The organism is Pseudomonas sp. (assembly GCF_048269965.1).
Lineage (GTDB): Bacteria > Pseudomonadota > Gammaproteobacteria > Pseudomonadales > Pseudomonadaceae > Aquipseudomonas.
Window position 1 is genome coordinate 223,381 of the sequence record NZ_JBLWTV010000001.1, and the last position, 55,436, is coordinate 278,816.

The 55,436-nt window shown below is 62.3% G+C and carries 49 protein-coding genes, 1 tRNA gene and 3 riboswitches; of the genes, 16 read left to right on the forward strand and 34 right to left on the reverse strand.

What is annotated here, in order from left to right; genetic code table 11:
* The first annotated feature begins 11 nt into the window (after positions 1 to 11).
* Positions 12 to 590, forward strand: coding sequence for an NADPH-dependent FMN reductase (locus tag ACN0X6_RS01070; protein WP_417701367.1), 579 nt, complete (start codon positions 12 to 14; stop codon positions 588 to 590).
* Positions 591 to 781: 191 nt separating this feature from the next.
* On the opposite strand, the gene gcvT is transcribed toward ACN0X6_RS01070, so the two are convergent.
* The 4 genes from gcvT to gcvH all read right to left on the reverse strand — a co-directional run bounded on the left by gcvT (position 782) and on the right by gcvH (position 6,746).
* Positions 782 to 1,906, reverse strand: coding sequence for a glycine cleavage system aminomethyltransferase GcvT (gcvT, locus tag ACN0X6_RS01075; protein WP_417701369.1), 1,125 nt, complete (start codon positions 1,904 to 1,906; stop codon positions 782 to 784).
* Between the two features lie 69 nt (positions 1,907 to 1,975).
* Positions 1,976 to 3,229, reverse strand: a complete 1,254-nt coding sequence (glyA, locus tag ACN0X6_RS01080) for a serine hydroxymethyltransferase (protein ID WP_417701371.1) — start codon at positions 3,227 to 3,229, stop codon at positions 1,976 to 1,978.
* Between the two features lie 271 nt (positions 3,230 to 3,500).
* Complete coding sequence (gene gcvP / locus ACN0X6_RS01085) at positions 3,501 to 6,353, reverse strand: aminomethyl-transferring glycine dehydrogenase (protein ID WP_417701373.1); 2,853 nt, start codon at positions 6,351 to 6,353, stop codon at positions 3,501 to 3,503.
* Positions 6,354 to 6,362: 9 nt separating this feature from the next.
* The gene (gene gcvH, locus ACN0X6_RS01090) at positions 6,363 to 6,746 is read right to left on the reverse strand and encodes a glycine cleavage system protein GcvH (RefSeq protein WP_017361715.1); all 384 of its coding nucleotides are present in this window, start codon (positions 6,744 to 6,746) and stop codon (positions 6,363 to 6,365) included.
* Between the two features lie 334 nt (positions 6,747 to 7,080).
* Between gcvH and sodC the strand changes: the two genes are divergently transcribed.
* Positions 7,081 to 7,632 (forward strand): superoxide dismutase [Cu-Zn] SodC, encoded by a 552-nt coding sequence (gene sodC / locus ACN0X6_RS01095; protein WP_417701375.1) that lies wholly within the window; start codon positions 7,081 to 7,083, stop codon positions 7,630 to 7,632.
* A 124-nt stretch (positions 7,633 to 7,756) separates the two neighbouring features.
* On the opposite strand, the gene ACN0X6_RS01100 is transcribed toward sodC, so the two are convergent.
* Complete coding sequence (locus ACN0X6_RS01100) at positions 7,757 to 9,277, reverse strand: sigma-54-dependent transcriptional regulator (RefSeq protein WP_417701376.1); 1,521 nt, start codon at positions 9,275 to 9,277, stop codon at positions 7,757 to 7,759.
* 73 nt (positions 9,278 to 9,350) lie between these two features.
* On the opposite strand from ACN0X6_RS01100, the gene ACN0X6_RS01105 reads away from it, so the two are divergent.
* A complete protein-coding gene (locus ACN0X6_RS01105; protein ID WP_160020612.1) occupies positions 9,351 to 9,548 on the forward strand; it encodes a hypothetical protein in 198 nt (65 codons plus the stop codon).
* A gap of 322 nt (positions 9,549 to 9,870) precedes the next feature.
* Here ACN0X6_RS01105 and ACN0X6_RS01110 read toward each other — a convergent pair whose 3' ends face one another.
* Together ACN0X6_RS01110 and ACN0X6_RS01115 are read right to left on the reverse strand one after the other, a co-directional pair.
* Positions 9,871 to 10,569, reverse strand: a complete 699-nt coding sequence (locus ACN0X6_RS01110) for an endonuclease (protein WP_417701378.1) — start codon at positions 10,567 to 10,569, stop codon at positions 9,871 to 9,873.
* A gap of 166 nt (positions 10,570 to 10,735) precedes the next feature.
* Complete coding sequence (locus tag ACN0X6_RS01115) at positions 10,736 to 11,869, reverse strand: mechanosensitive ion channel family protein (protein ID WP_417701380.1); 1,134 nt, start codon at positions 11,867 to 11,869, stop codon at positions 10,736 to 10,738.
* A gap of 368 nt (positions 11,870 to 12,237) precedes the next feature.
* Between ACN0X6_RS01115 and ACN0X6_RS01120 the strand changes: the two genes are divergently transcribed.
* The 4 genes from ACN0X6_RS01120 to ACN0X6_RS01135 all read left to right on the forward strand — a co-directional run bounded on the left by ACN0X6_RS01120 (position 12,238) and on the right by ACN0X6_RS01135 (position 16,440).
* Positions 12,238 to 12,864, forward strand: coding sequence for a hypothetical protein (locus tag ACN0X6_RS01120; RefSeq protein WP_417701382.1), 627 nt, complete (start codon positions 12,238 to 12,240; stop codon positions 12,862 to 12,864).
* Between the two features lie 349 nt (positions 12,865 to 13,213).
* Complete coding sequence (locus ACN0X6_RS01125; protein ID WP_417701383.1) at positions 13,214 to 14,812, forward strand: DUF6119 family protein; 1,599 nt, start codon at positions 13,214 to 13,216, stop codon at positions 14,810 to 14,812.
* A gap of 242 nt (positions 14,813 to 15,054) precedes the next feature.
* Positions 15,055 to 15,603: a hypothetical protein gene (locus ACN0X6_RS01130; RefSeq protein ID WP_417701385.1), complete on the forward strand. Its 549-nt coding sequence runs from the start codon at positions 15,055 to 15,057 to the stop codon at positions 15,601 to 15,603.
* A 45-nt stretch (positions 15,604 to 15,648) separates the two neighbouring features.
* Positions 15,649 to 16,440, forward strand: a complete 792-nt coding sequence (locus ACN0X6_RS01135) for a hypothetical protein (RefSeq protein ID WP_417701387.1) — start codon at positions 15,649 to 15,651, stop codon at positions 16,438 to 16,440.
* A gap of 419 nt (positions 16,441 to 16,859) precedes the next feature.
* Here the strand turns inward: ACN0X6_RS01135 and ACN0X6_RS01140 are convergent, their stop codons facing one another.
* Positions 16,860 to 17,099, reverse strand: a complete 240-nt coding sequence (locus tag ACN0X6_RS01140; RefSeq protein WP_417701389.1) for a DNA-binding protein — start codon at positions 17,097 to 17,099, stop codon at positions 16,860 to 16,862.
* Positions 17,100 to 17,269: 170 nt separating this feature from the next.
* Here ACN0X6_RS01140 and ACN0X6_RS01145 point away from each other — a divergent pair, with 170 nt between their 5' ends.
* Genes ACN0X6_RS01145 through ACN0X6_RS01155 form a run of 3 tightly spaced genes read left to right on the forward strand, consistent with a single transcriptional unit; the run spans position 17,270 to position 18,034 of the window.
* Positions 17,270 to 17,488: a DNA-binding protein gene (locus ACN0X6_RS01145; RefSeq protein WP_417701390.1), complete on the forward strand. Its 219-nt coding sequence runs from the start codon at positions 17,270 to 17,272 to the stop codon at positions 17,486 to 17,488.
* Positions 17,485 to 17,700 (forward strand): hypothetical protein, encoded by a 216-nt coding sequence (locus ACN0X6_RS01150; RefSeq protein ID WP_417701392.1) that lies wholly within the window; start codon positions 17,485 to 17,487, stop codon positions 17,698 to 17,700. The genes ACN0X6_RS01145 and ACN0X6_RS01150 overlap by 4 nt, the downstream gene beginning before the upstream one ends.
* Positions 17,693 to 18,034 (forward strand): hypothetical protein, encoded by a 342-nt coding sequence (locus tag ACN0X6_RS01155; RefSeq protein ID WP_417701393.1) that lies wholly within the window; start codon positions 17,693 to 17,695, stop codon positions 18,032 to 18,034. The genes ACN0X6_RS01150 and ACN0X6_RS01155 overlap by 8 nt, the downstream gene beginning before the upstream one ends.
* A 281-nt stretch (positions 18,035 to 18,315) precedes the next feature.
* On the opposite strand, the gene ACN0X6_RS01160 is transcribed toward ACN0X6_RS01155, so the two are convergent.
* The 10 genes from ACN0X6_RS01160 to ACN0X6_RS01205 form a co-directional block, all read right to left on the reverse strand.
* Complete coding sequence (locus ACN0X6_RS01160) at positions 18,316 to 19,026, reverse strand: hypothetical protein (protein ID WP_417701395.1); 711 nt, start codon at positions 19,024 to 19,026, stop codon at positions 18,316 to 18,318.
* 103 nt (positions 19,027 to 19,129) lie between these two features.
* Positions 19,130 to 19,203 (reverse strand) — tRNA-Gly (locus tag ACN0X6_RS01165).
* 85 nt (positions 19,204 to 19,288) lie between these two features.
* On the reverse strand, positions 19,289 to 20,176 hold the full coding sequence (locus ACN0X6_RS01170; RefSeq protein ID WP_417701397.1) for an alpha/beta fold hydrolase: 888 nt from the start codon (positions 20,174 to 20,176) through the stop codon (positions 19,289 to 19,291).
* 394 nt (positions 20,177 to 20,570) lie between these two features.
* Complete coding sequence (locus ACN0X6_RS01175) at positions 20,571 to 21,263, reverse strand: pseudouridine synthase (protein WP_417701399.1); 693 nt, start codon at positions 21,261 to 21,263, stop codon at positions 20,571 to 20,573.
* A 3-nt stretch (positions 21,264 to 21,266) separates the two neighbouring features.
* Positions 21,267 to 21,470 carry a cysteine-rich CWC family protein gene (locus ACN0X6_RS01180; RefSeq protein ID WP_417701401.1) on the reverse strand — a complete coding sequence of 68 codons (204 nt, stop codon included), beginning with the start codon at positions 21,468 to 21,470 and terminating at the stop codon, positions 21,267 to 21,269.
* On the reverse strand, positions 21,470 to 22,936 hold the full coding sequence (locus ACN0X6_RS01185; protein ID WP_417701403.1) for a diguanylate cyclase domain-containing protein: 1,467 nt from the start codon (positions 22,934 to 22,936) through the stop codon (positions 21,470 to 21,472). Before ACN0X6_RS01185 ends, ACN0X6_RS01180 begins: the two co-directional genes overlap by 1 nt.
* Before the next feature lie 329 nt (positions 22,937 to 23,265).
* Positions 23,266 to 26,964, reverse strand: coding sequence for an urea carboxylase (uca, locus tag ACN0X6_RS01190; RefSeq protein WP_417701405.1), 3,699 nt, complete (start codon positions 26,962 to 26,964; stop codon positions 23,266 to 23,268).
* A 386-nt stretch (positions 26,965 to 27,350) separates the two neighbouring features.
* Positions 27,351 to 27,986 (reverse strand): urea amidolyase associated protein UAAP2, encoded by a 636-nt coding sequence (locus tag ACN0X6_RS01195; protein WP_417701407.1) that lies wholly within the window; start codon positions 27,984 to 27,986, stop codon positions 27,351 to 27,353.
* A 10-nt stretch (positions 27,987 to 27,996) separates the two neighbouring features.
* Positions 27,997 to 28,725: an urea amidolyase associated protein UAAP1 gene (locus ACN0X6_RS01200; protein WP_417701409.1), complete on the reverse strand. Its 729-nt coding sequence runs from the start codon at positions 28,723 to 28,725 to the stop codon at positions 27,997 to 27,999.
* A 217-nt stretch (positions 28,726 to 28,942) separates the two neighbouring features.
* Positions 28,943 to 30,010 carry a putative urea ABC transporter substrate-binding protein gene (locus ACN0X6_RS01205; protein WP_417701411.1) on the reverse strand — a complete coding sequence of 356 codons (1,068 nt, stop codon included), beginning with the start codon at positions 30,008 to 30,010 and terminating at the stop codon, positions 28,943 to 28,945.
* A gap of 68 nt (positions 30,011 to 30,078) precedes the next feature.
* Positions 30,079 to 30,176, reverse strand: a riboswitch (guanidine-I (ykkC/yxkD leader).
* Positions 30,177 to 30,509: 333 nt separating this feature from the next.
* Here ACN0X6_RS01205 and ACN0X6_RS01210 point away from each other — a divergent pair.
* Positions 30,510 to 31,550 (forward strand): isopenicillin N synthase family dioxygenase, encoded by a 1,041-nt coding sequence (locus ACN0X6_RS01210; protein WP_417701413.1) that lies wholly within the window; start codon positions 30,510 to 30,512, stop codon positions 31,548 to 31,550.
* On the forward strand, positions 31,547 to 32,479 hold the full coding sequence (locus ACN0X6_RS01215; protein ID WP_417701415.1) for a hypothetical protein: 933 nt from the start codon (positions 31,547 to 31,549) through the stop codon (positions 32,477 to 32,479). The genes ACN0X6_RS01210 and ACN0X6_RS01215 overlap by 4 nt, the downstream gene beginning before the upstream one ends.
* 270 nt (positions 32,480 to 32,749) lie before the next feature.
* On the opposite strand, the gene ACN0X6_RS01220 is transcribed toward ACN0X6_RS01215, so the two are convergent.
* The 3 genes from ACN0X6_RS01220 to ACN0X6_RS01230 form a co-directional block, all read right to left on the reverse strand.
* Entirely contained in the window at positions 32,750 to 33,574 is an 825-nt protein-coding gene (locus tag ACN0X6_RS01220) for an ABC transporter ATP-binding protein (protein ID WP_417701731.1), read from the reverse strand.
* A 41-nt stretch (positions 33,575 to 33,615) separates the two neighbouring features.
* Positions 33,616 to 34,431 (reverse strand): ABC transporter permease, encoded by an 816-nt coding sequence (locus ACN0X6_RS01225; protein WP_417701417.1) that lies wholly within the window; start codon positions 34,429 to 34,431, stop codon positions 33,616 to 33,618.
* A gap of 184 nt (positions 34,432 to 34,615) precedes the next feature.
* A riboswitch (guanidine-I (ykkC/yxkD leader) is annotated at positions 34,616 to 34,716 on the reverse strand.
* 171 nt (positions 34,717 to 34,887) lie between these two features.
* Complete coding sequence (locus ACN0X6_RS01230; RefSeq protein WP_417701418.1) at positions 34,888 to 35,949, reverse strand: putative urea ABC transporter substrate-binding protein; 1,062 nt, start codon at positions 35,947 to 35,949, stop codon at positions 34,888 to 34,890.
* A gap of 52 nt (positions 35,950 to 36,001) precedes the next feature.
* Positions 36,002 to 36,119: riboswitch (guanidine-I (ykkC/yxkD leader) on the reverse strand.
* Between the two features lie 233 nt (positions 36,120 to 36,352).
* Between ACN0X6_RS01230 and ACN0X6_RS01235 the strand changes: the two genes are divergently transcribed.
* On the forward strand, positions 36,353 to 36,775 hold the full coding sequence (locus ACN0X6_RS01235) for a hypothetical protein (RefSeq protein ID WP_417701420.1): 423 nt from the start codon (positions 36,353 to 36,355) through the stop codon (positions 36,773 to 36,775).
* 8 nt (positions 36,776 to 36,783) lie between these two features.
* Here the strand turns inward: ACN0X6_RS01235 and ACN0X6_RS01240 are convergent, their stop codons facing one another.
* A complete protein-coding gene (locus ACN0X6_RS01240; protein WP_417701422.1) occupies positions 36,784 to 37,704 on the reverse strand; it encodes a LysR family transcriptional regulator in 921 nt (306 codons plus the stop codon).
* Positions 37,705 to 37,801: 97 nt separating this feature from the next.
* Between ACN0X6_RS01240 and ACN0X6_RS01245 the strand changes: the two genes are divergently transcribed.
* Positions 37,802 to 39,589 carry an alkyl/aryl-sulfatase gene (locus ACN0X6_RS01245; RefSeq protein ID WP_417701424.1) on the forward strand — a complete coding sequence of 596 codons (1,788 nt, stop codon included), beginning with the start codon at positions 37,802 to 37,804 and terminating at the stop codon, positions 39,587 to 39,589.
* Positions 39,590 to 39,825: 236 nt separating this feature from the next.
* On the opposite strand, the gene mmsB is transcribed toward ACN0X6_RS01245, so the two are convergent.
* The 6 genes from mmsB to ACN0X6_RS01275 form a co-directional block, all read right to left on the reverse strand.
* Complete coding sequence (mmsB, locus tag ACN0X6_RS01250; RefSeq protein WP_417701426.1) at positions 39,826 to 40,710, reverse strand: 3-hydroxyisobutyrate dehydrogenase; 885 nt, start codon at positions 40,708 to 40,710, stop codon at positions 39,826 to 39,828.
* A 130-nt stretch (positions 40,711 to 40,840) separates the two neighbouring features.
* On the reverse strand, positions 40,841 to 41,944 hold the full coding sequence (locus ACN0X6_RS01255) for an enoyl-CoA hydratase/isomerase family protein (RefSeq protein WP_417701428.1): 1,104 nt from the start codon (positions 41,942 to 41,944) through the stop codon (positions 40,841 to 40,843).
* A 109-nt stretch (positions 41,945 to 42,053) separates the two neighbouring features.
* Positions 42,054 to 42,872, reverse strand: a complete 819-nt coding sequence (locus tag ACN0X6_RS01260; protein ID WP_106733009.1) for an enoyl-CoA hydratase — start codon at positions 42,870 to 42,872, stop codon at positions 42,054 to 42,056.
* A gap of 65 nt (positions 42,873 to 42,937) precedes the next feature.
* A complete protein-coding gene (locus ACN0X6_RS01265) occupies positions 42,938 to 44,101 on the reverse strand; it encodes an acyl-CoA dehydrogenase family protein (RefSeq protein WP_417701430.1) in 1,164 nt (387 codons plus the stop codon).
* Between the two features lie 6 nt (positions 44,102 to 44,107).
* Positions 44,108 to 45,355, reverse strand: a complete 1,248-nt coding sequence (locus tag ACN0X6_RS01270; protein WP_417701432.1) for an ABC transporter substrate-binding protein — start codon at positions 45,353 to 45,355, stop codon at positions 44,108 to 44,110.
* Positions 45,356 to 45,452: 97 nt separating this feature from the next.
* Positions 45,453 to 46,949, reverse strand: a complete 1,497-nt coding sequence (locus ACN0X6_RS01275; protein WP_417701434.1) for a CoA-acylating methylmalonate-semialdehyde dehydrogenase — start codon at positions 46,947 to 46,949, stop codon at positions 45,453 to 45,455.
* A gap of 129 nt (positions 46,950 to 47,078) precedes the next feature.
* On the opposite strand from ACN0X6_RS01275, the gene ACN0X6_RS01280 reads away from it, so the two are divergent.
* Positions 47,079 to 47,954: an AraC family transcriptional regulator gene (locus ACN0X6_RS01280; RefSeq protein WP_417701436.1), complete on the forward strand. Its 876-nt coding sequence runs from the start codon at positions 47,079 to 47,081 to the stop codon at positions 47,952 to 47,954.
* Positions 47,955 to 48,363: 409 nt separating this feature from the next.
* Positions 48,364 to 49,053 (forward strand): uracil-DNA glycosylase, encoded by a 690-nt coding sequence (gene ung / locus ACN0X6_RS01285; RefSeq protein ID WP_417701438.1) that lies wholly within the window; start codon positions 48,364 to 48,366, stop codon positions 49,051 to 49,053.
* Positions 49,054 to 49,151: 98 nt separating this feature from the next.
* Here the strand turns inward: ung and ACN0X6_RS01290 are convergent, their stop codons facing one another.
* The 6 genes from ACN0X6_RS01290 to ACN0X6_RS01315 all read right to left on the reverse strand — a co-directional run bounded on the left by ACN0X6_RS01290 (position 49,152) and on the right by ACN0X6_RS01315 (position 55,299).
* Positions 49,152 to 50,012: a DUF6279 family lipoprotein gene (locus ACN0X6_RS01290; RefSeq protein WP_417701440.1), complete on the reverse strand. Its 861-nt coding sequence runs from the start codon at positions 50,010 to 50,012 to the stop codon at positions 49,152 to 49,154.
* Positions 50,013 to 50,415: 403 nt separating this feature from the next.
* Positions 50,416 to 51,117: an ABC transporter ATP-binding protein gene (locus ACN0X6_RS01295; protein WP_417701442.1), complete on the reverse strand. Its 702-nt coding sequence runs from the start codon at positions 51,115 to 51,117 to the stop codon at positions 50,416 to 50,418.
* Positions 51,118 to 51,120: 3 nt separating this feature from the next.
* Positions 51,121 to 51,888, reverse strand: a complete 768-nt coding sequence (livG, locus tag ACN0X6_RS01300; protein WP_192983466.1) for a high-affinity branched-chain amino acid ABC transporter ATP-binding protein LivG — start codon at positions 51,886 to 51,888, stop codon at positions 51,121 to 51,123.
* Positions 51,885 to 53,144 (reverse strand): high-affinity branched-chain amino acid ABC transporter permease LivM, encoded by a 1,260-nt coding sequence (locus ACN0X6_RS01305; RefSeq protein ID WP_192983463.1) that lies wholly within the window; start codon positions 53,142 to 53,144, stop codon positions 51,885 to 51,887. The genes livG and ACN0X6_RS01305 overlap by 4 nt, the downstream gene beginning before the upstream one ends.
* The gene (gene livH, locus ACN0X6_RS01310; protein WP_417701443.1) at positions 53,141 to 54,064 is read right to left on the reverse strand and encodes a high-affinity branched-chain amino acid ABC transporter permease LivH; all 924 of its coding nucleotides are present in this window, start codon (positions 54,062 to 54,064) and stop codon (positions 53,141 to 53,143) included. The genes ACN0X6_RS01305 and livH overlap by 4 nt, the downstream gene beginning before the upstream one ends.
* 116 nt (positions 54,065 to 54,180) lie before the next feature.
* Positions 54,181 to 55,299, reverse strand: coding sequence for a branched-chain amino acid ABC transporter substrate-binding protein (locus ACN0X6_RS01315; RefSeq protein WP_417701444.1), 1,119 nt, complete (start codon positions 55,297 to 55,299; stop codon positions 54,181 to 54,183).
* Positions 55,300 to 55,436 lie beyond the last annotated feature (137 nt).

Below are 55,436 nucleotides of genomic sequence, written 5' to 3' on the forward strand. Positions count from 1 at the left end.
AGGGCAATTCCATGCAGGACTGCATCCGACTGGTGCTGATTTACGGCAGCGTGCGTGAAGAGCGCTTTTGCGACCAGGTGGTGGCCTGGGCGCGCGAACAGATCGAGCAGCGCAGCGAATTCGAGCTGAGCCTGGTCGATCCGGCCGTGATGTTTCGCCAGCCTGGCGAGGCGCAGGCGCTTGCTGAACGCCGGCATCAATCGCTGCAGCAGTTGCTGCGTGCCGATGCCTTTCTGATCGTCACACCGGAGTACAACCACGGCTATCCGGCGGCGCTCAAGCAGTTCATCGACGAGGTGCCGGCATCCTGGGAGGCGCGGCCGGTGGGATTCGTCAGTTATGGCGGAGTATCCGGCGGGTTGCGCGCGGTGGAGCAACTGCGCCAGGTGCTGGCCGAGTTGCATGCAATGACGGTGCGCGGCTCGGTGAGCTTCACCAATGCCTGGGAACAGTTTGATGACCAGGGCCGATTGAGCGAACCACGGCGCGCCAACTCGGCGCTGGCGCATACGCTGGTGCAGCTGAACTGGTGGGCACAGACACTACGCGCCGGGCGCGAGCGGGTGCCCTATGAGCGGATCAGGGGGTAGACACGCCGTAGCCCGGATGCAATCCGGGAGCTTTTGAGGGTATCCCCGGATTGCATCCGGGCTACGCAGCCGCCCTACGAACTGCGCGCTGGACGCGAGCGGGTCGGCGTAGGGTGGATGACGTTTTTTTCATCCACCGCCACGGCACCATTGAGGGACCGGTAAAGCGCGATCCACCCTGGGTGACTGGTTCAGCCGCGGTAGTAGCGCTGCGGCACGAACGGGGTCTTGGCCACTTTCATCGCCACGCGCTTGCCGCGTACCACGGCCCAGACGTCGCTGTCGATGGCGGTGTGGCTGGCGTTGACGTAACCCATGGCCACCGGCGCGCCGAGGGTCGGGCCGAAGCCGCCGCTGCACACCTGGCCGATCACCTGGCCGTCGGCGTCGACGATTTCCGCGCCTTCACGCACCGGTACACGCTCCTGCGGCAGCAGGCCGACACGCTTGCGCGCCACGCCTTTCTGCTGCTGCTCGAATACGCGCTCGGCGCCCGGGAAGTTGCCGGCGCGCTCGCCATCGGCACGACGCACCTTGGATATGGCCCACAGCAGGCTGGCTTCGATCGGCGTGGTGGCGCTGCTCATGTCGTGGCCGTAGAGGCACAGACCGGCTTCCAGGCGCAGCGAGTCACGCGCACCCAGGCCGATGGCCTCGACTTCCACTTCGGCCAGCAGGCTGCGCGCCAGGGCTTCGGCCTGGTCCACGGCGACGGAAATCTCGAAACCGTCTTCGCCGGTGTAGCCGCTGCGGCTGACGATGCATTCGCTGCCCAGCAGGTGCACGCGGGCGACCTGCATGAAAGTCATCTTGCTCACCTCCGGCGCCAGGCGCGCCAGGACCTCGACCGCTTTCGGGCCTTGCAGGGCGAGCAGGGCACGCTCTTCGAACAGGCACTCGATCTGGCACTGCTCGCCGATGTGCTTCTTCAGGTGCGCCAGGTCCTGATCCTTGCAGGCGGCGTTGACTACCAGGTACAGGGTGTCGTCACCCAGGTTGGCGACCATCAGGTCGTCGAGGATGCCGCCCTGGGCATCGGTGAACATGGCGTAGCGCTGCATGCCCACCGGCAGGTCGATGATGTCCACCGGCACCAGGGTTTCCAGGGCGCGCGCGGCGTGCTCGCCACGCAGCAGGATCTGGCCCATGTGCGAAACGTCGAACAGGCCGGCGGCGTCGCGGGTGTGCAGGTGCTCCTTCATCACGCCCAACGGGTACTGCACGGGCATGTCGTAGCCGGCGAAGGGCACCATGCGCGCGCCGAGTTCGAGGTGCAGAGCGTGCAGCGGAGTCTTGGCGAGAGTTTCAGTGGTCATGTCGATTTCCTGTTGGGTGCGCCACGCGCACCGGTTGGGGCCGCCGCGCGGCCCGTGGTCAGTCGGGTATCAGTCAGCGTAGACCGGGAAGGTGGCGCACAGGTCGGCGACCTGGCCGCGCACGCGCTCGATCACGGCCGGGTTTTCCAGGTCGTCGAGGATGTCGCAGATCCAGCCGGCCAAGGTGCGGCATTCGCCTTCCTTGAAGCCGCGAGTGGTCACCGCCGGGGTGCCGATACGGATGCCGGAGGTGACGAACGGCGACTGCGGGTCGTTCGGCACGGCGTTCTTGTTCACCGTGATGTGGGCATCGCCAAGGGCCGCGTCAGCCGCCTTGCCGGTCAGGCCCTGCTTGACCAGGCTGATCAGCATCAGGTGGTTGTCGGTGCCGCCGGAGACCACGTCATAGCCGCGCTCGACGAACACTGCCGCCATGGCGCGGGCGTTGTCGATCACCTGCTGCTGGTAGGTCTTGAAGCCCGGCTCCAGCGCTTCCTTGAAGCACACGGCCTTGGCCGCGATCACATGCATCAGCGGGCCGCCCTGGGCGCCGGGGAACACGGCGGAGTTGAGCTTCTTCTCGATCTCTTCGTTGCCCCGCGCGAGGATCAGGCCGCCACGCGGACCGCGCAGGGTCTTGTGCGTGGTGGTGGTGACCACATCGGCGAACGGCACCGGGTTGGGGTACAGACCAGCCGCGACCAGGCCGGCGACGTGCGCCATGTCGACGAACAGCAGCGCCCCGACCTTGTCGGCAATGGCGCGGAAACGGGGGAAGTCCAGCACGCGCGAGTAGGCCGAGAAACCGGCGACGATCATCTTCGGCTTGTGCTCGATGGCCAGACGCTCGACCTCGTCGTAATCGATCAGGCCGTTCTCGTCGATGCCGTACTGCACGGCGTTGTAGAGCTTGCCCGAGGACGACACCTTGGCGCCGTGGGTCAGGTGGCCGCCGTGCGCCAGGCTCATGCCGAGGATGGTGTCGCCCGCGTTCAGCAGTGCCAGGTACACGGCGCTGTTGGCCGAGGAGCCGGAGTGCGGCTGGACGTTGGCGTAGTCGGCGCCGAACAGGGCCTTGGCGCGCTCGATGGCCAGCGCCTCGACCTTGTCCACATGCTCGCAACCACCGTAGTAACGCTTGCCCGGATAGCCTTCGGCGTACTTGTTGGTCAGGCCACTGCCTTGCGCCTGCATCACGCGCTGGCTGCAGTAGTTCTCCGAGGCGATCAGCTCGATATGGTCTTCCTGGCGCTGTTCTTCGGCCTGGATCGCCGCGAGCAGGGCATCGTCATAGCCCTGCAGTTGGTCGTGCTTGCTGAACATGGTGAGGCCCTCTTTATCGTTTTTCTCGGGATGCAGTCGGCCCGCCCCGGTGAGGGGAGCCGAAAGGAACTGGATGAAGCGAAGAACGGTTCCCTCTCCCCTCGGGGAGAGGGCTAGGGAGAGGGGGCTGCGTAGACAACCGCTTTACCCTCTCCCCCGGCCCCCGCTCCGCGCCCCAGCCCTTCGCAGAGCTCAGGGCGCTCAAGCGGGCGAAGCGGTGCTTCGCTTTTTCCGCTTTCGCCCCATAAATGGGAGAGGGGAGACAAGCGCCTTACGCGTCCTGGTACGCCTCGATGGACGGGCAGGCGCAGACCAGGTTGCGGTCGCCGTAGACGTTGTCCACGCGGCCAACCGGCGGCCAGTACTTGGCCTCGATCAGGCTCGCCAGCGGGTACACGGCCTGCTCGCGGCTGTAGGCGTGGTGCCACTCGCCAACCAGTTCCAGGGCGGTGTGCGGGGCGTTCTTCAGCGGGTTGTCGTCCTTGTCCAGACGGCCCTGCTCGACCGCGCGGATTTCCTCGCGGATGGCGATCATGGCGTCGCAGAAGCGATCCAGCTCTTCCTTGGACTCGCTCTCGGTCGGCTCGATCATCAGGGTGCCGGCGACCGGGAAGGACATGGTCGGGGCGTGGAAACCGAAGTCGATCAGGCGCTTGGCCACGTCGTCGACGCTGATGCCGCTGCTGTCTTTCAGCGGACGGATGTCGAGGATGCACTCGTGCGCCACCAGGCCGCCTTCGCCGGAGTACAGCACCGGGTAGTGCTCTTCCAGACGACGGGCGATGTAGTTGGCGTTGAGAATCGCCATCTGCGACGCGCGCTTGAGGCCGTTGCCGCCCATCATGGTGATGTACATCCAGGTGATCGGCAGGATGCTGGCGCTGCCGAACGGTGCGGCGCTGACCGCTCCGATCTTGCGTGCCATGTGCGCATGGCCCGGCAGGAACGGCGCCAGGTGCGACTTGACGCCAATCGGGCCGACGCCCGGGCCGCCGCCGCCGTGCGGGATGCAGAAGGTCTTGTGCAGGTTCAGGTGCGACACGTCGCCGCCGAACTGGCCCGGCGCGCAGAGGCCGACCATGGCGTTCATGTTGGCGCCGTCGATGTACACCTGGCCGCCGTTGTCGTGGATGATCTGGCAGATCTCGCGGATGCCTTCCTCGAACACGCCGTGGGTGGACGGGTAGGTGATCATGATCGCTGCGAGGCGATCCTTGTGCTCTTCGGCCTTGGCCTTGAGATCGGCGATGTCGACGTTGCCGCGTGCATCACAGGCAGTGACCACCACGCGCATGCCGGCCATGGAGGCGGTCGCCGGGTTGGTGCCGTGGGCCGATTGCGGGATCAGGCAGATGTCGCGCTGATCGTCGCCACGGCTCAGGTGGTAGGCGCGGATGGCCAGCAGACCGGCGTACTCGCCCTGGGAACCGGCGTTGGGCTGCAGCGACACGGCGTCGTAGCCGGTGGCGGCGCAGAGCATGGCTTCCAGCTCAGTGGTCAGCTGGGTGTAACCGGCGGCCTGCTCGACCGGCGCGAACGGGTGCAGGTTGCCGAATTCCGGCCAGGTCACCGGGATCATCTCGCTGGCGGCGTTGAGCTTCATGGTGCAGGAGCCCAGCGGGATCATGCTGCGGTCCAGGGCCAGGTCCTTGTCAGCCAGCTTGCGCAGGTAGCGCATCAGCTCGGTTTCGCTGTGGTAGCGGTTGAACACTTCGTGGCTGAGGATCGGCGACTGACGCAGCAGATTCTGCGGCAGGCGGGTCGCGATCTGCGCGGCCAGGTCGCTGACGGCAGGGGCTGCCTGGTCAGCGGCGAAGAGGTTCAGCAGCGCCTCGACGGCGGCCTGGTCGGTGGTTTCGTCCAGCGACAGACCCAGACGCTCGGCGTCGATCTCGCGCAGGTTGATGCCGGCAGCACGGGCCTTGGCATGCAGCTCGGCGGTCTTGGCGCCGGTCTTGATGCTCAGGGTGTCGAAGAAGTGCTGCTGCTCGACGCTGTGGCCCAGCTTGGTCAGGCCCAGGGCGAGGATGGCGGTGAAGCTGTGGATGCGCTGCGCGATCTCGGTCAGGCCTTTCGGGCCGTGGTACACGGCGTACATGCTGGCGATGTTGGCCAGCAGCACCTGAGCGGTACAGATGTTACTGGTGGCCTTCTCGCGGCGGATGTGCTGCTCGCGGGTCTGCATGGCCAGGCGCAGGGCCGGCTTGCCGAAGCGGTCGACCGACATGCCGACCAGGCGGCCCGGCATGTCGCGCTTGAACGCGTCGCGGGTGGCGAAGTAGGCGGCGTGCGGGCCACCGAAGCCCAGCGGCACACCGAAGCGCTGGGCGCTGCCCAGGGCGACGTCGGCGCCGAACTCGCCCGGCGGGGTGAGCAGGGTCAGGGCCAGCAGGTCGGCGGCGACGGCCACCAGGGCATTGGCGGCGTGGAAACGCTCGACCAGCGCGCGGTAGTCGAAGATGTCGCCGTTGCTCGCCGGGTACTGCAGCAGCGCGCCGAAGTAGGCGCTGGCGTCAGTGATGGCGGCTTCGTCGCCGACTTCGATGTCGATGCCCAGCGGCTCGGCACGGGTGCGCAGCACGTCGAGGGTCTGCGGGTGGCAGTGCTGGGAAACGAAGAAGGTGTTGGCAGCCTTGTTCTTCGACAGACGCTTGCAGAAGGTCATGGCCTCGGCGGCAGCGGTGGCTTCGTCGAGCAGGGATGCGTTGGCGATCTGCATGCCGGTGAGGTCGCTGATCAGGGTCTGGAAGTTCAGCAGCGCTTCCAGGCGGCCCTGGGAAATCTCCGGCTGGTACGGGGTGTAGGCGGTGTACCAGGCCGGGTTTTCCAGCAGGTTGCGCAGGATCGGGCTCGGCGTGTGGGTGCCGTAGTAACCCTGGCCGATGAAATTCTTGAACTGCAGGTTCTTGGCGGCGATGGCCTTGATCTTGGCCAGGGCGTCGGCTTCCGAGAGGCCCGGCTGCTCGCCGAGGATGCTGGTGCCCTTGATGCTCTCGGGAATCACCGCGCCGGTCAGCGCGTCGACCGAGTCATAGCCGAGCAATTCGAGCATGGCGGCGGTGTCGGCATCGCGCGGGCCGATGTGGCGGGCGATGAATTCGTTCTGGGTATCGAGCTTGGTCATGGCGGTCACTCAGGCGTCGGCGTTGGCGTTCAACAGACGATCATAGCCGGCCTTGTCCAGCAGGTCGGCCAGCACGGCGTTGTCGGCCAGGCGCATGCGGAAGAACCAGGCCTTGTCCAGCGGCGACTCGTTGACCAGCTCCGGGCTGCCTTCCAGGTCGGCGTTGATTTCGACGATCTCGCCGTCCAGCGGCATGACGATGTTGCTGGCGGCCTTGACCGACTCCAGCACCGCCACTTCCTCGCCCTGGGCGTAGGACTTGGCTTCCGGCAGTTGCACATACACCACGTCGCCGAGCGCGTCCTGGGCGTAATGGGTGATGCCGACGGTAACCAGACCATCGTTGTCCAGACGCAGCCATTCGTGATCGGCGGTGAAACGCAACTCGCTCATGTCAATTCCTCAGGGGGTAATGGTGTCCGCTTCTAGGTGGCGGGCAGGTTGCGGAAGCGTTTGCAATGCCGGTGCCAATGTAAAAATTTTCAATAAAATCAAAGAATTAATTATATTTCATGGGCTTGTATACAGTCCTCTGGAACGATATCGCTACGAATCCAGGCGTCGCAAATGGAAAAGTCGAAGTCGCACCAGGCAGGACGTGGCTTTCGCTCGATTGTTGCTTAATCGTTACGGTGTAATGATATCGATACGTTATCTGATTGGAACCGCTCCGGGGCATCGAGGGTCGGTAACTGGGAGGTTTTACAAACAAGGAGCTAGATCGACCATGAGACCCCTGATTCCCCTGGCATTCGCGCTGCTCGGCGCCACCAGCCTGCAAGCCAGCGAGACCGTCACCGTGACCCTCGAACAGGCCAGCGCAAACGGCACAGGCGCGCCTGTTGGCAGCGTGATCATCAGCCAGTCGCCCTATGGACTGGTCTTCACGCCGAATCTGCAGGGGCTGGAGCCGGGCGTGCATGGCTTTCACGTGCACACCGAGGCCAACTGCAACGTGGCCGAAGTGGACGGCAAGCTGACACCGGCCGGCGCGGCAGGCGGTCACTGGGACCCGGAAAAAGCCGGGCGCCACGGTTTCCCCTGGGAGGACGATGCCCACCTCGGCGACCTGCCAGCGTTGCTCGTCACCGAGGATGGCAACGCCAGCCAGCCGGTGCTGGCACCGCGACTCAAGCGCCTGCAAGACCTGCATAACCGTTCGCTGATGATTCATGCCGGCGGCGACAACCACGCCGACCACCCGCAACCTCTGGGCGGCGGCGGGGCGCGTGTGGCGTGCGGGGTGATCAAGGTGCCGACCAGCACCACGCCGATCTGATCCGCGCCGAGAACCCACCGGGCGATCGTCCGCGTTGCGCCGATGGTGGGTTACGGCGCACCGGGACCTGCGCATCCTCCGCTTTTAAACACAGGCGCCTAACCCACCCCGCAGGGCGAGTGCGTCAGTGCTTGCCCGGTATCCCGTACTTGCGCAGGCGCTTGGCGATGGCGGTGTGCGAGGTGCCGAGGCGGGTGGCCAACTGACGGCTGGACGGGTGGCTGTCGTAGAGCTTTGCCAGCAGCGCCTTCTCGTACTCGTCCATGGCCTGCTCCAGGCTGGCGACTTCACCTTGCACCTTCGGCGCCACTTCGGTGCCGGCGATATCCAGGTCGTCCATCTCCACCCAGTTGCTGTCGCAGATCGCGGCGGCGCGGAAGATCACGTTCTGCAACTGGCGCACGTTGCCCGGCCAGCGTCCGGCCAGCAGCGCCGGGAAGGTGGCCGGCGCCAGGCGGCAGGGCAGGCGCTGGATCTGCGCGCAGGCCTGGGCCATGAAGTGCTGGGCCAGCAGCAGAATGTCCTGGCCACGCTCGCGCAGCGGCGGCACTTCCAGGTTGAGCACGTTGAGGCGGTAGAACAGGTCCTCACGGAAGCTGCCTTCAGCGACCATCTTTTCCAGGTCGCGGTGGGTGGCGCTGAGGATGCGCACGTCCACCTTCACCTCGCGGTCGCCACCGACGCGGCGGAAGCTGCCATCGCTGAGAAAACGCAGCAGCTTGGCCTGCAGATAGGGCGACATCTCGCCGATCTCGTCGAGAAACACCGTGCCCTGGTTGGCCAGCTCCAGCAGCCCCGGCTTGCCGCCACGCTGAGCACCGGTAAAGGCGCCGGGGGCGTAGCCGAACAGCTCGCTCTCGGCCAGGTTCTCCGGCAGGGCGGCACAGTTCAGTGCCAGGAACGGCGCAGTGCGGCGCACGCTGACGGTATGGCAGGCGCGTGCCACCAGCTCCTTGCCGGTGCCGGTTTCGCCGTGGATCAGCAGCGGCGCATCGAGCGATGCCACACGCAGCGCGCGGGCCTTGAGCGCGCGGATCGGCGCGGACTCGCCAAGCAGCGAGTCGAAGCCCTCGGCATGATCATGATGCAGCGCGGCCAGACGCTGGCCCATGCGGCTCGGTGCATAAAGGGTGAGCAGGCCGCCGGTCAGGCGACCGTCCTCGGTGATCGGTTGGGCATCGAGCAGCAGCGGCTGGCCGGCGAAATGCACCTCGCGCAGCGGCTGATGAAAACCGGCGGCAAGCAGCGATTGCTGCAGCGCATCATCGGCGAACAGCGCGGCGATGCTCAGGCCTTCGGGCGTGCGGCCACAGATATCCACCAGCGCCGGGTTGGCCAGCAGCACGGTGGCGCGGTCATCCACCGCCAGCACCGGGTCGGGCATGGCCGCCAGCAGCGCATCGAGCTGCAGGCGGCGACGCTGGCCGGGCAGAATGTCCACCACCTCGACGCTCTGCACGCCATGCACCTGCAACAGTGCGCCGCGCAGCTCCTCGAGCACCGCCGCGCTCAGCGTCGGTGCGTCGATATAGACGTTTGGCGGTACCATCTCCACCGCATCGAGGTTCAGATTGCGCCCGCCCAGCAGCGCCAGGACTTCCTGGGTGATGCCGACGCGGTCGATGAAACTGACGTGGATGCGCATTGATGACGGTCGAAATGGGCGAACAGGCGGCGATTATGCCTGCTCCGCCCGATATGAGGAAAAGGGCAACCGCGTGAGTACAGAAAAACCGAGCCGCGCCGACTATCACCGCGAGCACCAGGCCCGCGCCGAAGCCGAGGCGCAGCGCCTGCTGGCGCGCAGGAACGAGCTGCAAGGGCGCTGGCTGCCCTGGGTGGCGCAGGAGCTGTACCAGCTCAGCCCGCCGGAGTTCGCCAACATGGTGCGCCGCGAGTTGCAGCGGTTGGCGTAGCCCGGATGCAATCCGGGGACTGTTTGGAACATGCCAAAGCTGTCGCGGCTAAAGCCCCTCCCACAAGTCTCCCGCATCTGTGGGAGGGGCTTCAGCCGCGCCCCTTGGTATCCTGCGACTCAAGCGCGCTTGCGCCCGCAGCGAGTAGGGCGTACTCGGCTTTGGCTTCCTGCGTCGCTCTACCTCCTGCATCCATGCAGTCGTCGCGAAGCAGTACGCCGTTGGGGGGTATTGCGCGTGGGTTGTAGTGCCGGACTCGGCATGGCTCGGCGGACTGTTCGCTTCGCTCCTGAGTCCGCCCTACGCACTGGTGTGTCGCGCCCTACGCACGCTTGCGCGCACAGCGGCTCATATCCACCTTGCCCACATAAGGATTGCCCCAGCCCATCACGCAGGCTACCTGCTGGTTGCGCTGCCGCTCCCAGGCCTTGGCCGGGTAGGCCTTGCTCCAGGCTTCGTAGAGCTGCCGGTCCTGCTTCGACAGGCGCAGCTTGTAGCGGTCGGCCATGTAGAAATAGGTGCGCGCGATCATCCCGCGAATGGCCGGGCGCGGCATCACCTTGCGTGCTTTGAAGTCCACCACCGTTTCGCACTTGCCATATTGATGCGGCTTCTGCGGCAGCCAGGCGAAGGCGTAGTTGCTGCGGTCGCCATTCACCTCGCCGATGCTCGGCACCAGGTTGTGCAGGTCGGCCTCGGCCTTGCGGAACTGCGCATCGTTGGCCGCGCAGTGCTTGCGCCCGCCTTTCTGCCAGCACTGGCGCTGATGGCCGATCACCCAGGCCGGGACGATATGTTCCCACTCGATGCGCTGGGCGCGATTGGCGTTCTTGCGTGGCGTGTAACCACAGGAGCGCAGATCGACCCGATTGCCGCTGTACTTGCAGCCGCAATAGAACTCGGTGGATTGCTGCTCATACAGCGGCCAGGCCAGGCGCTTGGCCTCGGCGAAAGTGGCGGGTGCGGCGTGCAGGGAAAGGGCTGTGAAACAGCAGAGCAGGGGCAGTAGGCATCGAATCATGGGGCGGCAGAGTAGCCGTCACCGCTGTCGATGTGAAGATGGAAAGTTCAGGTTTTTCAAATGCTTGCGTGATGGCTAGAGGCCTTGATTGCGGGCTGGTTGGTACATGGACTGCTGCTCAGGTCGTCAGCCTGCAAGCAGCACTGGCGACCTCCCGCCCTTGCAATCAGCTGAACCTCGGCAAGCGCTGATCCGAGTCGTTGCCCTCGCTCTGGGTCGGTTGCGGCAGGCCGGCGACCTTGAGCACCGGCATCCTCTCGCCCACCAGGCGCAGATCGCGGCGGGGCAGGGCGAAGCGCACATCCAGCTCGCGCAGGGCATCGAGCAACTGCAGGTTGATCTCCTGCTGGATGTCCATGTACTGGTTGTAATCCGACGTGAGCACGATATAGACCACCTCGAAGGTCAGCTGGCTTTCATCGAAACCGAGAAAATGCGCGCGGTCGAAGCGGGTCTTGGGCGTGGCGCGGATGATATCGCCGACCTTCTCCGATACCTGGCGCACCTTGTCGCTTGGCGTGTCGTAGTTGATACCGAACTTGAAGACGATACGGCGCGTGTCCATGCGCTTGTAGTTGTGCACGACCTGGCGCAGCAGGTCTGCGTTGGCGCACACCACCTGCTCACCGCTGAGGCTGCGAATGCGCGTGGTCTTCAGACCGATATGCTCGATGGTCCCGGCCACCTCGCCGAACACCACGAAGTCACCGATCTCGAACGGCTTGTCGACGCCAATCGACAGCGAGGCGAACACATCGCTGAGCACCGTCTGCACCGCCAGCGCCACGGCGATACCGCCGACCCCCAGGCTGGCCACCAGCGCGGTGATATCCACCCCCAGATTGGCCAGGATCGACAACAGCATCACCGACCACACCACGATCAGGATCATGATGCTGATGATGGTGGTCATCACCGGGTTGTAACTGCCGCCGTTCTTGCCCATCACCAGGCTGCGCGACCACAGGCGCACGCCGGTATCGACCCATAGCGCCACCTGCAGGGCCAGGGCAACGAACCAGGTATGGCTCAGCGCGCTCTGCCAACTGCCGGGCAGCTCCGGCAGACGCAACGCCAGCAACAGGGAAAAGGCCAGCAGCAGCGCGCGGCTGGTGCGGCCGATGACCATGGCGACGAAGTGCTGCCAGCTGCCGTCCTGATCCTTCGACCAGGTCTTGAGCCGCTTGTGCAGCGTATTCACCAGGGTGCGCAGCACGCTGTAGATCAGCGCCGTGGCGACCACCACGATCGCCGCGTTGAGCCAGAGATCGCGCTCGAGCCAGATAGTCCACTGTTCCATCGCCAGGGGCCTCCAGAAAAAGACGTATAGGGTTCTGGTGGCGTTGGGGGGCAGAAGTTCCGGGGAAAGGGTGAGCGGTTTTGGTTAGTTGAGAGAAGGGGAATCGAACCCTTTCCAGCCAGGTGCAGTGATCCGCAACGCCCGGCTTTACTGGCCTTGCAGCCCATCAGCTACAGCATTTTTCCGCTATCCCTTGCAGTGTCTTCGACACTTTTTCGACACGTCGTCTGGACAGCTTTTAGTCTTACTACTAGCGTCTAGCCATCACGTTGCTTTGTCTGGTCTATGCACTGTCGCTTTTCCGCTCCGCTCCAAATTTTCCGCAGGGCGCGGCGTTACATGTTCAAACCAACAAGGAGAGTGCCATCATGAAATATCTAATTATTGCATTTTTTATTACCCTGATTTCTGGGTGTTCATTATTTACACCAAAAATGAATGATCCGGTAATTGAAGATAAATTAGGGCCAAGTCTTTGGACTAAGCGAGAGAATATTGGTACGTTGGCCCTCACTCCTGAGCGTAGAGTTGTATTGGTGAATTTTTTTAATCAGCGCTTTTGTGCTGAAGCACCAGCTGAAGTTGGGCTAGATTTGGCCAATGTTATTAATGCGTCAGGTTCAGCCGATGCCACCACTCAAGGAAATATAGCTCTGGGTCTCTTGATAGGTTCTAGCAGCGGAAACTCGGTGCTAAATAAACGTTCCCAAGTGGTTCAAATGTTTTTGGCTAATTCCTATTACACCTGTCAAATGTATATGAACGGTGCAATAAGTGGTGAGCAAATGGTGCAGGCTCAGATTACAACTCTAAATCAATTAACGCCAATTCTGTTGGCTGAACTTCCATTGTTATATAGCTCCACTGAAAAGCCGGTTCAATCTAAGGTAAAGCCTCTTGATGTAAACGAGGCAATAAGAGAAATATTTAAAAGTTCATTAAAAACGTCTGAGCAAGAGCAGGCGGAAAAACCAAAAGATCAGATGCGCGAATAAATGTAACAAGTCAAATTGCTCGGGCTTGGTAAAACTGCCACCTTTATTTTTCCCAAAAAGCTGCCAATTTCACCAAGCCGGTGTTTGAGGCGTTACCATTGCTTCACTTGGAAAAGGGGACAGATCTATCTACGGTACAGCGTCACTGGTCTAAAAATAAATCTGTCCCCTTTTTTCCTTTTTCGCTATATCTTGCAGTGATTTCGACACTTTTTCGACACGGTAGCTAGACAGTTCTGAGGGTGAGGGGGGCGTTTGGCTATCACGGTGAAACTTGCCGGTGTTGTTTTTAGGCATTGGGAAATAGTAGCACTTCTGGTTGTTGGTTCGTTAATCGGGATGGATACCAATGAGTAATGCTTACAATATATATAAGCTTAAGCCAGGGAAGTTGGATGAATTGCTAGATAAGCTTGCTAGGGTTGGTCTGAGGGAGCAGAAGACAAAGACTATAGATCAGTATGATTTAAAGTTTTATTTTTCGGAGGGTGTTGAAGGTAATGAGGTTTGGTGGTGGAAGGTTTATAATTCATTCTTTAATGATGACATTCCTGTTCCCAAAAATATTTTTCACTTTGGTTTACTGATTTGTACTAATTCAGAGAATCCAGAGGTTGTGTATATAGTCAGCTTGGGTAAGTCGCATTTTTATTTGAATAAGTTTATAGAGTTGGATTTTGGTATTGATTTGGCAATTAGAATGGCTGATGAAGATACGATACTGTTAAAGAAGAGTAGGTATTTTTCTGGTTCAAAAAGGCAAGATATATCCTCTTATACTGATTTCGTTAAAGATAATTATGAGTCTGGTGAGTCTGTGGATCACCTTAAGTTAAAGGCTGCGAATAAGGATATCTGGGGCGGTAGAAATATTATTTGTGCTGACTCAATTCAGTTGGATATATCTAAGTCGCCTGATCAGCTTGTTGAAGTCTTTGGTTATATAGATGAGGCCCTGGTTGGTGATCATGTAATTAATCTTCCAAAGCTTGAGCAGGTAAAGGATTTAGATTTAATCTCTTATCTTGATGGTGAAATGCTGTCCTCAGTTAAAGAGTTGAATGCTCAAGTCGCTGTTGAGGAGTTTAATGTTCATGGCGTAAATATTTGTTTTAATTTTTCGAATTACAGTTATGAGATATTTAGCCGATTAGAAAATGGTACTGCTCATAAGCACGCAGTGCTTGGCGATTCTCTCAATATTGAGGACGTCCAAGAGTTTCTGTTGGCGCATGATGATATTCAAGATATAAATTTGGTTAAGGTGCGGTTTAGGGTTGACGGCGCTGGCTGGTTTGTTAAGGAGATTAAGGAGGTACTTGACTTTAATGTTGAGTATCAAGGTGCTCACTATTTTCTCAATAGTGGGGAGTGGTATAAGTTCAATCAGGTTTTTTTGGATTATCTAAAGCGCTCTCTCGAAAGTATTGATTTTGTACGTAGGGAGGATCTGGTTGAAAAAGAGTTCCTGGCTTGGCAGGCGGAAAAGAAGCTCAAGATGCAGGAGGGGGAGCCGGTTTTAAATAATATTACCTATAGGGAGTATTATTTTAATGAAAAGATGAGTTTGGAGCAGGGGTATGTTTTGCTAGACAGGGAGCTTGAGCAAATACCCTCTCTAAGTCCTGCGAGAAAAAAATATAAGGTTGAGGTGGCTGATCTTTACAAAGATGAAGAAATTGTTTCTGTTAAGATTTCATCGGAAGCCCCTGAGTTGATATTTAATATTGAGCAATCTAAGGCTGCTCTTGAACTGATAAAAAATAAAGTGGTGCGGGAGGGTATGGGCTTAAAGTCGGTAGCTCTTTGGGTTATTACGAAGGATGACATTGATTCGATAGTGGATTTTAAATCTATTCTTTTTCTTTTGGCGCTCGACTCATGGGCAAAACGGGTCCGGCATTATCATATGGAGCCGAGAATATATTTGTCTAAACATGTCGTCTGACTTAATGATTAATTAAGTATTAGACTTGTTGGGTTTTTTGATTTTTCTCTAGCGCTTTCCGGGTATACCAAGAAAAAAGGGGACGGATTTATCTATAGGAAAAGGGAGCAGGTTTATTTATGGTGACGGCGTCACTGGTCTAAAAATAAATCTGTCCTTTTCCTTTGAGGGTCGGTCTGGTTTTGATGGTTGTAACGGTGCTATTTCTTTGGTGAGTGCTTTTGAGATGCTTGGGGGGGGGTGTGTTTAAGTTTTTTTTAGGTGCAATAATTGGGCTTTTTTTAGCGCTTATGCTGGTCTCGGTGATTGCTGTTCTTGATGTAAAATTTGATGTTGCGATAGTTACTAATATTGTTATAGCTGCAGCAACATGCGTTGCAACATATATACATATAGACTCTGTTGGTCGTCAGAGAAGACTTAGGGTTTGGGATGTTAATAAAGCTGTTTTATTGGATTTGCTTGATACTCTATCAAAAACAATAAGTCAAATTGAGGGTGTGATTAATAGTATTTACTCCGAGGATAAGCGCGTTGAAGATGTGAAGCTGTACTTGAAACTTGAGGCACAGATAAATCATGCTGTAAACGTATATTCAGTCCTGATGGGGGCGTCTCTTACAGCAAAGCTTGAGTTGTACCGCACAGAGTTGAAGCGAATAGAATCGGATTTTGAAGAAGACTGTTTGGATGTGGTTGATGCATATACTGATCAGCTTGCTTTATCCAGGGTGCTCTATAATCAGTTGAAAATTTTTGTTGCGAAGGTGGCAGATGTAGAGGTTGTTTAGTTGTCTATAGTTGATCGTTCAAGTTTTAGATGTATTGGAGGTGTTATGTTGGAAAAGTCGCAAATTGCAATATACATATCTCTGGGAAGCTTGGCGGTTTCATCTTTAAGTCTTCTGTTTGCTATTAGGCAGTCAAGGCTTAACAAGAAGAGCGAAAGGTTGCGGGCGTACGATAAGGTGTACCATGATGCATCTGACTTGCTCCTGTTTCATTATAGAAAATCAATTGAAAAGCCCTTTGAATCTGAGGATAAAGATCTGGAGCGGGCTGTGAATGAATATGGTAATGCGCATTGGATTGAGCAAACTTACGGGTACAATATATATATTCCCGAGTCGTTAAGTACTGAGGAAGATAGGTGTAATTTTCGTGAGAAAGTTAGAGATGCGTATTACACGTTCGAGCGGGAAAAGCAAAGTAATTCATTTGCTGGGTTTGTAAACTACCAGTCGCCGGTTTTTCATTTGGACGATGAGGAGTTTTCTACTCGCTTCAATCGTCTGCTCAATCATGTAACTGAAAATCTCTCTTTTTTCAGTCCAGTAATAGTTGATAACTGGGAGAAAATGAGGCTTCTCTCTCCTGGGAAGGTAAAAAGCCAATACCTTTCTCTCAAACGGATTAATGAGCAGGCATGCGAGGCAATAGAAGAGTCGATTGACGATCCGTATCTTAGAATGTTGCTAGGTATCAGACATGAATATAGGCAACTAAACATGCCTCTTAGTCGAAAATGGTCAGAGGCTTGGTTCAAAATTAGCTCTGTTAGATATCGAGTCGGCCGTATATTTAGGAAAATTAGCAAGCGAGGTCGCCAAGACCTCAGCCCCTTCTAAAGCGCTACACGAATTGCTTCACTTGCACTTGGCTCCTTGTGGTCGGGCATACCAGCGCCTAGCTGCTTCCTGGGTGATCGCTATCCCGCGCTTGGTTGGCTCAAGTTTCGGTTGGCTTCGTCGTAGTCTGGGCTAGTCTGGCCAATCTCTGGCGCTATTTGCCCGCTCGCGATCCAGAAGGCGTATTGGGGAAACATCTGCACGATGGCCTCGATGTCCTGCTCGTTGGCGCGCCGCTTTCCGTTTCTCAGGTGATACCAGCTGCTGCGGTCTATGCCAGTCAGCTTCTCAAGCTTAGGGGCTGAGAGCTTCTTTCTGTCCCATACGGCTATCAATCGTTCTCTGATCATTCCTTGATTACTTGCTCTGATTCTTTTCCTTACGGGCATACCAGCGCCTAGCTGTTTTCTGAGTGATCGCTATCCCGCGTTGGGTTGGCTCAAGTTTCGGTTGGCTTCGTCGTGGGCTGGGCTGGTCTGGCCGATCTCTGGCGCAGTCTTCCCGCTGGCCAGCCATAGGGCGTATTGGGGGTAAAGCCCTACCAACACGTCGACTTCTTCCGTGCTCACCCGCACAGCTCCCTTGCTCACGTTCAGCCAACGGCTGTGATCCGTATCGCTCATCTGGCTCAGCTTCTTGGGGCCGACCGTCTTGATCAATAAGCGTGCTCTATCTGCTGAGCTTTCCATATAGAAAAAAGCAACTGCCTTGCTGGGGGTAACTATTGACGCGACAAAAGTGTCGAGTCAATAATTGACCTGAGGTAATTATTGACTTGGATGCCAACCCAAGCATTCCGAAAATTGCCGAACATAGTGGAACAAAGCTTATGGATACGGAAGGTCTCGACCCGCAAAAGCTGCACGGTGCCCCGCCCTTGATGCCGTGGCAGAAGTTCGCCGAGTGGATCGGCATGGGCGACGAACCCATCGTGTTACGCACCTGGATCGAACGTAACTACCTGCCGTCACGCAAGGTAGGCAAGCGCACCATGGTCAACGTGGCCTTGCTGCATCAACAACTGCTTGAACAGGAATGGACGCTATGAGCAAAGCAGACGAAAGCCTCGACCTGTACAGCGTGAAGACCTTCGCCGAACTCAGCGGCGTGACGGTCGAAGAGGTCATCAACTGGGTAGACAGCCAGACCATCCCGAGCATGCCGCTGGCCGACTGGCGCATGGTCAATCTCGCCCGCCTGCGCGCCGATCTGGAGAAGGGCAAGACCCTGTTCAGCGCGGGGGACTACGCCGATGTCTAAGCCTGCCCTGGTGTTCGACCCCGTTACCGCTATTGGCTTTATCGGCCAGACCGTGCTCATGGAACTGCGCTGGGACGACGACAACGAAATGCTCTGGTGCTGCTATCACATCGTGGGTGTGGTGCTGCCGGTGCCGGGTGTGTTCGAGCACGGCTACTTCCTGATCATGCCGTTCGATGGCAGCGAAGACCTGCCGCTGGAGGTCTACTTCGACAGCATCAACACCATCCGGGTCGTTCGTGATCGTCACGCAACCGGCAAGGCGCTGGGCTGCCTGCCGCTAACGCAGCTGTTCCAGGGCCAGATCAGGGACGGGGAGTGCAACCACCGCTAAGCCAGGTATCCAGCTCGATGTTGCCACTGCAGCGGGCTATGTCGGCAAGACCCTGAGGTGGAAACCGCCACGAGAACAGGTGACAGAGTTGTTTTCCTCTCCAGCCCCTTTTTACCTGATCGCAAAGCGCTCTCTTTCCCGGCCCAAACCCTTGCGGTCGAGCCCTTGCAAACGCCAGAAACGAAAAAGCCCCGTCAGTGATGACGGGGCTTTTTCTTGGCTGTCTTAGAAAAAGAGCTACCGCCAAGCGGAAATACAAAGCATCTGGAAGTAGGTTTCAGTCAGCGTTTGGGGGCGGATGGCTTCTTGGTGTGGCTGAGCATTTCTTCCAGGATCAATACGACGCCAGGGAAATGATGACAGTCGTTGGAGTAGTCCTTGCCAAGCTTCGGAAAAACCCAGGCATAGGAGGTTCGGCGGTTATGGCGACTAGAAAAACCGTTGCATTTCACCAGCCAGGCCGCTACCCGTTCGGAGACTGTTTTGGCACAGATTTGGCCCCTGCCCAACTCGCCCTTGGCTTCATTCAGGGTAATGGTCGGCACGACGAATGTAGCGGCGAATCGGCGGTCTGCCTCATCCTTCAGGTGCCAACAGTCGTACCACGCCGCTCGCTGGGCATGATGCATGGCTTTGGTTCCCGATCCGCTTTGGCCAATACGCTGCCAGGCCTGTTTGGCCTCGATTGCATAGGATCTGTTTCTGTTTGAGATGAACAGATCGCAACGACCAGGGCGTAATTCACCCTCATCCATCTCGCCATCCGGGATTTTGCCGCGTTTCTGCGTGCTGAATTCCTCCAGCGCCACCCAGTTTGGCAGACTCCAGGCTGCGCCGGCGAGACTGCTCAACGTCGCCCTTTCGTTGTACCACCAGCAGTTATCACGTGGAAAAAGACCCTGGTAGCGCAACACCGCGTCGACCCAGGCCGTAAGCAGTTTCGTGATGTCACGATCCTTTTCATATGCCACGATTTTTGTACGTTCGATCACTTATCAGTCCTTGATACCATCACGGCAAAGCCTCTTATTGCTATGCGCAGAGGTCGAAACGAAAAAGCCCCGTCAGTGATGACGGGGCTTTTGCTTGGCTGTCTGGAGCGGGTGATGGGAATCGAACCCACGGCTCTAGCTTGGGAAGCTAGGGTATTACCATTATACGACACCCGCAGCGGGTGCCTTTATACCGGAACTCGGCGGGGAAATGAAGGGCGAACCGGCGCTGGTCGTGCAGCCGGTTCGCCTCCGGGACGGTTCATATGGCCATGGCCTGCAGTTCCTGCAGCTCGCCGCGTGTCGGCAGTTGCAGGCGCTTGCCGGGGGCGTTGAAGAAGTCCAGCAGCACGCGTTGCGTTTGCAGCCAGGCAGCCTTGTGTTCCATGTCGAGGAAGTGGCCGGCGTCGTGGATCACGGCGAACTGGGCGTGGTCGATGTGCTGGGCGAACAGGCAGGCGTCTTCCACCGAGGTGTATTCGTCGCGGTCGCCGTTGACGAATATCAGCGGAATGTCGATGGCCTGCAGGCATTCCCTGCCGCAGTTCGCCTCCATGTTCAGCACCTGCTTGATGTGCGCGTACATCTGCCGGTACTCGTGTTCGTCGAGGGTGCTGACGTGCTTGTGGTTGAAGCGCTTGAACAGCGACGGCAGGTGCTTGCCGATGGTGCTGTTGACCAGCAGGGCGATGTTGTCGCGGTCTACCGAACCGAGGAAGCGCAGGCCCTTGTGCAGGTAGTCGAGCATCGGCACGTTGAGGATCGGCGAGAAGGAGCAGATGGCGGCCTTTTCCAGGGTCGCCGGGCGTTGGGCCATGGCGAGCAGGGAGGCGACGCCGCCCCAGGAGAAGGACATCAGGTAGTTGGCGCCGTAGTGGTCGATCAGCTTGAGCAGGATCGCCGCTTCGTCTTCCTTGGTGATGGGCGTGAAGTCGCTGTTGTGCGGTTTCGACTGGCCGGCATAGGGCAGGTCGAAGGCCACCACGTTGAACTGCGGCTGCAGGTACTTGACCGTTTGCGTGAACGAAGCGGTGGTCGCCAGAGAGCCATTGACCAGGATGATGGTCTTGCTTGCTGCCGGGTTGCCGTAGAACTCCGTGTGAACCTTGTGCTTCCTGTTGATCTCGACGACTGCGGTTTCTGGCCTCATGTCGTTTTCTCCTGGCGCAAGTGTGTCAAGGCGAGCGGGCGGCCGTTCGCATTTGATTGAGCAGTCAGAAAAGCGCCTGAGCGTGACAGCATGATGTCAGGCTGGAGATTTTTATAAGTATTGGAATTTCAAGCAGTTAGGATCGAAACAGGCGTGCGCTCCAGGCGTTTTCAGGGCCTTGGAGAGGGCGGTGTTACCAGGCAGGAATCCAGTCGGCGCAGGGCGCCAGCAACTGAAAGAACACTTAGCTGTCTCGTAGTGACCGGTTGGTCATCTCAAGACTTGTGGTTCGATTCAAGCAGTTACCTTGCAGCCACGCAAGGGTGAGTCACATCTTTGTAGCCGATTGGCGCTGCCGTTGGTCGGGTAGTCAGATTCAGGCGCCGGATGACGATCAAACGCTGGCGATTTCCGCATCGGTCAGCGGGCGGTATTGGCCGGGGGCGAGCTGCGGATCGAGGACGATTTCGCCCATGCTTTCGCGGTGCAGGGCGACGACGCGATTGCGGAAGTGGCCGAACATGCGCTTGACCTGGTGGTAGCGACCTTCGAACAGGGTCAGCCGGGCTTGGTGGCTGCTCAGTACCTCGAGCTGGGCGGGCAGGGTGGTGAGGTCTTCGAAGGCGAAGTACAGGCCTTGGGCGAACACCTCGGCGTATTCGGCGGTGATCGGCTGCTCGGTGCTGACGTGGTAGACCTTGGGTTTGCGCTGCTGCGGCTGGGTGATGCGCCGCGACCAGCGCCCGTCGTTGGTGATCAGCAGCAGGCCGCTGGTGTTCAGATCGAGGCGCCCGGCCAGGTGCAGGTCGTGCTTGTCCGGCTCGTCGAGCAGGTCGAGCACGGTGCGGTGTTCGTTGTGCTCGGTGGCGCTGACCACGCCGACCGGCTTGTGCAGCATCCAGTAGCGCGCGCTGCGTCCGGCCTGCAGCAGTTCGTCGTCCAGCTCGACGCGCTGGAAGTCGCGCACCTCATGGCGCGGGTCGTGAACGACCGCGCCGTCCACACGCAGGCGCCCTGCACTGATCAGCAGGCGGCTGTCCTGGCGGCTGAAGCGGGGGAAGTTGCTGAGGAAGCGGTCCAGGCGCATGGCTCAATCGCGCTCGCGGGGCTCAGTGGCTTTCAGCGCACCCGCGCAGGCCGGGCACAGGCAGGCCTGATCACGTTGCTCGGGCGTCAGGCGCTGCAGCGCGGCCGGGTCGATCTGCGCGTCGAAGCACCAGCAGGGCTCGTCACGCCCGGCAGCGACGCCGCACTGGTTGCTCTTGCCGCACAGCGGGCAGTGTCGAGTGTCCATCAGAGATCGACGCACACGCGGTCGCGCCCGGCCTGCTTGGCGCGGTACAGCGCGCGGTCGGTGCGGCCGAGCAGGGTGTGCAGGCTCTCGCCGGCTTGCCACTGGCTGAGGCCCAGGCTGACGGTGACCTGCAGGCTCTGGCCTTCGACTTCGTGGCGTTGTTCGGCGCATTGCTGGCGCAGTTTCTCGGCCAGGTCATGGGCGGCCTGGCGGTCGGTGTTCTTCAGCAGCAGGATGAATTCCTCGCCGCCCCAGCGGCAGAGAATGTCGGACTGGCGCAGCGTGCTGCGCAGTTGCTGGGCGAAGTCGTGCAACACCTGGTCGCCGGCGAGGTGCCCGTGTTCGTCGTTGATCAGCTTGAAGTTGTCCAGGTCCAGCAGCACGGCGCACAGCGGGCTGCTGTCGCGCTGGGCTTCCTGCAGCGCCTGTTCGGCGAGGATGTCGAAGCCGCGACGGTTGGGCAGGTCGGTGAGGCTGTCGGTGGTGGCCAGGGCGGCGATGCGCTGCTGGTAGCGACGAAGCGCCAGGCTCACCAGGGTCAGCACGATGGCGGTGACCAGCAGGCACAGCAGCAGGTTGATGTAGAGCCCCTGGCGGATGCCGGCCAGGGCCTTGTCCTGCTTGTCGACGAACAGGTACCAGTCCAGTTCGGGGATGTAGCGCACGTTGAGGAAGTGCTCGCGGCCCTGCTCCTGGTATTCGAACTGGCCGCTCTGTGGCGTGGGCAGTTTGGCCATCAGGCCGTCGAGGCCGGGCACGTCGGCCAGCGAATCGCCGACCTGGGCGCCCATCGGCCCGCCCTGGGCGCCGGTGAGGGTGATGCGCCCGCTGGTGTCGACGAAGTAGACGCTGCGTTCGTAGCGCGCCTGGTACTCGTCGATCAGCTTGACCACAGCATCGACGGCCAGGCCGACGCCGGTGGCGCCGATGAAGCTGCCGTCGTAGTCGAGCACCTTGTAGTTGATGAAGATGGTCAGGCGGTCGGCGTTGGCCATGTCGACGTCGACGTTGATCTCGTAAGGCTCCTCGAGGCCGCGCACGCGGTAGTACCAGACGTCGCGCGGCTCGTCCGGCTTGACCTGCTTGAGCACGCCCTTGGCCTGGTAGTAGGTGCTGGTCCTGTCGGAGACGAAGAAGCTGGTGAAGGCGCCGTAATGCTCCTGCACTTCGCGCAGGTAGCGGGTCATCTGCCCGTTGTCCTGCTCGCCGGCCAGCACCCAGTCACGCAGGAAGGTATCGCGGGCCATCATCGAGGAGATGAGGATGGGGCGCACCAGGTCCTTCTGGATTTCCGAATAGACGGTGTCGGAGGTCAGCGGCAGCTCGGTGTTGATGATGTGGTCGCGGATCGAATCGCGCGAGGCGTAGTAGCTCAGCAGCGAAGTCGTGAGAAAGCCGCTGCCGAGCAGGAACAGGAGCAGTAACACCAACGAGGTTTGCGTGTGCCGTTTGGGGCGCAGGGACATGGGTGAATCCGGGAGCGGGGCCAGAGGCGCGATGCTAGCGTGCTGGGCGGGCTAAGCGCCAGTTGTGATCATGATCGGCGCTGTTTATCGGTTGCGAATGCTGGGTGAGGTGCCCGGATTACATCCGGGCCACGGGGTTGTAGGAGCGGATTTATCCGCGATTGGGGTTGCCGGTATTGCGGTGGGGCATGAGGCGGTCGCGGCTAAAGCCCCTCCCACAGGGATTGGGCGTTTGCCTAAATCGCGGCTGAAGCCGCTCCTACGGAGTGCTGGCTGACTCCCACAAGCAGCCTGCGCGACTCGTGGGAGGCGCTTGTGCGGCGAGCTTTTCAGGCTTCTTCCAGCACCACCACGCGCTGCCCGGCGCGCACGGGTGAACCCGGCTGCACACGCACTTCGCGCACGGTGCCGGCCATCGGGGCGGTGAGTGGGATTTCCATCTTCATCGACTCGAGGATCACCAGCACATCGCCAGCCTGCACCTGCGCGCCGGCTTCGACCTGCACCTGCCAGAGGTTGCCGGCGATATGGCTTTCGATGGCGTGTTGGCCGGCTGCCAGCGGGGCGTCATCGCCGAGTTCGGCGGCCACTTCCTCGACCTCGAAGTGGGCCTGGCCGCTGTCGATCCAGCGCTGGCGCTCGGCATCGAAGGCGGCGCGCTGCTGCTGGCGGAAGGCGGCTATGCCATCGGCCTCGTCATCGAGAAACTGCTGGTAGTCGGCCAGGGCCAGTTCGCTCTGTTCGATGCGCAGCGGGTAGCGGCCGAGCGGGAAGTCGCGGCGGATGCGCAGCAGTTCGTCGGCACTCACCGGGTAGAAACGGATCTGGTCGAAGAAACGCAGCAGCCAGGGCTTGCCGTCGAAGGCCTCGACCGCGCGGTAGCGGTTCCACATCTGCAGGGTGCGGCCGACGAACTGGTAGCCGCCGGGGCCTTCCATGCCGTACACGCACATATAGGCGCCGCCGATACCGACCGAGTTTTCCGCCGTCCAGGTGCGCGCCGGGTTGTACTTGGTGGTGACCAGGCGATGGCGCGGGTCGAGCGGGGTGGCCACCGGCGCGCCGAGGTAGACGTCGCCCAGGCCCATGACCAGGTAGCTGGCGTCGAACACCGTGCGGTACACCTCGTCGAGGTTCGGCAGGTCGTTGATGCGGCGGATGAACTCCAGGTTGCTCGGGCACCAGGGGGCGTCCTTGCGCACGGTGGTCATGTACTTGTCGATGGCCAGCTGGCAGGCCGGATCGTCCCAGGACAGCGGCAGATGGACGATACGCGACGGCACCTTTAGGTCGCGTGCGGCGCAGACGGCATCCCACTCGCCGGCGACGATGTCGAGCAGCGCATGCAACGGCAGGGTTTCCGGTTGGTAGTGCACTTGCAGCGAGCGAATGCCCGGTGTCAGGTCGATCACGCCATCGAGCTGCTTGGCCTGCAGCGCCTGCATCAACGCGTGGCCACGAAAGCGCAGCACCAGGTCGAGTTCTGGCGCACCGATTTCCAGCAGCAGGTGGGTGTCACCGGAGAGGCGTGCGACCAGGCGGGTGTCGTCGGTGCCGAGGTCGAGAACGATGGGGCTTTGTAGCCCGGATGAAATCCGGGGGCTGTTCGTTGCTGTGTTTTCCCCGGATTGCATCCGGGCTACGGTCGCACCTGTAGGAGCGGATTTATCCGCGATTTCGGTGTTGCCTGCATCGCGAATAAATTCGCTCCTACAGAGTTCTGCGTATTCGCATGCATTGCGTTGTGCCAACGCCCGCGCGGTGACGATATCCACCGGCACGAAGCGCACCTTGTCACCCGCTTTGAGCTGGCCGAGCTGCCACAGGTCGGCCTCGATGATGGTCACCAGGCAGACGAAGCCGCCCAGGCTGGGGCCGTCCGGGCCGAGGATCACCGGCATGTCGCCGGTGAAATCCACCGCGCCGATGGCGTAGGGGTTGTCGTGGATGTTGGACGGGTGCAGGCCGGCTTCGCCGCCGCTGTCGCGCACCCATTCCGGTTTCGGGCCGATCAGGCGCACGCCGGTGCGGCTGGAGTTGAAGTGCACTTCCCAGTCGGTGGCGAGGAAGGTGTCGATGTAGCGCTCGCTGAAGTATTCCGGCGCGCCGTGGGGGCCGTAGATCACCCGCAATTCGCGCACGGCCGGCAGGGCCGGGCAGAGTTCGGCGGGCAGTTGTGCGCCGGCCTCGCGGTTGGTGAGCGGCAGCAGGTGCAGCACGTCGCCGGCACGCAGGGCACGACCGCCGTGGCCGCCGAACTGGCCGAGGGTGAAGGTGCTCTTGCTGCCCAGGTAGTCCGGCACCTGGATACCGCCGCGAATGCTCAGGTAGCTGCGTGCGCCGGCGCCATTGATCGTGCCGAGGGTCAGGGTACTGCCGGCTGCGATCAGCAGCGCGGTGTTCATCGGCTGTTCCACGCCATCGATGCTCAGTGGAATCTCGGCGCCGGTGACGGCCACCACGGCGTCGCAGTTGAAGCGCAGTGTGGGCCCGCTCATGGTGACTTCCAGGCCGGCGGCGCCTTCGTCGTTACCGAGCAGGCGGTTGCCCAGGCGCAGGGCACGGTCGTCCATCGGGCCGGATGGTGGTACGCCGACCGCCCAGTAGCCGAGGCGGCCGGGGACGTCCTGCACGCTGGTCTGGGTGCCGGCGCTGAGCACCTCGAAGGTGGTCGCCTGGTAGACGAGATTTTCCAGGCAGCGCGTCCAGGGATGACCGCTGGCGAAGGGCGCGTCGGTGAGGATCTGGCGCAGGTAGTCGCGGTTGCATTCCACGCCGTACAGCACGGAGTCGGCCAGGGCTTTGTCCAGCGCCGCACTGGCCTGTTCGCGGGTCGGCGCCCAGGTGATCAGCTTGGCGATCATCGGGTCGAAGTAGGGCGGAATCTCGCAGCCGGCTTCGACCCAGGTGTCGACGCGCAGCGCCTTGCCATCGGCTTCCGGAAACTGCACGGCAGTCAGCAGGCCGGGGCTGGGCTGAAAGTCGCGGCCCGGGTCTTCGGCGTACAGCCGCGCCTGGATGGCATGGCCGCTGGGCTTCAGGCCGTTGGCGAGTTCGCTCAGCGGTGCCAGGTCACCGGCTGCCAGCTCGATCATCCAGCGCACCAGGTCGACGCCCCACACCTGTTCGGTGACGCCGTGTTCGACCTGCAGGCGGGTGTTCACTTCGAGGAAGTAGAAGCGCTCCGCGATGCTGTCGTAGACGAACTCGACGGTACCGGCGCTGCGGTAATTCACCGCTTTGGCCAGCTTGATCGCCGCTGCGCACAGCTCATCGGCCATGCCGGCCGGCAGGTTCGGTGCCGGTGTTTCTTCCAGCACCTTCTGGTTGCGCCGCTGTACCGAGCAGTCGCGCACGCCGAGGGCGAGCACCTCGCCCTGGCCGTCACCGAACACTTGCACTTCCAGGTGGCGGGCGCGCTGGATGTATTTCTCGATGAACACGCCGCTGTCGCTGAAGTTGTTCTGCCCCAGGCGTTTGACCGCCTCGAAGGCGTCGCTCAGTTCGGCCGCCGAATGGCAGACGCGCATGCCGATGCCGCCACCGCCAGCGGTGCTTTTCAGCATCACCGGGTAGCCGACCTGTTCGCCGGCGATCAGCGCGGCATCGAGGTTTTCCAGCAGCTCGGTGCCTTCGAGCATCGGCACGCCATGTTGTTTGGCCAGGGCGCGGGCGGTGTGCTTGAGGCCGAACACGCGCAGCTGTTCCGGCGTCGGGCCGACGAAGGCGATGCCGGCGGCTTCGCAGGCTTCGGCGAAGGCCGCGTTTTCGGAGAGAAAACCGTAGCCGGGGTGGATGGCCCAGGCGCCGCTGCGTCTGGCGACGTCGAGAATTTTCTCCACAACAAGATAGGTCTGCGCGGCCGGGCCGTCGCCGAGGGAGAAGGCTTCAGCGGCCTGCTGGATATGCAGGCTGGCGGCGTCGGCTTCGGAGTACAGGGCCACGCCGCCGACGTTCAGTTCACGCAGGGTGCGCAGGATGCGACAGGCGATGGCGCCACGGTTGGCGATCAACAGTTTCTCGAACATATCCGCTCCCGAGACAGTTCAAAGCTGCTGCGCTCCACCATGCTGCGTTGGCCGCCAGTGCGAAATGCTCATTTGCTCCAGCAAACTCCGCTTTCTCACTGGCTGCCGCCTTGCCTGATGTTCGCTCGCGACGCTTTGCTCCTGCCTCGTATAAGGTGGCGGGCCGTCCCGCCGTCATTCGTCATGTGCCACGGTCGTCCGTGGTGAAAATTCGGGTGTCGCGTGTTGCCTATGCAGGAGGCTTTAACCGCGAACCGGCTGAGCCGGTGGATGTAGAAAGCGACATCCACCCTACGGGTATCGCGGCTGAAGCCGCTCCTACGGGAAATGCTCAGCGTAGGGCGGGTGAAACCCGCCGGGCCTTGGCGGGTTTCACCCGCCCTACGTCAGTTCCAGACCAGCACCTCGGCTGGCGTCGGGTTCCAGCCGTTGCACGGGTTGTTCAGCTGCGGGCAGTTGGAGATCAGCACGATGACGTCGGTCTCGGCGCGCAGCTCCACGTATTTGCCGGGCGCGGAGATGCCGTCCTCGAAGGTCAGGCCGCCTTCGGGCGTTACCGGCACGTTCATGAAGAAGTTGATGTTGGCGCCGATGTCGCGCTTGCTCAGGCGGCCGTCGTGCAGGCTGGCGCGCAGGAAGTTGTCGCGGCAGCTGTGCATGTAGCGTTTGTCCAGCGCGTAGCGCACGGTGTTGCTCTCCTGCGCGCAGGCGCCGCCGAGGGTGTCGTGGCGACCGCAGGTGTCGGCGACGATGGTCAGCAGCGGGTTGCCGAGGTTGGAGTAGAGCACCGTGCCGGTGGTCAGGTAGACGTTGTTCTGCCTGCGCAGGGTGCGCTGCGGGTCGAAGCGCTCGCGCGGGTTTTTCGCGGCGAAGAACAGGGTGTCGATCGCCTGGTTGCCTTCGAGGTCATGCAGGCGCAGGGTCTGCCCGGCCTTGACCTCGAACAGGTAGGGTTCGCCCGCCGGGATGGTGTGGCGGAACACGGCGGTTTCGGGATGCAGGTGGCTTGCGGTCAGGCTCATGTCGGCATCCTCAAATGTACTGGCGTTCGGTGTTGTGGAAGCCCCGGCCGTTCTCCGGGCGCGAGGTGCGGCAGAGCACGGTGATGCCGTCGCTGTCGACCTGACTGAAGCGAAGCTGCACCGGCTTGGGTGCGTACTGCGGGTTGGGGTCCATCGGGTGCTGCAGGGCGGTGAGCACCACCAGGCAGTCCATCGGCGCGTACAGCTCGATGTAGTCGCCGGCTGTGCTGTTGTCGGGCTGGAAGCGGAAGGCGCCATCGGCGTCGACGTCCACGCGGCTGAACAGGTTGAGGTTCATCAGCAGGTCGAGCAGGTTCAGGTCCCACTTGCCCATTTCCACCAGCAGGTTGTCCATGCCGTTGCGGAAGAAGCCGTTGCGCAGTTCCTGGTAGCGGCCCTGGCCGTATTTCTCCAGCACTTCATCGGCATTCAGCACGCCGCCGAAGCTGTCGTGCCAGCCGCAGGTATCGGCGGTGATCGCCGCCAGCACCTTGCCCATGTCCGAGTACAGGCAGTGGCCGGCGGTGAGCTTGGCGGTGTGCTGGCATTTCAAGGTATCGGGCAGGTTGAGGCGCTCGCTCTTCTCAAGGGCGTTGAACAGCAGCAGGCTGACGTTGGCGCCGCCTTCGATATCGGTGATGCGCAGCAGCTGGCCGCGCTTGAGGATGAAGGAGGTGTGGCCGCCACCAGGTACGGTCTCTTCGTACAAAGTCGGGCGCAGGGTAAGGGCAGTGGTCATGGGTACCTCGGGATCAAAGCCTGGTCGTCAGGCGCCGCCAGGGGCGCCTGATCATCGTTGCGATACGTTCGGTTTAGGGCGGCTCTAAAAACGTTGGCGAGGCAGTCAGCACAAGGCAAAAGCAGGCGAAAAAGCGGAGTTTACGAGTAGTAAATGAGCATTTTGAGCCTGTTTTTAACGCAGTGATGGCAACGCAGGTAGTTTTTAGAGTTGCCCGTCAGAGCTTGCCGTCGACGGCCATTTCTATGTAGCTCGGGTCGAAGCGCAGCTTGATGTTGGCGCTGTCGCCGGTGCTCACGCCGCCCGCGAAGGTCATGCCGATGGCGTCGGCACTGCGGGCGCCTTCGCCGAGGATGCCGTGCTCGAAGCTGAAGTTGGCGACCTTGGTCATGGTCTCGGGCAGGGCCGGGCTGGTGACGAAGTCCAGGGTTTGCTTCGGCGTGTAGAACAGCTTGGTGGTCGCCAGTTGCGCCTGGTAGCCGGCCAGGTCGGTGCCGGAGGCCTTGGCCATTTCGGTCAGGGCTTCGGTGGCTTCGGGCGTGCCGGACTGCATCAGTTCGAGAATCTCGAACCAGGCGCCGACCAGGGCTTTGCCGAAGTCCGGGTTGTCCTGCAGGGTCTGGGTGTTGACCACCATCATGTCGAGGATTTCACCGGGGATCTTCGAGGAGTCGAACACCTGGGTGCTGCCGGGCTGGGCGACAATCTCGGCGAGCATCGGGTTCCAGGTGGCGGCGGCCTGGACGCTGGAGGTGGTATAGGCGGCGATGATGTCGGCGTCGGAGGTGTTCACCACCGTCACGTCGCGCTCGCTCATGCCTGCCGACTCCAGCGCTCGGGCGAGGAAGTAGTGGGAGACCGACAGCTCCACCAGGTTGACCTGCATGCCTTTGATGTCGGCCAGGGTCTTGCCCTCGCCCTTGATCAGCAGGCCGTCGTTGCCATTGGAGTAATCGCCGACGATCAGCGCGGTGCTGTCCACGCCACCGGCGGCGGGGATGGTCAGGGCGTCCATGTTGGTCATGGTGCAGCCGTCGAACTGGCCGACGCTGTACTGGTTGATGGATTCGACGTAGTCGTTGAGTTGCACGACATCGATGTCGATGCCGTATTTCTTCGCCCATTTGTCGATGATGCCGGAGGTGCTGGCATGGCCCCAGGGCATCCAGCCGGCGTAGAGCGTCCAGCAGACGCTGAAGCTGTCTTTCTTCTCGGCGTGAGCGCTGAAGCTGAGCACCGCGGCCAGACCGGCAGCGGCGAAGGAGAGCAGACGGTACTTGCGCATTTGGAACCTCCAGTCTTGGTGAGTACGGGCAGGAGTCGCGGCACGTTTCGAATCGTTCGAAAGGCGCGTTCTCCCGGGCTTTTATCCCGCCGTGTAACCTCACTGGAGGTCGATGACTCTCGGACCAGCACTTGCCGGGCAAGTCGGAACCCTAGTCATCCATTTCGCAAATTGTGGTGCCGCGATTCCGGGAAAACCCGGTTGAAACCTGCACACTCAGGCAGTAGCGAATAGCGTGCCAGCTCGCCGAAGCCCGTGGCTGGGCGCTCTGGCGATGCTGTTTGCGGTTTGCGTGCTGCCTGATGGGGCCTGAGTAGCGTTCATTGCACCGTTCGGGGGCGATTCGGCCCGTGGCATCGCAGCTTGGCGGCATTATGGCGGTGGCATGGAAATCGCTATCGATCCTGCTGCAGGGACGGCCTTGCTGCTGCCCTCGGGACGACCCGACCCGCTGCTCGTCTGGACGACCAGGTAACTCACTTGTTCAAGGGAGATTGCCATGGCGCATACCCATTTCACGTCCATTCCTCTGATCGACGTTGCCGGCCTGTATGCCGACGACCCTGCCCAGCGTCAGCGCGTTGCCGATGAGCTGGGCCGCGCGGCTCGCGAGGTCGGCTTTCTGCAGATCATCGGGCACGGCATTTCGCGTGATCTGCGCGACGGGCTGATCCAGCAGGCGCGCCGCTTCTTCGCTCGCCCGCTGGAAGAGAAGATGCGCTTCCATATCGGCCAGTCGGGCAACCACAGCGGTTACGTGCCGGAAGGCGAGGAGCAGTTCGTCGGCGGCAGCAAGGACCTGAAAGAAGCCTACGACGTCAATTACGACTACACCGAGGCGGCCCAGGTCTATCCACTGCTGGGGCCGACGCAGTGGCCGGACTCGGCGGACTTCAAGCGCGAGGTGGGCGCTTACTACCGGGCGGCGCTGGCGCTGGGCGACACGCTGTTTCGTGGCTTCGCCCTGGCGCTGGGGCTGGCCGAGGACACCTTCGCCGGCATCACCCGGCAACCCACCAGCCAGCTGCGCATGATCCATTACCCGCTCGATCCCGACCCGGTGGCTGACCGTCCTGGCATCGGCGCGCACACCGACTATGAGTGCTTCACCATTCTGTTGCCGACGGCCGAAGGCTTGCAGGTGCTCAACGGCGACGGGCAGTGGATCGACGTGCCGCTGGTCGAGGACGCCTTCGTGATCAACATCGGCGACATGCTCGAAGTGCTCAGCAACGGCCATTTCGTCGCCACCTCGCACCGCGTGCGCAAGGTCAGCGAAGAGCGTTTCGCCTTCCCGCTGTTCTGCGCCTGCGACTACCCGACGCGCATCGCGCCGATTGCCGGCCTGCCAGCCCGTGGTGAGCGTGTGTATGCGCCGGTGAGTTGTGGCGATCACCTGTTCGCGCAAACCGCGCAGACCTTCCGCTACCTGCGCGAGCGCCTGGAGGATGGTTCGCTGCAACTGCCGGATGGTGCGGCGGGTTTGTCCAGTTTCGGCCCCTCCAGTGTCGGTCAAGGCCGCCGGGAGGTGATGGCATGAACCTGCTGGAACTGGCGGCACATTACCCGCAGCGCGCCGAGGGGGGCGTACCGGACTGGATGCTCGGGCACTTTCGCCGGCGCAGCATCAGCTTCGCCGATGGCCGCAGCGACCAGCGTACCCAGGTGCACTGGCTGCAAAGCCGCACCTTCACCATAGACCTGCGCCTGCCGGACGCGCCCGCGCTGCCGCTACGGGCCTGGCAGGACTACGACGCCGCCGAGCTGCGCGTGCTCGCCAACCATGAAGGCTGGGTGGCCGACAGCGTCTGGGAGAACGGCTATCTGAGCTGGCACGGTGGCGTGTCCCTGCAACTGCACAACCGCTGGCCGGAGCCGGCGCAGTTGCAGCGCATCGGCAATTGCATGATCGAGTTCGGCACCAGCGGCGCCTATGTCGAGGACTGGCGTTTGCAGGCCAGCAGCGGGCCGTTGATCGGCCTGCGCCTGGTGGAGGAATGCGACGCCGAAAGCGGCGAGGTGCTGCAGCGCGGTGGCGGCCTGATTCTCTGTGGCGAGCAGCTTGGTTGGGTGCAGGGGCGGGCGATTGAGCCGGGTGAATCAGCGCTGCAACTGCGCGAGCGCGCCGAGCTGGCGCGCGGGGATGGCGAGGCCCTGGCCGCGCTGTTCGACTGCGAGACCTCGCTGGCCTACGCCGATCGGCAGGGACGTTATCAGGTGGCGCTGTCCACGCTGCCGGCGCGGGTGGGGCAGAGCATCTCGCTGGAAGGCTTCGAGCTGCCGGGCGCGGGGCGCGTCTGCCAGCACCTGCAACGCGCGGATGGCCGTGCAGTGGTGCGGACGTTCATCATCGATACGCTGGAGCCGGACTGGCGCGCAGACCCGGTTACGCCTTGTACTGATGAAGCGCAACGCTGGTTCGCTGCGGAAGGCGAAACGCTGTCGCGGTATCTGGAGCTGTTGAGTTAGTCAGACGGTGACCGTCTGATTGACCGCTGAAAAGCTCGCCGCTGAAGCGCCTCCCACGGTTTGGTTCCGGTCGATTCGTGGGAGGGGCTTGAGCCGCGATGGTGTCACTGTAGAGTTGGTGCGCACGGCGCACCCTACGGGATCTCGCGCGGTTTGCGCGTCGTAGGGTGCGCCGCGCGCACCGAATACGCCGAGATACGCTACATCTCAGGTCCGTAGCCCGGATGCAATCCGGGGCAAATGTGCCGGTGTTCCCCGGATTCCATCCGGCTACCGTTCGTTGCGCGCGGCGATACGCTCGGCCAGCTCGCTGGGCAATTGCGCTTGCGCCCGGCGCGCTTCGTTCAGCGGGATGTCGTAGGTGATGCGCGCGCCATAGGCGTTGGGCGCCTGCGGGTCGTGGCGCACTTTGTCGAACACCAGCAGGCGGGTGCCGAGGCTGAAGCCTTCGGACAGGTCGTGGGTGACCATGAACACGGTGAGGCGGGTTTCCTGCCACAGCTCCAGCAGCAGCGCGTGCATGTCCTTGCGAATGCCGGGGTCGAGTGCGCCGAACGGCTCGTCGAGCAGCAGCATGCGCGGTTGCATCACCAGTGCCTGGGCGATGGCCAGGCGTTGCTGCATGCCACCGGAAAGCGCGCTGGGGTATTTGTTCAGGGCATGGCCGAGGCCGACCTTGGTGAGGATTTCGGCGGCGCGCTCGCGGGCTTCGCGCTTGGCTGCGCCGAACAACCGACCCAGCAGCTTCGACTTCGGCAGTTCCAGGCCCAGAGCGACGTTGTCCAGCACGCTCAGGTGGGGGAATACCGAGTAGCGCTGGAACACCACGCCACGGCTCGGATCGGGTTCGTTGGGCAGTGCCTGGCCGCCCAGCAACAGCTCGCCACGGCTCGGGCGTTCCTGGCCGAGCAGCATGCGCAGGAAGGTGGATTTGCCGCAGCCGGAGGCGCCCACCAGGGTGCAGAATTCACCCTCGTCGACCCTGATGTTGAGGCGTTCGAGCACGACCAGGTCACCGTATTCCTGCCACAGGTTGCGCGCCTCGATAAAGGCGGCTTTCGCTGTGTTTGCAGGGGCCGTACTGGAGTCGCTCATGGCAGGTTCACTCAGCGGGACGATGTGTTGGCTGAACAGGGTCATGCCTTGCCTCCTTCATGCCAGGGGAAGCACAGGCGCAGTACCTGGCGCAGGCCCAGGTCCATCAGCCAGGCCAGCAGGGTGATCCATACGACGTAGGGCAGGATCACGTCCATGGCCATGTAGCGGCGCACCAGGAAGATGCGGTAGCCGAGGCCGTCGGTACTGGCGATGGCCTCGGCGGCGATCAGAAACAGCCAGGCCGAACCGAGCATCAGGCGCAGCGAGATCAGCAGGCGCGGCATCAGTTGTGGCAGCACCAGGCGCAGGATCAGCGTCCAGGAGTTGGCGCCCAGGGTCTGCGCCTTGATCAGCAGTTCGCCGGGAATCTCGCGGGCGCGCTGTTCGATGTCGCGGGCGATGCAGGGGGTGATGCCGATGACGATCAGCATCACCTTGGACAGCTCGCCGAGGCCGAAGACGATGAACAGGATCGGCAGGATCGCCAGCGGCGGAATCATCGACAGCACCGTGAGCAGCGGCGACAGCGGCGCGCCGAACAACGGCACGCTACCGGCGGCGATGCCCAGCACCAGGCCCAGCAGCGCGGCGATGCCAAGGCCGAGCCCCAGGCGCTGCAGGCTGGAGGCGGTGTCCTGCCAGAACAGGTATTGGCCGCTGCGCTTGTCTTCGCTGAAGGCCAGGCGGTCGATGGCATCGACCATCTGGCTGGCGCTGGGTAGCAGCTTGTCGTTGGGGTTTTCGGCCAGGCGGCTGGTCGAGGCGCTGAAGTAGATGAACAGCAGCAGGGCGAAGGGCAGCAGGATCAGCAGCAGGCGGCCGCTGCGATCCGGGTGGCGGTTGATCAGGCGCATGGATAGTCCTCGTCGGGCCTGGAACGAAATGCGTGCGCAGCTAGCAAGCGCAAGAGCGCGCTGGTTTCGGGCCGTTGGGGGTGACGGCTGGTTGCCGCTGATGCGAGTGGGGCGTACCCATGATGAACCTCCAGTTTGACAGGGGCGGGCAGGAGTTCGCGGCGGTCCCCATGAATGGGGCGCGTTCTCCCGGGCTTTTGTCCCGCCGTGTAACCTCGCTGGAGGTCGCTAGCTCTCGGACCAGTCGCTCGCCTGTGGCGAGCCGGAACCCTAGCCGGCTATTGGCAAATTGTGGTGCCGCGATCCCGGCGAGCCGGGGTGTTCCTGCACACAGGCTCCGTAGCGAACATCGTGCCAGCTAGCCGAGGCGCCTATCTGGCGGGTTTCGTCGCTGCTTATCGCTGCAGGTGCGCGTTATTGGTGCGGCCTGTGATTGGTTTGCTGTGCGATGGGGCGTTACAGCGCCCCTTCGGCGGCCAGCTCCATATAGCGATGGTTGAAGCGCAGCAGAATGCGCTGCGGGTTGCCCAGCGGCTTCTCGCCGCTGAATTCGATACCCAGATTGGTCAGGCCCATGCCGCTCTTGCCCAGCAGGCCATGCGCATCGGCAAAGCGCGCGACCCGTTGCATGAGGTCCGGCAGCTTGCCGGTGCGCGCGAAGTTCAGCGCGCTGCGCGGTGAGTAGAACGAGCGCAGGGTGCCCAACTGGGCGTCGAAGTCCTGCACGCTGGTGTCGGCGGCGGCTGCCATTCTGGCCCTGGCTTCACGCCCGGCCGGGGTGGGCAGGCCGAGCAGGCGCTGGGTCTCGAACCAGGCGCCGGTCAGCGCGCGACCGAACTCCGGGTGCTGGGCAAGGGTCTGGCTGCTGACCACGGTGAGGTCGAGGATTTCGCCGGGAATCAGATTGGAGCTGAACACCTGGCTGACCTCGGCCTTGCGCCGGATCTCGGAGAGGATCGGGTTCCAGGTGATCACCGCGTCGCCCTTGCCGGCGAGGAAGGCATCAGCGATTTCGGTGTCGGAGACGTTGATGATGGTTACGTCGCTTTCGTCGAGCAAGGCCCGCTCCAGAGCCCGGCTGAGCAGGTAATGCGAGACCGAGTTCTCCACCAGCAGCACGCTCTTGCCTTTCAGGTCCTGGATTCTCTGGCCGCTGCCACGCAGCAGCAGGGCGTCGGCGCCGTTGGAGAAATCGCCGATGATCAGCGCGGTGCTGTCCTTGCCGGCAGCTGCGGGAATGGTCAGGGCGTCCATGTTGGTCATGCTGCAGGCGTCGAACTGGCCGGCGGTGTAGCGCTCGATGGAAGCGACATAATCCGGCACTTCCTGCACCTGAATGTCAATTCCATACTTGTCCGCCCACTTCTTCACGATGCCCTGTTCGGCGGCGTAGCCCCAGGGCATCCAGCCGGCGAATATCGACCAGCACAGGGTGAAGGTTCTTGGCGCGGCCTGGGCTGTCGGAGCGCCAAGCAGGCAGGCGCAGAGCAGGACGGTGAGCAGGGAGCGAATGGACATGGAAACCTCGGGTCATGGACGAAAGCGGGAAAGCCGGCAGCCTGGCTGCGCGTTCTCCCGGGCTTTTGTCCCGCCGTGTAACCCCGTGGCTTCCAACCACTGCATGAGGTCGCCCACTCTCGGACCAGCCGCTCGCCTTCTGACGAGCCGGAACCCTAGTCGGCCATTACGATTCGCTACCACTGACGATCCTGTGCATGGATCGGCTTTCCGCAGTGCTGAGCAAGCGAAGGCCATGCCAGCGACAGGGCAATTGTCCTGTGCTGTTGTGGTTTTGCGCTGTCGGTCACAGCCGACGAAATGAATCGCACCTGTTGCGGGCGGCGCTGTCTGATGCGTCAGGGATCACCATCCCGGAGGCCGACATCGGTCGGCGTCGTCCCAGCGGTCACAGGAGGCCGCCATGCCCTACAAGATGCTGTTTTCCGCCCTGCTCTTGATGCTTTCCGGTTGCGCCGTTTATGGCGATGGCTACGACCGTGGCTATCACAATGGCCATGGCTATCGTTACCACGACGGCTACCGGCGCGATTACTACCCGCCGCCACGCTACTACTACGAGGAACGTCGGCATAACTACTACCCGGCTCCTCCGCGCTATGTACCGGCGCCGCCGCCGCGTCATCACTACGGCTACGATCGTCGTTATCGCGACGGCTACAAGCACCAGCAGCCGCGACATGATTATCGCCGTGACCAGCGTCGTCAGGAGCATCGCGGCGGGCAGATGCCGCGCGGCTGGGACGCCGGCCGCAATACGCAGCATCGTTACTCCAACGGGCGCAGCCACAACGAACAACGCCGTAGCGGCGAGCGCCGCTGGTAAGCCCTACCTCAATCCGCCGCGTGCCCGGCACGCGGCGTTTCCTCATCGACCCGACGAATCGCTGCGACCATGGCCTGCGCCGCTGGCGACAGGCTGTGGCCGGCGCGGCTGACCAGGCCATAGGCCGAATGCTGATGCAGGCCCTGGGGCAACAGTGGCAGCAGGGCAAGCTGAGCGCTGTGAAGTTCGTCGGCGATCACGTCCCAGGGCGCCATGCTCAGCACATCGCTGTCGGCCACCAGGCGCTTGAGCACCAGGAAATTGTCGCATTGCACGCTCAACGGCTGCGCGCGCCCGCTGGCCTGACCCAGGCTGCGTTCGACCACCTCTGGCAGCTGTGTGCCGGCGAGGGGAAAGTCGAGCAGGTCGCGCAGGTGCAGGTTGCGCCGCTGCAGCAGCGGATGAGCCGGACGGCAGAACAGCACGCCCTCGTGCACGCGCAGCGGTTCGATGTGCAACTGGGCGTCGTCCTGCAGTTCGCGAATATCGGCGACGAACAGCTCGATGGCCGAGTCCAGCAGGCTGTCGCGCAGTTCCAGCCAGTTGGCGATGTCCAGTTTCACCTGCACCCGTGGATAACGCTGCAGCAACTGCCCGAGCGCCTGCGGGATCAGGCGCGCGGCCGGGTAGGGGCCGGCGCCGAGGCGCAGTTCGCCGGCCTCCAGATTGCCCAGCTGATTGACCGCATTGCTCAGCGCCAGGCTACCGGCGAGCAGGCGGCGCGCGTGCTCCAGCACCAGGCGGCCATGGGCGGTGAGGCTGACGCCACGGTTGTGGCGATCCACCAGGGTGCAGCCGAGCTGGCTTTCCAGTGCCTGGATGCTGCGGCTCAGCGCCGGCTGACTGAGGTGCACGGCTGCTGCCGCGCGGGCGAAATGCTGGTGTTCGGCGAGGGCGACGAAGTGGCGGAGCTGGCGTAGATCGTTCATGCGCCTCCTGCATTGACTGGTCTATTCGAATGCATTGGAATTATCGGTCGGCCTTTGCCAACCTGCCAATACTCCAACAACAAGATCTTCCAACGCCATGAGCCCATTCTCTCGCTTCAGCGGCCTGTTGCTGGCCGTCGCCCTGCCATTGAGCGCCTCTGCCGAGCTGCCGGCCGAGCGCATCGAGCCCAGTATCAACGCCGAACTGGCTGCCCACACCAAGGTGTTCGCCCAGCAGCTCTATCGCGTCGCCGACAACGTCTATTCGGCGGTCGGCTGGCAACTGGGCAACGTGGTGATGATCGAGGCGCCGCAGGGGCTGATCATCGTCGATACCGGCGAGTCGGTCAGCGAGTCGCGCAAGATCATGGCCGAGTTCCGCAAGCTCACCGACAAGCCGGTCAAGGCGGTGGTCTACACCCACTTTCATCCGGATCACATCAACGGCGTGCAGGCATTCGTCAGCCGCGAGCAGGTGGAGCGCGGCGAGGTGCAGATCTACGCCCACGAGACCCTGCTGCAGAACGTGGTGGCGCAGGGCGCGCTGGTCGGGCCGATTCTCGGCGTACGTTCGGCGTACAGCTTCGGCTCCTTCCTGCCGGCCAGCGATCAGGAGGGCATGAACGCTGGCATCGGCCCGTTGGTCAAACCCGAGCCGTCGTCCTTCATCGCGCCGACCCTGACCTTTGGCGAGCGCCTGGACACCACCATCGCCGGCCTCGACGTGCAGTTTCTGCACGTGCCCAGCGAGGCGCCGGACGAGATCACTCTGTATCTGCCGGCCAACCGTGTGCTGATCAGCGCCGAGGTCGATCAGGGCCCGACCCTGCCGAACATCCACACGCTGCGCGGCACCCAGTTCCGCGATCCGGTGCAGTGGGTCGAGAGCCTGGACAAGCTGCGCGCCTACCAGGCCGAGTACATGGTGCCGCTGCATGGTCGGCCCGTCAGCGGCCAGGACAAGGTCGAGGAGGTGCTGCGCATGACCCGCGATGGCATCGCCTATATCCACGACCAGACCGTGCGCTGGATGAACAAGGGCCTGACGCCCGACGAGTTGGTGGAGAAGGTCAAACTGCCGCCGCATCTGGCCGGCTACACGCCCTACCTGCGCGAGTACTACGGCACGGTGAAACACAGCGTGCGGCAGATCTACAACGGTTACCTGGGCTGGTTCCAGGGTGACCCGGCAGACCTTGACCCGACGCCGCCACGGCAGCAGGCCGAACGCCTGATCGCCCTGGCCGGCGGTCGTGAAAAACTGCTGCTGGAAGCCGGCAATGCCTACCTCAAGGGCGACTATCAGTGGGCTGCCGAATTGTCCGGCTATGCCATTCGCGTCGACCACGAAGACATGCTGGCGCGCGAGATCAAGGCGCGCAGCTTCCGCAAACTGGGCTATGCCAGCATGAACATCAACTGGCGCAACTGGTACCTGATGAGCGCCATGGAGCTGGAGGGCAAGCTCGACGGCGACGTCATTCGCCAGCGCTCGGTGGAGATGCGCAAGGTCTTTCTCTCACCGGACATGGTGCGCAGCTTCACCCCGCAGAGTTTCCTGCAGAACTGGGTGACTCGCATTGATCCGGCGAAGGCCGGCGATCTCGAGTTGACCCTGGGCTTCAGCTTCCCCGACGTGGACGAGCAATGGGCGCTGGAGGTTCGGCGCGGCGTCGCGCAGCTGCACAGGGGCATTCCCGAAGGCACCGCGTTGCGCCTGAGCATGGACAAGCGCTTCATGGAAACCCTGTTGACCGGTGAGGGTGGCCTGGTCAAGGGCGCGCTGCTCGGCGACGTGAAGGTCGACGGCAACCTGCTGGAGATTCGCCGCTTCCTCAACTGTTTCGACTTCAGCGACGAGGCGTTCGGCCTGACCCTGCGTTAGCGGCGCGACAGGCTCCCTGTAGGGTGCGCCATGCGCACCAGCCTTGCCGGGAAAGGCCCCCGTGCGCGCGGCGCACCCTACGGCGGCAGCGCGACAGGCTTCGTGTAGGCTGCGCCATGCGCACCAGCCTTGCCGGGAAAGGCCCCGGTGCGCACGGCGCACCCTACGGCGGCAGTGCGAGAGGCTTCGTGTAGGCTGCGGCGCGGCTGTGCTTGTATGCGCACTGGCTGCAGGCGCTATTCCACGAACAACTGCTGCACCACCGAGAAATCCTGCTTGCCCTTGCCCTGCTTGAGCAGCAGGCGGTAGAGCTGCAGGGCCAGGGCGCCCATCGGTGTGCTGTTGCCGCTGTGGCTGGCGGTTTCCTGGGCCAGGCCGAGGTCCTTGGCCATCAGTTCGGCCATGAAACCGCCGCTGTAGCCTTTCGATGCGGGGGCGCTTTCCATCACGCCGGGCCAGGGGTTGTACTTCTCCAGCGTCCAGTTGCCGCCGGAGCTCTGCCGCATGATCTCGGCCAGCACCGCCGGCTCCAGGCCGTTGGCCACGCCCATGGCCATAGCTTCGGCGGTGGCGATCATCTGCACGGCGAGCACCTGGTTGTTGCACACCTTGGCCACCTGGCCGGCGCCTTCGGGGCCGGCGTGGAAGATGTTCTTGCCCATGGCGGCGAGCAGCGGTCTGGCTTTCTCCAGCGCTTCGGCTTCACCACCCACCATGAAGGTCAGGGTGCCGGCTGCCGCACCGCCGGTACCGCCGGATACCGGCGCATCGAGCAGAGCAATGCCGCGCTCGCGGGCGGCGGCGTGCACCTTGCGCGCCGACTCCGGGGCGATGGTCGAGCACTCGATCACCAGCGTGCCGGCGGGCAGCCGCGCAAGCAGGCCTTCATCGCCCAGGTACAAGCCTTCCACATGACGGCTGGCCGGCAGCATGCTGATCACTACCTGTGCCTGATCGATGGCGTCGGTGGCACTAGCGGCCGCCACGGCACCTTCGCCAGCCAGGGTGTCGACGGCGCTGCGCACCAGGTCGAAGACTGTCAGCGGATAGCCCGCCCTGAGCAGGTTGCGGGCCATGGGCAGGCCCATGTGGCCGAGGCCGATAAAGGCGGTTTGGGTCATGGCAGCTTTCCTTTCTCTTGGGGCGCTTCGCGCTTCGATTGTCATTGTTCGAGGATTGCGTGTGAGCTCTCCCGGAGTGCATCCGGGCTATATGTAGGGTGCGCCGTGCGCACCGAGTCGGCGCGGCATCCTAAAGGTCCGCCAACGGGTGTTCGCCCTCCCAGGCTGGCGCGAAGTGCGCTTCGACCACGGCAGCCGGGATTGCGGCCACGTCCGGCCAGTGCCAATGCGGCGTTTGATCTTTGTCGATCAGGCGGGCGCGCACGCCTTCGGGGAATTCCGGGTGGCGGCAGCAGTTCAGACTCATGGCGTATTCCATGCGAAACACCTCGGCCAGCGACAGGTGGCGGGCGCGGCGGATCTGCTGCCAGACCAGGTGCGCGGTCAGCGGGCAGCCATGGGTCAGGGTCCTGGCGGCGCGGGCGAGCTGGGCGTCGTCATCCGCTTGCAGTGCGCTGAGCGCGTGTACGGCAGCCGGCAGATCGGCGACGTCGAGCAGCTCATCGATACGCTCGCGGCGCGGCAACCATTGGGCCGCCGGCAGTTCGCCGCGCGCTTCGTTCTCCAGCGCGCGCAGCAGGCTGTGCAGTTGCAGGTCGGCTTGTTCGCGCCAGTTCAGTTGCACCAGACCTTCGAGCAGCGCCTCCTGCTGGTCGTCGCGCAGGCAGCGGTCGGCCAGGTTCAGGTCCAATGCATCGCGGGCATTGATGCTCGCAGCGGTGAGACCCAGGAACAGACCCAGGCGACCCGGCAGGCGGGCGAGGAACCAACTGCCGCCAACGTCCGGGTACAGGCCGATGTTGATTTCCGGCATGCCCAGGCGGCTGCTCGGGGTGACGATGCGGATGCCGGCGCCCTGCATCAGGCCCATGCCGCCACCCAGCACGTGGCCATGGGCCCAGCAGATCAAGGGCTTGGGGTAGGTGTGGATGCGATGGTCGAGGCGATATTCGTCGGCGAAGAAGCGTCGTGCCAGGGCCGGTATTTCGCCTGGCTGTTCGCGACACTGATTGACCAGTTGCACCACATCGCCGCCGGCACAGAAGGCCTTGGGGCCGTTGCCGCGCAGCATCACGCAGGCGATGGTCGAGTCTTCTGCCCAGGCCTTCAGGCGTTCGTCGAGTGCTTCGATCATCGGCAGGGAGAGCGCGTTGAGGCTCTTCTCCGCGTCCAGGCTGGCGATGCCGATGCGGTAGCCGTGCAGGCTGGGGCGTTCTTCGAATTGCAGGTTCATATAGGTTTCCAGCGTGGTGCGGGGCGGTTCTGGTGGATGTAAAAAGCGACATCCACCCTACGGGCCTGGCCGATTGCGGTGCGCACGGCGCACCCTACGATGCCGCGGATCATTTGTTGCGCCACTGCGGGTCGCGTTTTTCCAGAAAGGCGTTGACCCCTTCACGGGTGTCGTCGGCGTCGAACAGGTCGACGAAGCGCTCGCGTTCTTCCGGCAGCCAGGTGTTGGAGCCACGCTCGCGAGCGCCCTGGATCAGCGGCTTGATGGTGCGTACCGCCACCGGGCTTTGCCGCGCCACTTTGGATGCCAGCAGCAGGGCGGTGCCCCGTGCTTCGCCAGTGTCCACCACCTGTTCGACCAGGCCGATGCGCAGGGCGGTTTCGGCGTCGATGCGTTCGCCGCAGAGGATCATGCGCTTGGCCCAGCCCTCACCCACCAGCCAGGGTAGTGCCTGGGTACCGCCGGCGCAGGGCAGCAGGCCCACGGCGGCTTCCGGCAAGGCCATCTGTGCCTGGCGTTCGGCGATGCGGATATCGCAGGCCAGCGCGCACTCCAGGCCGCCGCCCATGGCGTAGCCGTTGATCGCGGCGATGGACACGCCGCGAAAGTCGCGCAGGGTCTCGAAGGCCTCACCGAAGCGCCGTGCCATCTCACGGGCACGCGCCTTGTCGCCATCGGCGAACATGTTCAGGTCGGCGCCGGCGGAAAAGAACTTCGGCCCCTGGCCGGTCACCACCAGGGCGTAGACCTCGTCGTCACGGTTGAGATGCTCGACCACCTGCTTGAGACCGATCAGCGAGTCGCGGTCCCAGGTGTTGGCAGGCGGATGGTTGATGGTGATCAGCGCAGTGTGGCCGTGCTTCTCCACGGTGAGCTTGTGGGTCAGGTCGAAGATGCCGGACTTGTAGGTTTCGATGGCGGTGCTCATAGCGGTCCTCGTCAATTTTCTCCCCTCACCCATTGATGGGCGAGGGGCGGGGGAGGGGGGAACGGTTACAACAGGCGATCGAGCATGCCACCCTGCAGGAGCAGGCGGCGGGCGACGATCACCCGCATGATCTCGTTGGTGCCTTCCAGTATCTGGTGCACGCGGGCGTCGCGTACCCAGCGCTCCAGCGGATAGTCATTCAGATAGCCGTAGCCACCGTGCAGTTGCAGCGCTTCGTTGCACAGGTCGAAGCACTGGTCGGTGGCGAAGCGCTTGGCCATGGCGCAGTACAGGCTGGCTTCGCCGTGGCCATGGTCGAGCTTGTGCGCGGCCAGGCGCACCATCTGCCGGCTGGCGGTCAGGGCGGTGAGCATGTCGGCCAGCTTGAACTGCAGGGCCTGGAACTGGCTGAGCGGCTTGCCGAACTGCTTGCGTTCTTCCACGTAGCGCAGGCTCTGCTGCAGCGCTGCCTGGGCCGCACCGAGCGAGCAACTGGCAATATTGATGCGCCCGCCATCGAGGCCCTTCATGGCGTAGACGAAGCCTTCACCTTCCGGGCCGATGCGGTGGCTGGCAGGAATGCGCACGCCTTCGAAGCTGATGGTGCGTGTCGGCTGCGCTTTCCAGCCCATCTTGTCTTCGTTGCGTCCGTAGCGCACGCCGGGCGCATCGGCGGGTACCAGAAAGCAGGAAACACCTTTGGCACCATCCTCGCCGGTACGCGCCATGACGACCAGTACCTGCGTGCTTCCCGCACCGGAAATGAAGCACTTGCTGCCGTCGATCACGTAGTCGCTGCCGTCGCGCCGCGCGCGGGTGCGCAGGTGGGCAGCGTCGGAGCCGGCGTCCGGTTCGGTCAGGCAGTAGGAGGCCAGCAACTGGCCGTTGATCAGTCCCGGCAACCAGGCATCCTTCAGCGCCTGGTCAGCGAAGCTGGCGAGCATCCAGGTGGCCATGTTGTGGATGGTCAGGTAGGCGGTGGTGGCCACGCAGCCGGCCGCCAGTTGTTCGAAAATCAGTGAGCTGGACAGCCTGGACAGGCCCAGGCCGCCATCTTCTTCGCGCAGATACAGGGCCAGGTAGCCCTGTTCGGCAGCGCGGCGAATCACTTCGACAGGGAAGTGCTGCTCGCGATCCCACTCGGCAGCGTGGGGCGTCAGCTCCCGCGCGGCGAAGGCGCGGGCGCTGTCGGTCAGCAGGCGTTGTTCATCACTGAGTTCGAAGTCCATGGCATCTCATTGCAAGGTCAGGGGTTGGTCGCCGGCGCGGCGTTCGGCCTGCCACTCGGCGAGGTTGGGCAGCGCGCTGCTGGCATCGAGGCGGTCGACGATTTCGAAGTAGTCCTGCTTGAGCGGGTCCTTGAGCACCTCGTCGCGCGGCTTGACCTTGACCGCGTAGACCGTCTGCAGGTTCTGATGGTCGAAGGTACGCCATTGCTGCTCGTCCTTGAGCAAGGTGTAGCTGTGGCCTTCCAGCGCCTTGATCAGCGCTTCGCTGTCGAGGCTCCTGGCTCGCGTGGCGGCGTCGGCCCATTGCTGGACGATGCTGTAGGCCGATGCGGCAGAGCTGGAGGGGTACATCTCGTAGCGGGTCTTGAAGGCTTCGACGAAGGCTTCGCCGCGAGCGGATTTTTCCAGCGCCGGCACACGCCAGGTCCAGGGCTCGGTGCCAATCACGCCCTGCATCAGGTCGGGGCCGGCCTGTTCGACCATGCTCTGGGTCAGGTTCGGCGCGACGATCTGCATGCGTTCGGTCAGGCCCAGGTCCTTGGCGATGCGCATGGCGCGCACCAGATCTTCGCCGAACAGCACCAGGGCGAGGATCTCGGCGTTGCTGGCGGCGGCCTGGGTCAGCGCGTCCTGATAGTCAGCCAGGCGCGCACCCGGGAAGGGGATGCGCAGGCTGGTGTGCCGTGCGGTATCGTCGGTGGCCGTGGCCTGACGCAGCGAGGCCTCGGTGGTGTGGCCCCAGGTGTAGTCGGAGGTGACGTAGAAGTAGCGCTTGTTCGGCAGGGTCTTGCTCAGGTACTGGCCGAGCACCCGGGCGCTCATCCAGGCGTTGTTGCACTCGCGGAACATGTAGCGGTGGCCATCCTTGCCCGTGGTGTCATTGGAGTAGGTGAGGGTGCCGAAGTACAGCAGGCCGTGCTGCTTGGCGCGCTTGCCTGCAGCGATGGCAACCGCGCTGGAGGAGCCGCCGAAAAGCATCGCCGCGCCCTCGGCGGCCAGCTTGTCGACGTTCTTCTCTGCCTTGGCCGGACGCGAGGCGGTGTCCTTGCTGGACAGGCGCAAAGGTCTGCCCAGCACACCGCCCGTTGCGTTGATTTCGTCGATGGCCAGCAGGGCTCCACGCATCTGCGCCAATCCCTCCTCCTTGTATGGTCCGGTGCGCGGGTAATTGAGGCCGAGGGTGATCGGCTCGGCAGCCTGCGCACAGGCGGTAAGTGCGGCCCACAGGGCCAGCGTGGTGGACAGTTGGCGCATTGCAGTTCTCCTTGTTTTTGTTCTGCTGAGAACAGTTTTACGCCGCTCGTCCAGTTCGAGTGATCGTCTATTAGTCTAAGAAACTGTCACCCGCTTCTCATTTCAGCTGAATAGTCATGTTCGGGCCCTCGCCAAGAGGCTGGTCGTCGAACCAACGGCTGGTCACCGTCTTGGTTTCGCTATAGAAACGCACCGCCTGTTTGCCGTAGGCATGCAGGTCGCCATAGAACGAGCCCTTCCAGCCGGTGAAGGAGAAGAACGGCAGCGGCACCGGAATCGGCACGTTGATGCCCACCTGGCCGACTTCAATCGCGTGCTGGAAATGCCGCGCAGCGCCGCCGGAGCGGGTGAACAGGCTGGTGCCGTTGCCGTAGGGGCTGGCGTTGACCAGTTCGATGGCTTCTTCCAGGGTCGCCACCTCCATGCACACCAGCACCGGGCCGAAGATCTCCTCGCGGTACAGGCCCATCTTCGTCGTCACGCCACGGAACAGTGTCGGCCCGACCCAGTTACCGTCCGGGTAGCCGTCCACCGTGCAGTGCGAGCCGTCGAGCAGGCAGTCGGCGCCTTCGGCCTTGCCTTCCTCTATCAGGCGCAGTACGCGCTGGCGCGCCTGTGGGCTGATCAGCGGGCCATAGGCGGCACCACTGTCCTGCCAGTGACCAGGGCGCAGCTCGGCCATTTGCTTGGCCAGCTCGTCGATCCACTGTTTCGATTCGCCGACGAACACCGCCACGCTGATCGCCATGCAGCGCTGCCCGGCCGCGCCGCAACTGGCGCCGAGCAGGTTGCTGAGCACTTGATCCTTGGGTGCGTCAGGCATGATCACCATATGGTTCTTGGCCCCGGCGAAGGCCTGCACGCGTTTCAGGTGCTGGGTGCCGGTGCGATAGACATGCTGGCCTACCGTCACCGAACCGACGAAGGACACCGCGCGCACCAGTGGATGCACCAGCAGCGCATCGACCTGCTCGCGCCCGCCATGCAGCACCTGCAGCACGCCGGCCGGTGCGCCAGCTTCGAGGAACAGTTCGGCCAGGCGATTGGGCGTCATCGGGTCCTGTTCCGAGGGTTTGAGAATGAAGGTGTTGCCGCAGGCGATGGCCAGCGGAAACATCCACAGCGGGATCATCGCCGGGAAGTTGAACGGGGTGATGCCGACGCACACGCCCAATGGCTGGACCCAACTGGCGGTGTCGATCTCGCGGGCGACGTTCTCCACCGTCTCGCCCATCATCAGGCTGGCGATGTTGGCGGCATGCTCGGCCACTTCGATACCGCGCCAGACGTCGCCCTTGGCATCGGCGAAGGTCTTGCCGGTTTCCGCCGCGAGAATCTGTGCCAGCTCGTCGTGATGCTCCTTGAGCAGATGCTGGTAACGCAGCATCAGGCGGGCGCGCTCCGATACCGGTACTTCGCGCCAGGCGAGGAAGGCTTTCTGCGCGCCGTTGACTGCGGCTTCGATTTCCTCGGCAGTGGCCTTGGGGGCGAGGGCGATCACCTCCTGGGTGGCCGGGTCGGTGACGTCGATCAGCTCATGGGCCTGGCTGGTTTGCCAGTGACCGTCGATCAGTTGCGGTAGCGTGCGGGGCATGGTCGCCTCCTGTTGTTCTTGTATGGGCTTCTTTATAGCCACTCGCTGCCGCTTTGTGGATTGACGATCTTGGTCTGGGGATGGACGATCTTGTCATTCGTTTGGAACAGCAGAGGTGGGCAAGTGGGGATGCGGGTGGAAACCTCCAATTGGCCGTTGCCCGTTGGTGGGCAGCGCTTCATCACGCCGCCGCGCCTGCGCCGTCTGCTGGCACGCCATCCGTTGAGCGCTGGGTGCTATCCCTTGGCCATCGGGTTTTACCCCGATGCGGTCGGTCACCAGATGCGTCGCGCGCAACCGGATGACCACCTGCTGATCTACTGCCGCTCGGGCAAGGGCTGGTTGGAAACCACGGATGGACGATTCGAGGTCACTGCAGGTGATCTTCTATTGCTGCCCAAGGACGTGGCGCATGCCTATGGCGCCGACGGCTCAAGCCCCTGGACCCTCTACTGGGTGCACTTCGACGGCAGTCTCGGCGAGGACTTCCTGCACCTGCTGGGCACTCAACCGCACCGGCGCATCGGCGTGCAGCCCAGGCTGATCGGCGATTTCGAGGCGTTGCTGGGCTTGCAGCGCCAGAGTCTCAATGCGTTGCCCTTCATCCACGCTGCGCACCGCTTGCAGGCGATGCTCAGTTCGCTGGCGGTACTACCGGCGCGGGTCAACCTCAAGTCCGGCCGCGTGCTGGATATCGAGGCGGTGCAGGCGGTGATGCGCGAGCACCTGCACGGCAGTCTCAACCTCGACGAGCTGGCGGCGCAGTTCAAGCTGTCGCGCTTTCACTTCGCCAAGACCTATCGTGCACTGACCGGTCACGCGCCGATCCAGGACTTCATTCAGTTGAAGATGGCCCTGGCCTGCCGCCTGCTCGATCGCGGCGATGCCGAAGTGCGGCAGGTCGCCGAGCAACTGGGCTACGACGACCCTTATTACTTCTCACGGCTGTTTCGCAAGGTGGTGGGCATGGCGCCCAGTCATTATCGAGCGCTGCACCTGGGGTAGGAGAGGGGCTCAGGGTCGGGTGCGCCATGCGCATCGCCTGCTCAGTCAATGTAAGGTGATACACCGGCTGGAGGCTTTCAGGCCAGCATGCGCAGCCATAACTGTTGCTCGGCCAGCAGCCCATCGCGCAGGCTGGTGAGCGGTTGTTCAAGCCCCAGTCGGCGGATGCGCATGGCCGCTTCCGGCATTTGCGTCACCTTGGCCTGACCTTTGAGAAAACGGGTGAGCAGGGCGAAGCGGATGGCGTCGGGGACAGTGACATGATGGCGGGGACTGCCGTGAAACCGCAGCGGCGTAGTGAAATGCTGGCAGAGCCCTGGCCTGAAGCCGATGCTCGGCTGCTGCCTTGACTTGCCCGGCCCCCTTCACTAGCGTGCCTGCACTTGTTTTGACCCTGCAGGAAAACCGCATGACCGATGATCGCATCAAGCTCGAAGCCAGCTGGAAACACGCGCTGCGCGAGGAGTTCGACAAGCCTTACATGAGCGAGCTGCGTGCGTTCCTGCAGGCGGAGAAGGCGGCCGGCAAGGAAATCTTTCCACCAGGTCCGCTGATCTTCAATGCGCTCAACTCCACGCCGCTGGATCAGGTCAAGGTGGTGATCATCGGTCAGGACCCTTACCACGGTCCGGGTCAGGCGCATGGCCTGTGCTTCTCGGTGCAGCCGGGCGTGCAGACGCCGCCGTCGCTGCTGAACATCTACAAGGAGCTCAAACGCGACCTGAACATCGACATTCCAGTCCACGGCTACCTGCAGAGTTGGGCCGATCAGGGCGTGCTGCTGCTCAACACCTCGCTGACCGTCGAGCGCGCCAATGCCGGCTCGCATGCCGGCAAGGGCTGGCAGTTCTTCACTGATCGGGTGATCGAGGTGGTCAGCGAACAGCAGCCCAAGCTGGTGTTTCTGCTCTGGGGCGCCCATGCGCAGAGCAAGCAGCGCCTGATCGACCCGACCAAGCACCTGGTGCTGCGCTCGCCACATCCGTCGCCGCTGTCGGCGCATCGCGGCTTCATCGGCAATGGTCATTTCAGTCGCTGCAACCAGTTCCTCAGTCAGAACGGCATGAGCCCCATCGACTGGCGCTTGCCGGCGCTATAGCGAGATCGCGTCGTAGGGTGCGCCGTGCGTACCGGCTTACCTGGTGCGTACGGCCTGGTTAGCCCCACGACACCCTGAGTCTATCGGCTGCCGTTGTTTCAACGACTGACTACTGACTCGCCTCCCTGGCACTGTTGCGCAGCCAGGTCGGCATGCAGGCTTTTCAGGCGCGTATCGGCTCGCTCCATCTGTTTTGAGTCGGCTTGGGCGACCAGGTCCACGATCATCTCGGCCATGGCCTGACGGGTCTTATCAAAACTGGACTGGTAGGCCTCTGTGTAGAAGCGCTCGCGCTGTTGCAGCAGGGCGGTCATGCGCGCAGCGAAATCGTCGCCACGGCGTACTTCCAATGCCTCACGCAGAGCCTGTTGCCAGGCCATGCGGTTTTCCAGCCAGATCTTGTTCTGTTCGCCCAGGCCCTGTGCCCAGCTCTGCACCCGCTCGCGCTGCCCGGCGTTCAGCGTGCCGAACCAGGGCTGCAGGCGCTCTTCCATACGCTCGGCGCGCCGACTGACCTGTTCCTGCACGGGCGGCTCGAGAAACTCTTCACGCAGCTTGGCGTTCTGCTCGTCCATTGCCGCCAATAGCTGATCGACCTGACGCGGGCTGAGGCCGCGCAGCAGTTCGATGGCGCTGGGCGTGATCTCCACGGCGATGCGCTGCATGGCCTGTTCGAAGTCGGCCAACTGGTTGGCCATCAGCTCGCTGTCACGGCTGCTCAGCGCCTGCTGACTGCGTTGCAGCCAGTCGAGGTAACGCGGCAGCTCGACGCTGCAATGCCAGGCCAGGTGCTCCTGCAGTTGGGGTTTGAGCCAGGCGCTCTGTTCGCTGGTCAGCGCCACGTAGTCGCCCAGCTTCCAGGGGATCAGCCAGTCGAGGTTGCGATAGGCCAGGCCGACACGGCTGCAGGCGCTCAGCAGCAGGGTGATGGCCAGTAGCAGGAGCAGAGGCTTGCGCATGAGCGGGACTCGCGAGAGTAGAGCTGTTGAGACTAATACTCGTCGAGGCTGACGCAAGAGGGCGGAAATATCCGCTCAAGACTTCGCTGGTGTGAGGTTCGGATCGCGGGCAAAAGGGATTCTTTGCATGGGTTGGGAACGTGCGGATTGATCCTGGACTGGTAAGTTTGTGTGCGTCTTGCTCACGGGCTTGGCACTATCCATTAGCGCATGTGCTGAGCGTTTGGGTTGCGTCCGTAAGGGGCGAAACCAAGACGAGAGATCGACACGCTAACGATCTTTACCAGAATATAAATAACGCAAAAGAACACACGCACTTTCCAGTCCAGTGTCAAAAACATCCAAATAGGAATAACCAATAAAAAACCGCCCCGAAGGGCGGTTCCGATGTCGCAGGTTGCGCTTAGCCACCGAGGTAGGCGTCGCGCACCTTGGGGTCGCTGAGCAGCTCTTCACCGCTGCCGCGCATGACGATGTGGCCGTTCTCCAGCACGTAGCCGCGATCCGCCAGCTTCAGCGCCTGATTGGCGTTCTGCTCGACCAGGAACACGGTCACGCCGTCCTTGCGCAGTTGCTCGATGATGTCGAAGATCTGCTGGATGATGATCGGCGCCAGACCCAGCGACGGCTCGTCGAGCAGCAGCAGGTTGGGTTTGCTCATCAAGGCACGACCGATGGCGAGCATCTGCTGCTCGCCGCCGCTCATGGTGCCGGCGCGCTGGGCGAAGCGCTCCTTCAGGCGCGGGAACAGGTGCAGCACCTTGTCCAGTTGCTCCTGATTGTCCGCCTTGTCACCGAAGAAGCCGCCCATGGCCAGGTTTTCCTCGACGGTCAGGCGGGCGAACACGCGGCGGCCTTCCGGCACGATGGCGATGCTCTTGCGCATGATCTCCGGGGTGTCCATGCCCACCAGCTCTTCACCCATGTAACGGATGCTGCCGCTGGTGGCGCGCGGGTTGCCGCACAGGGTCATCAGCAGGGTCGACTTGCCGGCACCGTTGGCGCCGATCAGGGTGACGATCTCGCCTTTCTGCACTTCGATGCTGACGTCGTGCAGGGCCTGGATCTTGCCGTAGAAGGTTGAGACGTTGTTGAAGCTCAGCATGGATTACGCCTCCCCCAGATAGGCTTTGATCACGTCCGGGTTGTTGCGGATGTCGTCCGGCGTGCCGTCGGCCAGGGGAGTGCCCTGGTTGATCACGTAGATGTGGTCGGAAATGCTCATCACCAGCTTCATGTCGTGCTCGATCAGCAGCACGGTGACATTGTGCTCGTCACGCAGCACGCTGATCAGCGCTTTCAGGTCTTCGGTTTCACGCGGGTTGAGACCGGCGGCCGGCTCGTCGAGCATGAGGATGCTTGGGCGCGTCATCATGCACCGGGCGATTTCCAGGCGACGCTGCTGACCGTAGGCCAGGGTGCCCGCCTCACGGTTGGCGAAGTCCACCAGGTCGACCTGTTCCAGCCAGTGGGCGGCGTAGTCCATGGCCTCGCGCTCGCTGCGGCGGAATGCCGAGGTCTTGAACAGACCCGCCAGGTAGCTGGTGTTGAGATGGCGATGCTGGGCGATCAGCAGGTTTTCCACCGCCGTCATGTCCTTGAACAGACGCACGTTCTGGAAGGTGCGCACCACGCCCTTGCGGGCGATCTTGTGGCCGGGCAGGCCTTCGATCGCCTCGCCGTTCAGGCGGATGCTGCCCGAGCTTGGCTGATAGAAGCCGGTCAGGCAGTTGAAGACGGTGGTCTTGCCGGCGCCGTTCGGGCCGATCATCGACACCACCTGCTTTTCCTTGACGTTCAGGCCCACCCCGTTGACGGCCAACAGGCCGCCGAAACGCATGGACAGGCCGCTTACTTCGAGAATCGTGCGGCTCATCGCTTCAGCTCCAGGTGGGGACGTTGCATCGGCAGCAACCCTTGCGGGCGCCAGATCATCATGAAGATCATGACCAGGCCGAAGATCAGCATGCGGTACTCGCTCAGCTCACGCATCTCCTGCAGCATCACCATGACGATGGCGGCGAGGATCACGCCCAACTGAGAGCCCATGCCGCCGAGCACGACGATGGCGAGGATCATCGCCGACTCGATGAAGGTGAACGACTCCGGTGTCACCAGGCCCTGGCGCGCAGCGAAGAAGCTACCGGCGAAACCGGCCAGGCTGGCACCGATGGTGAAGGCCGAAAGCTTGATCACGGTGGGGTTCAGGCCCAGCGCGCGGCAGGCGATCTCGTCTTCACGCAGGGCTTCCCAGGCACGCCCGATCGGCATGCGCAGCAGGCGGTTGACCAGGAACAGGGTCAGCAGCACCAGCAGCAGGGCGATCAGGTAGAGGAAGATCACCTTGTACTGCGAGTTGTAGGCGATTTCGAAGTAGCCATGGAAGGTCGGCATGTCGGCCGGCACGCGGCGCTCGAAGGACAGACCGAACAGGGTCGGCTTGTTCTCGTTGGCGATACTCAGGCCGTTCGGGCCACCGGTCAGTTCGGTGAGGTTACGCAGCAGAATGCGGATGATCTCGCCGAAGCCCAGGGTCACGATGGCCAGGTAGTCGCCGCGCAGGCGCAGCACCGGGAAACCGAGCAGGAAGCCGAACAGCGCAGCCATCATCCCGGCGATCGGCAGGCACATCCAGAAACTCAGGCCGAAGTAGTGCGAGAGGATCGCATAGCTGTAGGCGCCGACCGCGTAGAAGCCGACGTAACCCAGGTCGAGCAGACCGGCCAGACCGACCACGATGTTCAGGCCAAGGCCGAGCATCACGTAGATCAGGATCAGCGTGGCGATATCCACCGAACCTCGGCTGGCGAAGAACGGCCACACCAGCGCCACCATGACCATCGCCAGAATGATCCAGCGCTGGGTGGAGGGCAGGGTGAGGAAGTTGCCGACCTGACCGGAGCCGCTGGGCAGCTTGGGCAGCTTGGCCCAGGTCGGAGTCAGTCGGTCACGCAGCAATTGCCAGAGGAAGATCAGCGTAGCAGCGCCGCCGATGCACCAGAGTTCGAAGGCACTTGCGCCTTCCACGCGCAGGCTGATGCCGACGGTGGAGAGTTTCAGGCCCAGGACCGGGTAGGAAATGATCAGCACCAGCAGGGCGCTGAAAATCGCGGATTTGATGTTGCGGCTCATACCTTTTCCACCTCCGGGCGGCCAAGGATGCCGGTTGGACGGAACAGCAGCACCAGCACCAGCAGGCTGAAGGCCACTACGTCCTTGTATTGATCACCGAAGATATCGGCGCCGAATGCTTCGGCAACGCCCAGCAGCAGGCCGCCGAGTACCGCGCCAGGGATGCTGCCGATGCCACCGAGTACCGCAGCGGTGAAGGCCTTGATGCCGGCGAGGAAGCCCAGGTGCGGGTTGATCACGCCGTAGTTCATGCCCAGCAGTACCGAGGCGATGGCGGCCAGCGCCGCACCGATGACGAAGGTCAGGGCGATGATGTTGTTGGTGTTGATGCCGAGCAGGTTGGCCATCTTCAGATCTTCGGCGCAGGCGCGGCAGGCACGGCCCAGGCGCGAACGGGAGATGAACAGGGTCAGACCGATCATGGTGACGAAGGTGACGATGAAGATCAGCACCTGCATGTAGGACACCACCACGCCGCTGGCTGTGCTTTCACCGAAGACGAAATTGCCGGGCAGCAGGCTGGGAATGGCCTTGTCCTTGGAGTCCTGCGAGAGCAACACGGCATTCTGCAGGAAGATCGACATGCCGATCGCGGAGATCAGCGGGATCAGGCGGTTGCCGCCGCGCAAGGGGCGATAGGCCACCCGCTCGATGCTGTAGCCGTAGGCACTGGTGACGATCATGGTGGCCGCGAAGGCCGCGATCATCACGAAGGGCACGGCTTCCAGGCCGAACATGGCGAGGCCGGCGATAACGGTGAAGGCTACGTACGAGCCAATCATGTAAACCTCGCCGTGGGCGAAGTTGATCATGCCGATGATGCCGTAGACCATGGTGTAGCCGATGGCGATCAGGGCATAGGTACTGCCAATGGTCAGGCCATTGATCAGCTGTTGTAGGTAGTGATAAAGATCAGGCATTGCCTAACTCCTGGGCGCTTGCGTAAAGCGGCGCTTGTGGCGCAGCGCGAGGCCGGAATTCTTCTAATAAACAAAGCCCACTGCTCGCGCAGTGGGCTTTGGCTCAGACAGGAAGCTTACTTGGCTTCGGACTTGGTGCCGTCCTGGTGCCATTCGTACACCACGAAGCTGAAGTCCTTCAGGTCGCCCTTCTCGTCGAAGCCCAGGGAACCGGTGGGGGTGTTGAAGCTGTTGGCGCGCAGGGCAGCCGCTACCTTGGCGGTATCGGTGTCGCCGGCTTTCTCGATGCCTTCGGCGATGACCTGAACGGCCGCGTAGGCCGGGAACACGAACGGACCGCTCGGGTCTTCGTTCTTGGCCTTGAAGGCCTCGACCAGCGCCTGGTTCTTCGGATCCTGGTCGAAGGATTTCGGCAGGGTGACCAGCAGGCCTTCGGAAGCCGGGCCGGCGATGGCCGAGATTTCCTTGTTACCCACGCCTTCCGGGCCCATGAACTTGACGTTCAGGCCGCGCTCTTTGGTCTGGCGCAGCAGCAGGCCCAGCTCCGGGTGGTAGCCGCCGTAGTAGACGAAGTCGACGCCAGCCTGGTTGAGCTTGGCGATCAGTGCCGAGAAGTCCTTGTCGCCGGCGTTGATGCCTTCGAACAGGGAAACCTTCACGCCTTTGCCTTCCAGGGTCTGCTTGACCGCGGTGGCGATACCTTCACCGTACTGCTGCTTGTCGTGAATGACGGCGACGTTCTTCGGCTTGACGTGGTCGGCGATGAAGTTGCCGGCGGTCGGGCCCTGCAGGCTGTCCAGACCGATGGTGCGGAAGACCAGCTCGTAGCCACGAGCGGTGATGTCCGGGCTGGTGGAAGCCGCGGTGATCATCAGGATGCCTTCGTCTTCGTAGATGTCCGAAGCCGGCTGAGTGGAGCTGGAGCACAGGTGGCCAACCACGAACTTGACGCCGTCGTTGACGATCTTGTTGGCAACGGCAACGGCCTGCTTCGGATCGCACGCGTCGTCGTACACCACGCCTTCGAGCTGGGCACCATTGACGCCGCCGGCCTTGTTGATCTGCTCGATGGCCATCTTGGCGCCGATGAATTGCATCTCGCCGTACTGAGCAACGGCACCGGTCACCGGACCGGCCAGGGCGATCTTGATGTTGTCGGCTGCCATCGAATAGCTGGCTGCCCCCGCCAGTGCCATTGCCGCGAACAGCTTGGAAATCTGCTTAGCCTTGTTCATGAGTGCTCCACTCTTATGTTTTTTCGTTGTTGTAGTTCTTGCGGCCGAAGCTGCAGAACCGGGTCTGTTACCCCGGTAATGCCTCCGGCAACTGTACCGGAACAGTGTAGAGCGCGGATTTGCGCCTTGAAAAGCCG

What these genes read in the sequence shown, in the direction of transcription:
- ACN0X6_RS01155 (WP_417701393.1), top strand. Translation starts at nt 17,693, where the DNA reads ATGTCTAAGCCTGCCCTGGTGTTCGACCCCGTTACCGCTATTGGCTTT.
- ACN0X6_RS01240 (WP_417701422.1), bottom strand. Translation starts at nt 37,704, where the DNA reads ATGAACGATCTACGCCAGCTCCGCCACTTCGTCGCCCTCGCCGAACAC.
- ACN0X6_RS01305 (WP_192983463.1), bottom strand. Translation starts at nt 53,144, where the DNA reads ATGAGCCGCAACATCAAATCCGCGATTTTCAGCGCCCTGCTGGTGCTG.
- ung (WP_417701438.1), top strand. Translation starts at nt 48,364, where the DNA reads ATGACCGATGATCGCATCAAGCTCGAAGCCAGCTGGAAACACGCGCTG.
- ACN0X6_RS01185 (WP_417701403.1), bottom strand. Translation starts at nt 22,936, where the DNA reads ATGTCCCTGCGCCCCAAACGGCACACGCAAACCTCGTTGGTGTTACTG.
- ACN0X6_RS01255 (WP_417701428.1), bottom strand. Translation starts at nt 41,944, where the DNA reads ATGAACCTGCAATTCGAAGAACGCCCCAGCCTGCACGGCTACCGCATC.
- ACN0X6_RS01245 (WP_417701424.1), top strand. Translation starts at nt 37,802, where the DNA reads ATGAGCCCATTCTCTCGCTTCAGCGGCCTGTTGCTGGCCGTCGCCCTG.
- glyA (WP_417701371.1), bottom strand. Translation starts at nt 3,229, where the DNA reads ATGTTCAGCAAGCACGACCAACTGCAGGGCTATGACGATGCCCTGCTC.
- ACN0X6_RS01275 (WP_417701434.1), bottom strand. Translation starts at nt 46,949, where the DNA reads ATGCCCCGCACGCTACCGCAACTGATCGACGGTCACTGGCAAACCAGC.
- ACN0X6_RS01150 (WP_417701392.1), top strand. Translation starts at nt 17,485, where the DNA reads ATGAGCAAAGCAGACGAAAGCCTCGACCTGTACAGCGTGAAGACCTTC.
- ACN0X6_RS01125 (WP_417701383.1), top strand. Translation starts at nt 13,214, where the DNA reads ATGAGTAATGCTTACAATATATATAAGCTTAAGCCAGGGAAGTTGGAT.
- ACN0X6_RS01270 (WP_417701432.1), bottom strand. Translation starts at nt 45,355, where the DNA reads ATGCGCCAACTGTCCACCACGCTGGCCCTGTGGGCCGCACTTACCGCC.
- ACN0X6_RS01175 (WP_417701399.1), bottom strand. Translation starts at nt 21,263, where the DNA reads ATGCGCCTGGACCGCTTCCTCAGCAACTTCCCCCGCTTCAGCCGCCAG.
- ACN0X6_RS01205 (WP_417701411.1), bottom strand. Translation starts at nt 30,010, where the DNA reads ATGCGCAAGTACCGTCTGCTCTCCTTCGCCGCTGCCGGTCTGGCCGCG.
- ACN0X6_RS01180 (WP_417701401.1), bottom strand. Translation starts at nt 21,470, where the DNA reads ATGGACACTCGACACTGCCCGCTGTGCGGCAAGAGCAACCAGTGCGGC.
- ACN0X6_RS01230 (WP_417701418.1), bottom strand. Translation starts at nt 35,949, where the DNA reads ATGTCCATTCGCTCCCTGCTCACCGTCCTGCTCTGCGCCTGCCTGCTT.
- ACN0X6_RS01170 (WP_417701397.1), bottom strand. Translation starts at nt 20,176, where the DNA reads ATGAGGCCAGAAACCGCAGTCGTCGAGATCAACAGGAAGCACAAGGTT.
- ACN0X6_RS01135 (WP_417701387.1), top strand. Translation starts at nt 15,649, where the DNA reads ATGTTGGAAAAGTCGCAAATTGCAATATACATATCTCTGGGAAGCTTG.
- ACN0X6_RS01110 (WP_417701378.1), bottom strand. Translation starts at nt 10,569, where the DNA reads ATGATTCGATGCCTACTGCCCCTGCTCTGCTGTTTCACAGCCCTTTCC.
- ACN0X6_RS01280 (WP_417701436.1), top strand. Translation starts at nt 47,079, where the DNA reads ATGCGGGTGGAAACCTCCAATTGGCCGTTGCCCGTTGGTGGGCAGCGC.
- gcvT (WP_417701369.1), bottom strand. Translation starts at nt 1,906, where the DNA reads ATGACCACTGAAACTCTCGCCAAGACTCCGCTGCACGCTCTGCACCTC.
- uca (WP_417701405.1), bottom strand. Translation starts at nt 26,964, where the DNA reads ATGTTCGAGAAACTGTTGATCGCCAACCGTGGCGCCATCGCCTGTCGC.
- mmsB (WP_417701426.1), bottom strand. Translation starts at nt 40,710, where the DNA reads ATGACCCAAACCGCCTTTATCGGCCTCGGCCACATGGGCCTGCCCATG.
- ACN0X6_RS01120 (WP_417701382.1), top strand. Translation starts at nt 12,238, where the DNA reads ATGAAATATCTAATTATTGCATTTTTTATTACCCTGATTTCTGGGTGT.
- livH (WP_417701443.1), bottom strand. Translation starts at nt 54,064, where the DNA reads ATGCCTGATCTTTATCACTACCTACAACAGCTGATCAATGGCCTGACC.
- ACN0X6_RS01225 (WP_417701417.1), bottom strand. Translation starts at nt 34,431, where the DNA reads ATGCGCCTGATCAACCGCCACCCGGATCGCAGCGGCCGCCTGCTGCTG.
- ACN0X6_RS01260 (WP_106733009.1), bottom strand. Translation starts at nt 42,872, where the DNA reads ATGAGCACCGCCATCGAAACCTACAAGTCCGGCATCTTCGACCTGACC.
- ACN0X6_RS01200 (WP_417701409.1), bottom strand. Translation starts at nt 28,725, where the DNA reads ATGACCACTGCCCTTACCCTGCGCCCGACTTTGTACGAAGAGACCGTA.
- ACN0X6_RS01195 (WP_417701407.1), bottom strand. Translation starts at nt 27,986, where the DNA reads ATGAGCCTGACCGCAAGCCACCTGCATCCCGAAACCGCCGTGTTCCGC.
- ACN0X6_RS01115 (WP_417701380.1), bottom strand. Translation starts at nt 11,869, where the DNA reads ATGGAACAGTGGACTATCTGGCTCGAGCGCGATCTCTGGCTCAACGCG.
- gcvH (WP_017361715.1), bottom strand. Translation starts at nt 6,746, where the DNA reads ATGAGCGAGTTGCGTTTCACCGCCGATCACGAATGGCTGCGTCTGGAC.
- ACN0X6_RS01210 (WP_417701413.1), top strand. Translation starts at nt 30,510, where the DNA reads ATGGCGCATACCCATTTCACGTCCATTCCTCTGATCGACGTTGCCGGC.
- ACN0X6_RS01220 (WP_417701731.1), bottom strand. Translation starts at nt 33,574, where the DNA reads ATGAGCGACTCCAGTACGGCCCCTGCAAACACAGCGAAAGCCGCCTTT.
- ACN0X6_RS01070 (WP_417701367.1), top strand. Translation starts at nt 12, where the DNA reads ATGCAGGACTGCATCCGACTGGTGCTGATTTACGGCAGCGTGCGTGAA.
- gcvP (WP_417701373.1), bottom strand. Translation starts at nt 6,353, where the DNA reads ATGACCAAGCTCGATACCCAGAACGAATTCATCGCCCGCCACATCGGC.
- livG (WP_192983466.1), bottom strand. Translation starts at nt 51,888, where the DNA reads ATGAGCCGCACGATTCTCGAAGTAAGCGGCCTGTCCATGCGTTTCGGC.
- ACN0X6_RS01235 (WP_417701420.1), top strand. Translation starts at nt 36,353, where the DNA reads ATGCCCTACAAGATGCTGTTTTCCGCCCTGCTCTTGATGCTTTCCGGT.
- ACN0X6_RS01100 (WP_417701376.1), bottom strand. Translation starts at nt 9,277, where the DNA reads ATGCGCATCCACGTCAGTTTCATCGACCGCGTCGGCATCACCCAGGAA.
- ACN0X6_RS01145 (WP_417701390.1), top strand. Translation starts at nt 17,270, where the DNA reads ATGGATACGGAAGGTCTCGACCCGCAAAAGCTGCACGGTGCCCCGCCC.
- ACN0X6_RS01290 (WP_417701440.1), bottom strand. Translation starts at nt 50,012, where the DNA reads ATGCGCAAGCCTCTGCTCCTGCTACTGGCCATCACCCTGCTGCTGAGC.
- ACN0X6_RS01315 (WP_417701444.1), bottom strand. Translation starts at nt 55,299, where the DNA reads ATGAACAAGGCTAAGCAGATTTCCAAGCTGTTCGCGGCAATGGCACTG.
- ACN0X6_RS01265 (WP_417701430.1), bottom strand. Translation starts at nt 44,101, where the DNA reads ATGGACTTCGAACTCAGTGATGAACAACGCCTGCTGACCGACAGCGCC.
- sodC (WP_417701375.1), top strand. Translation starts at nt 7,081, where the DNA reads ATGAGACCCCTGATTCCCCTGGCATTCGCGCTGCTCGGCGCCACCAGC.
- ACN0X6_RS01215 (WP_417701415.1), top strand. Translation starts at nt 31,547, where the DNA reads ATGAACCTGCTGGAACTGGCGGCACATTACCCGCAGCGCGCCGAGGGG.
- ACN0X6_RS01295 (WP_417701442.1), bottom strand. Translation starts at nt 51,117, where the DNA reads ATGCTGAGCTTCAACAACGTCTCAACCTTCTACGGCAAGATCCAGGCC.